The organism is Streptomyces sp. NPDC089424 (genome assembly GCF_044749345.1).
Classification (GTDB): Bacteria; Actinomycetota; Actinomycetes; order Streptomycetales; family Streptomycetaceae; genus Streptomyces.
Map to the genome: position 1 here is coordinate 1 of NZ_JBIVHU010000012.1, position 56222 is coordinate 56222.

Consider the following 56222-nt stretch of genomic DNA (forward strand, 5'->3'; position numbering starts at 1 on the left):
GCCCGCAGCGGTTGGCGCGTCAACACGGGTGAGTTGGTGAGTGACCGATTTCGCGCCGTTCCGAGGACGGACACCCCCCGACCCGCCCCCGACGACACGACCACCCGCCGCGCGCCGGCAACCCCCACAGACAGCCCTACGCGAAGACGACCGTCCGACGCCCGTTCAGCAGGATCCGCCGCTCCGCGTGCCACTTCACGGCCCGCGCCAGCGCCTGGCACTCCACGTCCCGCCCGATCCCGACCAGCTGATCCGGGGTGACATCGTGCCCCACCCGCTCGACCTCCTGCTCGATGATCGGCCCCTCGTCCAGATCCGCCGTCACGTAGTGCGCCGTCGCCCCGATCAGCTTCACACCCCGCGCATGCGCCTGGTGATACGGCTTGGCGCCCTTGAAGCTCGGCAGGAACGAGTGGTGGATGTTGATGATCCGCCCGCTCAGCTCCTTGCACAGGTCGTCGGAGAGCACCTGCATGTAGCGGGCCAGAACGACCAGCTCCACACCCGCCTCCCGCACGACCTCCAGCAGCCGCGCCTCCGCCTGCGACTTGCTGTCCTTCGTCACCGGAATGTGGTGGAAGGGAATCCCGTACGTACCCACCAGCTCGGCGAAGTCGGTGTGGTTCGACACCACCCCCGCGATCTCCACCGGCAGCGCCCCGGTCCGCGCCCGGAACAGCAGATCGTTCAGGCAGTGCCCGAACTTGCTGACCATCAGCAGGATGCGCATCTTCTCGTCGGCCCGGTTGATCTGCCACTCCATGTGGAACGAGTCACCGATCGCCGCGAAGCTCGCCCGCAGCTTCTCCACCGTCACCGGCGCCTCCGCCGAGAAGTGGACCCGCATGAAGAACAGCCCCGTGTCATGGTCACCGAACTGCTGGCTGTCCTCGATGTTGCAGCCGGTCATGAACAGATAGCTCGACACGGCATGCACGATGCCCTTCTTGTCCGGGCACGACAGCGTGAGGACGTACTGATCGGCCGCGGCGGTCTGGGGCTGCTCATTCATGCACCACAGGGTCCCACACCCACCTGAGCAGCCAGAAACCCCAGGCCGACCCCAGGCCGACCCTAGGCCGACCGCGTCATGATCCGCAGCACCTCGAGCGTCCGCGGCACCCCTTCGGGATCCTCCCCGTCGCTCACCGCCATCCGCACATGCGCGTCCCGAGCCGCCCGCACCGCCTCCGGCCACGCCGGATGCTCCATGTACGAGGACACCGGCGCGTCCGGCCCCACCTGGTGCATGATCCGCAGCACCCGCAGCACCGCGGTGTCGACCAGCGCGGCCTCCTGCGAGTCGCGGAATATGGTCCCGACGTACTTCTCCGCGGACCAGTGGTCGAGCCAGGTGTCCTCGACCAGCCGGTACACGGCGTCGGTGACGTCCCCGTATCCCTCGACGCCCGCGAGCCAGACGTCCCGCTGGAACCCCGGATCGGAAAGCATGTGCAGCGCGGAGCGCACATTGCTGCGCCAGCGCCACCACGGCATGTCGTTCAGTGGCATGCCACCCATCGTGGATGAGCGATGCCCGCGACGGGAAGGGTTCACCGAACCTTGTACTCCTTGCACACCTTGCACGGTCATCGATCGTACGTTCCTCGCCACACGCCGTTCACCGGACCCCGCAATTCACCTGGACGTCACCTCGCGTTGAGCAAGGGTCACTCAGAGGTTAGTGATGTGGCGGAATCGTGCGGGACCATGACCGGCAGGCGACGCACCCGCAGCACATTCCTCCCCGCCCTCACCAGGCCCCTCAAAGCCCTGCGCGCGGCGGGCGCCCTGGTGGTGTGTGCCTCGCTGGCCGCCGGATGCGGCGTCGTCCCCGGCCTCCCGGGAGGTGCCGGCGACGACCAGATCACCGTCATGACCTGGGCCCCGCAGGACACCAACACCACGAACAAGCCCGGCATGCCCGCCCTGGCGCTGGCCTACGCCCGCCACGTCAACGCCAACGGCGGCATCGACGGCCGCAAGCTCAAGGTCGTGATCTGCAACGACCGCAACGACAGCGTGCACGCCGCGAAGTGCGCGCGCCGCGCGGTCAAGCAGAAGGTCGCCGCGGTCGTCGGCTCCTACAGCCAGTTCGCCGACACGTTCTTCCCGATCCTGGAGGGAGCGGGCATACCGTACATAGGTGGCTACGGCATCACGAACGCCGAGTTCACCAGCCCGCTGTCCTACCCGGTCAACGGCGGCCAGCCGGCGCTGCTGGCAGGCCTCGGCAGGCACCTCGCGAGCAACTGCGGCCCGGTCACGCTGGTACGGCCCGACACCATCGCGGGTGACGAACTCCCCAACCTGATCAACTCGGGCCTCGCGGCGGGCGGTCACTCGGACGTGACCGACCTGCGGGCCGCCGAGGACGCCACCGAGTTCGCCGCGCAGTCCCAGCAGGCCCTGACCCGGGCCACCGAGGACCCGGGCCGGCGCGGCTGTGTGGTGCCGGCGCTCGGCGACCGCACCAACACCTTCATGGACTCCTTCCGGCGCGACCGCGAGGCCTACCCGGACGTGCGCACGGGCACCGTGCTCGGCAGCGTGGACCAGACGGTCATCGACGCCACCGGTGGCGCGTCGAGCCCCTACGAGGGGGCGTACATCACCGGCTGGTACCCGGCGGAGACCGACAAGCGCTGGAACGGGATGAAGAAGGTCATCCGCGAACAGGCCTTCACCGACACCCGGATCGACCCCGCGGACGCGGGCGTGCAGACCACGTGGATCGCCTACACCGTCCTGGACGCCGTCGTGAAGTCGCTCGGCGAGGGCGAGGTCTCCGCCAACACCGTACGACGCACCCTGGACGACGGTTTCAAGGTGACCACGGGTGGGCTCACGCCGACCCTGCGCTGGCAGTTCCAGGACGTCCTGGCGTCCGTGGGCCTGCCGCGTCTGGTCAACACCGACGTGACCCTCCAGGTCGTCAAGAAGGGCCAGCTGGTGGCCGACGACCGCCAGGGCGCCATCGACGTGACGAAGACCCTGCAGGGCGCCGAGAACCAGAACTGACCGCCCGGCTCCCGGCGCCCCGCTCGCCTCACAGCTGGGTGGGTTGGCGCTCGGTCAGGCCGTAGTTCCGGGCGATCGCGTTCCACAACTTGGCCGCCTCGGCCTTCTGCGTGGTGGCGATGCCGCTCTCCCGGTTGCCGGCGGCGGTCTGGCCGGTGCTGCGGGCCTGCCCCTTCTTGCAGAGCTTGCCCTTCTCCGCGGCGACCTGGTCGGCCCAGGCGGCGTAGTGGTTGTCGGCCGACTCGGACGCCTTCCACGCCTTGTTGAGCGCGGCGGTCAGCGCGGCGTGCTCGGGCAGCTTGTCGACGGAGAGTCCGGACAGCTGCGTGACCAGGCTCTTGCGCTGCCCGGCGGCGCCGCGCAGGTCCTGGGCGGCCTGGGCGAGGTTGCCGCAGGTCTTCACCTGGCCGACGGCGTTGATCACCGTGGCCCGGCTGTCACCGCTGTCGGCGAGCAGCTTGTCCAGGGCGACGGCCTGCTCCTTCGCCGGGTCGGCGGACGGCTCGCCGGAGGCCTCGGTGCTCGCCGGGGCCGACGCGGAGACGGGTTCGGGCTTCTCGTCCGGCTCGTCGCCGCCGCCCCCCGCGAGCAACGCGCCCGCCCCGATGCCGACCACGGCGATGGCGACGCCGCAGGCCGCGATCAGCGGCACCTTCGAGCCGGTGCGGCCACCGCCGGCGCGGGAGTCCCGGGCGGCCCGCCGGCCCTGCGCCGGGCCGGATGTGTCGTAGGACGGCTGCGGGGCGGCGTGTCCGGTGCCCGGCGGCTCCTGGTAGCGGGGCATGTGCTGGGTGGCGCCGGCGTGGCCGCCGTCACCGCCGGGACCGCTGCGGAAGAGGTTGTCGAACTCGGCGGGCGGCTGCCGGTCACCGTAGGCCCCCTGCCCGGGCACGGGCGGGATGTACTGGGTGGCGTCGGCGTCGGATCCGGACGGCATCGGTCCGGCCCCTCCGCCGCCGTCCTGGGCCCGCCCGAGGTACGTCGTCGTCTCCGCGGGCCGGTCCGCCGGTCCGCCGGACGGCATCTCGGGCGGCAGGGCTCCGGGCCCGACCGGCGGGATGTACTGCGTGGCGCCCTCGTCGGCGGAGGCCATGGGAGGCAGGTACGGGTCGGCGCCCCCGGCGACGGGCGGGAGGTACTGGGTCGCGCCCTCGTTCCCGGGGCCGCCCGGGAGGGGGTGGTGAGCGCCGCCCACCGGCGGTATGTACTGAGTGGCGCCCTCGTCGGCGGGCCCGGCCGCGACCGGCGGTATGTACTGGGTCGCCCCGTCGTCGGCCGGCGGCAGCGGCATGCCGTGACCGCCGGACGGCGGCTGCGCCCCGTACGCCCCGTAGGACGCCTGTGCCTCGTTGCCGTACGGCCGGCCCGGCGCCTCCTGCGGGAGCGCGCCCGGCTGGTCCTGCGCGGCCCACGGGGCGGCCTGCTGCGCCTGCCACGGGTCGGCGGGCGGGTTCTGCCAGTCCTGACCCGCCGGCGGGGCCGGGGCCTGGTGCTGTTCGGGACCCCACGGCTGGCCCCAGGCCTGGCCGCCGGGCGGCGCCGAGGCGGGCGCGGGCCCGCCGCCCTGAGGGGCGCCGTGCCGCGGCCCCGCGGGCCGGTCGGCGGGCCCGCCCGTCATACCCGGCAGCAGCGGTTCGCCACCGTCGGAGGGCAGCACGATGCCTTCGCGCGCGGGTCGCGCCGAGGGCTCCTCGCCCTGTCCACTCTGCGTCACCGGGACTCCTACGAATGGGGGACCATCGGAATCGTCGGCTCACGCTACCGGGTCCCCCGAGCCGGTTGCCACGCAGCACGGGACCTGACCTCCTGCCCTGTGACCGCCGTAACAAAACCGGCCCGCGGCACGCTGCTTATGTCACCTCCGGCTCCCGGTGCCCCCGTTCTCCGCGCGTTCACGCCCGCGCGAGGCATTTTTCACGCGGCCGCCTGGAGATCCAGCCGAGCCCCGAACTCCCTTACCACGGACTCCTCCTGGAACGGCTCCAGCCGCTGCTGGAAGTCCTCCAGGTACTCGGCGCCCCGGTTGGAGCGCAGGGTCCCCAGCAGTTCGACCGCCTTCAGCCCCGTGTGGCAGGCCTGCTCGATCTCGCGCTGCTGCACCTGGGCCGTGGCGAGCAGCACATAGCCGATCGCCCGCCTGCGCGCCCGGGACTCGGGGTGGCCCTCGAGCGACTCCTGCGCGCAGCGCGCCGCCGCCTCGGCCTGACCGAGATCGCGGTGGCAGTGGGCCAGTTCGTCGGCGAGGTACGCCTCGTCGAAGTGCGCGATCCACACCGGGTCGTCGCCGGAGGCGTCGTCCGCCTGCTCCATCGCGGTGACCGCCCGCCCGCCCGCAGTCTGGGCGGCGCGGGCGTCGCCCAGCAGGGCGTGCCCGCGTGCCTCGGCGGCGAGGAACATGGCCTCCGCCCGCGGGGTCACGCGCCCCCGTGCCCCCTCCTGCGCGGCCCGCGCCAACTGGGCGATCTCCCGCGGGTTCCCGAGGTGCGCGGCCAGGTGGCTCATCGAGGCGGCGAGCACGTAACCGCCGTAGCCACGGTCACCGGCGGCCTGCGCGAGCCGCAGCGCCTGGATGTAGTAGCGCTGGGCGAGGCCCGGCTGCCCGGTGTCGACCGCCATGTACCCGGCGAGTTCGGTCAACCGCGCCACGGACGCGAAGAGTTCCCGCCCCACGGCCTCCCGGTACGAGCCGGCGAGCAGCCCCGAGACGACGCTGTTGAGGTAGTGCACGACGACCGGGCGCACATGTCCGCTGCCGAACTGGTGGTCCAGGTCGACCAGCGCCTGCGTCATCGCCCGCACGGCCTCGACGTCCGACTGGCCGACGCGCGGGCCCGCCGAGCGCGCCACCTGCGCGTCGGGCGCGGAGATCAGCCAGTCGCGGCTCGGCTCGACCAGCGCGGAGGCCGCGACGGACGAACCGGACAGGAAGTCCCGGCGCCCCACGTCGCTGCGCCACAGCTCGCAGACCTGCTCGATGGCGCCCAGTACCGTCGGCGAGAACTGGAGGCCGACCCCCGAGGCGAGGTTCTTGCCGTTGGCCATGCCGATCTCGTCGATCGTGACCGTGCGGCCGAGCTTGCGGCCGAGCGCCTCCGCGATGATCGCCGGCGCACGGCCCCGCGGCTGCTGTCCGCGCAGCCAGCGGGCCACGGACGTCTTGTCGTAGCGCAGGTCGAGACCGTGCTCGGCGCCGCACATGTTGACCCGCCGGGCCAGCCCGGCGTTCGAGCAACCCGCTTCCTGGATGAGCGCTTGCAGCCGTTCGTTCGGCTGCCGTGCGACGAGAGGCCTTGCGGCCATGGCGTACCCCCTGAGGCTGCGGTCCCTGCCCGCACACCGAGTTGTCGTGTCTTCCAGGACCCGAGCCCCCCGCCCTCGCGGGAGCGGGGAATTCCGGCCGTGAAGATCAATGCCCCGCGGACATGACGAAAATGCGAGGCATGCGAGGATTGCCGGGGTGCGGCCGGTTGCCGACCCCACACCTGGCTACCCAGCTCCCGCCACGGTTCCTCCCGCGCGCCCCCGGACATGCACCCATGCGCCCCGGATGCCGAATCGATGCTCCTCCCCCGCGCGCGGTCCAGCCGTAACCCGAGGTGGGGCTGGGAGTTGTGTTCAGCGTGGAAGAGACGATCCCGGCCACCGAAGCCGCACAGATTCCGAAGCAGCGCGGGGAATCGCTGCTGGAGACCGCCGTTCGCTACGCCGAGGAGCGTCACTGGGACGTGTTCCCCGGCACCTGGCTGGAAGCCGTCGGCGGAGTGCAGCGCTGCTCCTGCGGTGACGCCGCGTGCGGTGCGCCGGGGGCGCACCCGGCCCGGCCGGACTGGGAGACGCAGGCGACCGGCAGCGCGACGGTCGCGCGGCGGATGTGGCAGAAGCAGCCGAGCGCGTCGATCCTGCTGCCCACGGGCCGTACCTTCGACGCGCTCTCCGTGCCGGAGACCGCCGGGTTCCTGGCCCTGGCCCGTATGGAGCGGATGGAGCTGACGCTCGGACCGGTGACGCTGACCCCGGACCGGCGGATGCAGTTCTTCGTGCTGCCGGGCGCGTCGGTGAAGGTCCCCGACCTGGTCCGCAAGCTGGGCTGGTCGCTCGGGTCGCTGGACCTCGCGGTCCTGGGTGAGGGGGGCTTCGTCGCCGCGCCGCCCACCCGGTACGGCTCGCGCGGCGCCGTCCAGTGGGCCTGCCGCCCCACCCCCGCCAACCGCTGGCTGCCGGACGCCGAGGAGTTGATCTCCCCGCTCGCCTACGCCTGCGGACGGGACCGCTGACCCCGGTCCCAAGGAGACCGGCTCCCCTTAGGGTTCTGACATGGACCAGGGAGCAGGGGTGGGGACGGCCGCCGTACGCGTACGGGGGCTCTGGAAGCGGTTCGGGGAGCAGGTCGCCGTCTCCGGGATCGATCTGGAGCTGCCCGCCGGGCGGTTCATCGGGCTGGTCGGGCCGAACGGCGCCGGGAAGACGACCACGTTGTCGATGGTGACCGGGCTGCTGCGTCCCGATCAGGGTTCCGTCGAGGTCGTCGGGCACGACGTGTGGCGGGACCCGGTGGAGGTCAAGGCCCGTATCGGGGTGCTGCCCGAGGGATTGCGGCTGTTCGAGCGCCTGTCGGGCCGTGAGCTGCTGGCGTACACGGGCAGGCTGCGCGGCCTGCCCGGCGCCGAGGTCGACAAGCGGGCCACCCAGCTCCTCGACGTCCTGGACCTCGCCGGCGCGCAGCACAAGCTGGTCGTCGACTACTCGACGGGCATGCGCAAGAAGATCGGCCTCGCCGCGGCGCTCCTGCACAACCCCGAAGTGCTCTTCCTCGACGAGCCGTTCGAGGGCGTCGACCCGGTCTCCGCCCAGACCATCCGGCGCGTACTGGAGCGGTACACCGCCTCCGGCGCCACCGTCGTCTTCTCCTCCCATGTGATGGAGCTGGTCGAGTCGCTGTGCGACTGGGTGGCCGTGATGGCCGCCGGCCGGATCCGCGCCCACGGCACGCTCGCCGAGGTCCGCGGCGACGCCCCCACGCTGCAGCAGGCCTTCCTCGAACTCGTCGGCGCCCACGACCGCGACGCCGTCTCCGACCTGGACTGGCTGGGCGGCGGCGCCCGATGACCGGCACGACGGCGACCCTCGTCCAGCTGAAACTGTCGCTGCTGCGCAACGGCCTGCGGCAGTCCGCCGGGCGGCGCGCCGCCTACGTCGCCTCCATGGTCCTCACGCTGCTCTTCGCCGCGCTGCAACTGCTCGGCCTGGTCCTGCTGCGCGGCAACGACCACGCCGACGCCGTGATCGTGCTGCTGATCGCCGTACTGGCGCTGGGCTGGGCGGTGATGCCGCTGTTCTTCCCCGGCGGCGACGAGACCCTCGACCCCACGCGCCTCGTGATGCTGCCGCTGCGGGCCCGGCCGCTGGTGCGGGCGCTGCTCGCGGCCTCCCTGGTCGGCATCGGCCCGCTGTTCACGGTGTGCATGCTGGTCGGCTCGGTGATCGCGGTCGCGCGCGGCACGGCGGCGTACGTCGTCGGAGTCGTCGCCACCGTGCTGGCGCTGCTGGTCTGCGTGGCCCTCGCCCGGGCCGTCGCCGCCGCCAACATCCGGCTGCTGACCAGCCGCAGGGGACGCGATCTGGCCGTGCTGAGCGGACTGGTCATCGCGGTCGGCGCGCAGGTCGTCAACTTCGGTGCGCAGCGCCTCGGTTCGGCGGGCCTCGGGCAGCTCGAACCGGTCGCGGACGTGCTGCGCTGGGTACCGCCCGCCTCGGCGTTCGGTGCCGTGGACGCGGCCGGCGACGGTGCGTACGCGGTGGCCGCCGCCCAACTGGCCCTGACCGCGCTGGCCCTGGTCGCGCTGATCGCGGTGTGGGCACGGCATCTCGACCGGCTGATGACCTCACCGGACGGCTCGACGGTTCAGGCGATGTCCGACACCGCCGTACGCGACCGGTCCTCGGGCGGGCCGGCACGGCTGCTGCCGGGCGGGCGGACCGGGACGGTCATGGAGCGCAGCCTGCGCTACGTGTGGCGCGACCCGAAGACCAAGGCTGCCTGGGTGACCTCGCTGGCCATCGGACTGATCGTGCCCGTGTTCAACGCGTTGCAGGGCACCGGGTCGATCTACTTCGCCTGCTTCGCGGCGGGCATGCTCGGCATCCAGATGTACAACCAGTTCGGGCAGGACACGTCCGCGTTCTGGATGGTCGCGATGACCATCTCCTCGACCCGCGACGCCTTCGTCGAACTCCGCGCGCGTGCCTACGCGCTGCTGCTGATCACCCTGCCGTACACCCTTCTCGTCACCGTGCTGACCACGGCGCTGCTGGGTGACTGGGCCAAGCTGCCGGAGGTGCTGGGGCTGTCGTGCGCGCTGCTCGGCGCGATGCTGGCCACCGGGGCGTGGACCTCGGCACGGTTCCCGTACTCCATCCCGCAGGAGGGCTACAAGAACGTCGCCCCGGGTCAGGTCGGGCTCGCCTGGATCTCGATCTTCGGCGGGATGGTGGCCGCGGCCCTGCTGTGCGCCCCCGTCATCGTGCTGACCGTCCTCATCAACACCAGCGCGGACGGCGACGCCTGGACCTGGCTGCTGCTGCCCGTCGGAGCGGCGTACGGGGCGGGGCTCACCGCCCTCGGCCTCCGCCTGGCCGCGCCCCGCACCGCCCGGCGCCTGCCGGAGATCCTGGCAGCGGTCAGCAGAGGCTGAGCCCGACGCGACCGGCCGTCGCCGCCGGCAGGCCGCCCGCGGCGCTGCCCGCCGAGGACCCAAGCCCGACCCGTGCGGCAGATCCGCGCGGCCCCCACACCGCCGGGAGCCCAGGCACCCGTCAGGCGCGCAGGACTGCCGGCGCCACGCCTGCCGCGCGGCCGTCCCCCGGCCGTCGCCGTCGGCGGCCGACCGTGGCGCAGCCCGGCGAGGACCCAAGCCCGACCCCTACGGCAGATCCGTGTGGCCCGCGCGCCGCCGGGAGCCCGAGACTGCCAGCGCCACGCCTGCCTCGCGGCCGTCCCCCGGCCGTGGCCGTCGGCGGCCGACCGTGGCGCAGCCCGGCGAGGACCCAAGCCCGCCCCCTACAGCAGATCCGTGTGGCCCGCGCGCCGCCGGGAGCCCAAGACTGCCAGCGCCACGCCTGCCTCGCGGCCGTCCCCCGGCCATTGCCGTCGGCAGGCCGCCCGTGGCGCTACACGGCGAGGACCCAAGCCCGACCCGTGCGGCAGATCCGCGCGGCCCCCACACCGCCGGAAGGCCGGGCACCCGTCAGGCGCGCAGGACTGACGGCGCCACGCCTACCGCGTGGGCGTCCCCCGGCCGTGGCCGTCGGCAGGCCGACCGCGGCGCTGCACGGCGAGGACCCAAGCCCGACGCGAACCGCTCGCCGGGCACCTGTCAGGGGCCGAGGGTCGAGTCCAGGAACGGCTCGATCGCCGCGCGCCACGCCTCCGGCTGGTCGTAGTGGACGAGGTGGCCGGCGTCGGCGACCTCGGCGTACTGCCCGCGGGGCAGGACGCGCACCATCTCCTGGGCCTCGGCCCGGCCGAGCTCGCCGTCGAGGCCGCGGACGACCAGGGCGGGGCAGCGCACCTGCGCCAGCTCGTCCCAGTGGGCGTCGTACACCCAGGTCTCACGGGACTTGAGCATCTGCTCGATGTCGAAGACGGGGCGCCAGCCGTCCGGCGACTCGTGCATCACCTCGGCGTAGAACGTGCCACGGGCCGGATTCGGCCGCTCCACCCACGGGTCGTTCTCGCCGAACCACCTGCGGACGTCGGCCAGGGTGGCGAAGGGGACGGGCCAGGACGCGAACCAGTCGGCCCACTCGCGCTGCGAGGCGGCGCCGAGGGCGGAGGCCCGCATGTCGCAGATGATCACACCGCTGACCAGGTCGGGGCGCTTGGCGGCGAGCTGCCAGGCGGTGAGCGCTCCCATGGCGTGGCCGATCAGGACGGCGGGGGCGAGGCCGAGCTGCTCCAGGGCGGCCTCGGCGTCGTCGACGTACGCCTCACGGGTGTACGCGGCCTGCGGGGGCTTCTGGCTCTGGCCGTGGCCGCGCTGGTCCAGCGCGACGGCGCGGTGTCGTCCGGACAGCCAGCGGGCGGTGGAGGCCCAGTGCGAGGCGCGGCCCATCAGGCCGTGCAGTAACAGCACGCCGGGGGACGGATCGGTGCCACCGCCCACGGGCCCGGGCGCCGGATCGGGGTCGAGCTGCGCCGGGCCGGGGCCGGACTTGAGCGGGTCGCCGAACTCCCAGGCCGCGAGTCGTACGCCGCCCGCCCCGGTCACGTCGATGCGTCGCGCCATTGGTGCCGGCACCCCCCAAGCTCCGCTCGGACCCGCTCGTACCTGTGCTAGCCGTGCTGTTCGCCACTGACCGGCGCTGTTCGCCCTACGGCTCTACTACCCCTGCTTGCCCCGTCGGCTCAACTTGTCGTACTGGTCATACCGCGTGCCCCTCAGGAGCGGTTCTGCCCCCGCAGACTATCGAATGGGCATTCGAGAATGGGCTTTCTGCGGGCAACACCCCTCGTTTGAGTGACGCCACTGCAGGAATGATCCCGGCGGGCCAGGGGAGATCTTCAGCGGGAGGCGGACCGCTCGGGGAAAAACGGTCCGAGGGGGATGACCCTGGGAGCTCGGGGCTCCGGGTCATGACAGGGGAGGACAGGCCCCGGCGCCACACGGCGCCGGGGCCCTCCACACGACTTCGGCACATCCCCACCCCGCCCCCCTAGGACCCTCCGCTCAGGCGACAGCCTGGCATGCCGGACGGCCCGGCGCTGCGATTCGGCACACCGAGTCCAGGATTCGACGAGATCGAGTGGTGGCGGACACCCGCCGGCCACCACGGAGGTTCAGCGCTTGGCCACGAAGACGTGGGAGGCCACGTCCGACTCCAGTTCGGCCGCCTCGCCGCCGCTGCCCACCAGGACACCGCCCGCCGACTCGGTCACGCTCACCACCGAACCCGGCTGCACACCCGCCCGGCGCAGCGTGTACATCAGCTGGGCGTCCGTCTGAATCGGCTCACCGATACGGCGCACCACGACGGTCTTGCCCTCCACGCCCGGGTCGAGGTCGGCCAGCGAGACCATGCCCTCGTCCAGGAACGGATCGGCACCGTCCTTCTCGCCCAGCTCCTCCAGGCCCGGGATCGGGTTGCCGTACGGCGACTCGGTGGGGTGGCGCAGCAGCTCCAGCACCCGGCGCTCCACCGCCTCGCTCATCACGTGCTCCCAGCGGCAGGCCTCGGCGTGCACCTGCTCCCACTCCAGCCCGATCACGTCGACGAGCAGGCACTCGGCGAGGCGGTGCTTGCGCATCACGCGGGTCGCCAGCCGGCGGCCCTCGTCCGTCAGCTCCAGGTGCCGGTCGCTGGCCACGGACACCAGACCGTCGCGCTCCATGCGCGCCACCGTCTGGCTCACCGTCGGCCCGCTCTGGTCCAGCCGCTCGGCGATGCGGGCACGCATGGGGACCACACCTTCCTCCTCCAGCTCGAGGATGGTGCGGAGATACATCTCCGTGGTGTCGATCAGTCCGGACATACGTGCCCCTCGATTAGCTCTGCCGGAGGCTCGACCGCTCTCCGGCGCGTGCGCTGGCCCTGGCTTCAATTCTGCCGGATACCACCGACAACCGTGCCGCGCCGCCGAAACCCGGGGGGTTACATGCTGATACGTGACCTCGGACACACCGTGCGGACACCGCCCGCACGGCCGTATTGACATCCCACTGGTCCAGACCGCACCGTGATCCGCGACACAGTGCGCGAGCGCGAGCAGCGGAGCGAAGGAGCTCACATGGGCGACAGCACGCCGGCCGACCAGTACCTCGACGCCGCGATCGGTCTGCTGCAGCGCGTCCGCGCGGAGGAGGCCGAGAGCGTCGCCGCCGCCGGCTCGCTCCTCGCCGACACCGTCGCCTCCGGGGGCCGGCTCTTCGCCTTCGGCGCCGGGCACTCCTCGCTCGCCGCGCAGGACGTGGTCTACCGCGCGGGCGGGCTCGCGCTCATGAACCTGCTCGTCGTGCCGGGGGTCGTCGGCGTCGACGTCATGCCCGCCACCCTCGGCTCCGCACTGGAGCGCGTCGACGGCCTCGCGGCCGCCGTGCTGGACTCCTCACCGCTGCGCGCGGGCGACGCCCTGGTGATCATCTCCCTGTCCGGGCGCAACGCCCTCCCCGTGGAGATGGCGCTGGGCGCCCGCGCGCTGGGCGTCCGGGTGATCGGCGTGACCTCCGTCGCCTACGCCACGGAGACGTCGTCGCGGCACTCCTCCGGGACGTACCTGAAGGACCACTGCGACGTCGTCCTCGACTCGAAGATCGCCGTCGGCGACGCGGAACTCACCCACGACTCCGTCCCCGCCCCCTTCGCCCCCGCCTCCACGGTGGTGACCTCCGCCCTCCTCCAGGCGGTCATGGCCACGGCGGCCGTCGCCCTCGCCGACCGAGGCATCGAGCCCCCGCTGCTGCGCTCGGGCAACGTCGACGGCGGCCACGACTGGAACAGCCGCATCCTGGAGCAATACGGCGCCCGCATCTTCTACCGCCACTGACCCCGCCACCCGCTCACACCGGCCCCGCTGACCGCGGGCGGCATCACCCGGCCCCGCGCGGTCGGCGGGCCTGCGCGGAGCAGACCCCTCACCCCTGGGCGGGCCCGCGCGAATCAGCCCCCGCAGTGGGGGCAGGCCTCGCGCGAACCCCAGACCCCGCTCAGTCCCGGCGGACAGTGCTCGTAAACGCGCCTGGCTCCCCCGAGCGGAACCACCTGGGCCCGCTCACCCCGACGGCCCCGCCCCGGGCGGTCCGTAGTCGAATAGGGCCCCCCGGGCGGAATCACCCGGGCCCCACACGCACCGGCGGGCCAGGCGCGCCCCAGACCCGCGCTCGATCCTCGCGGGCCGTGCTCGAGAACGGGCTCCGTTCGCTCCCGGGACCCGCACCCCCGAGCGACCCCGGACCCCGCGCCCCCGGCCAGCCCCGCGCGACCCAGAACCCTCACCCGCGACCCATACCGCTCACCCCGGGCGGCCTCGCGCGACCCAGGCCGCGTCCAGTCCGGTGGGCCGGTGGAGCCGGGTCCTGTCAGGTCTGGTGGTCTCGTAGGAGGGCCGCCATGTCCAGTGCCGTGGCGATGCGGACCGCCACGTCCTCGGCGTACACCGTGTCCGAGCGCTCGAAGGCGCTTCGCCCGCTGCCCCGCAGGAACGTCACCACCCCGAGCGTCCGCCCCCGGCTGCGCAGCACCGCGCACAGCGCGTGCACGGAGTCCGCCGGCCACTGCCGGGACTCCGCCCAGTTGCGCGCCTGCTCGGCCGACACGCTGCCGACGCTGGCCCGGACGGTGCCGATCCGCTCCACGCACTGCAACGCCGGATGCCCCTCGCCGTACCGCGTCGGCAGCCCCGCCTGCCCCGAGAGCAGACTCGGCCCCGGCGCACCCGAGGGCGTGCCCGCCACCCGGACCAGCCGCACCGGCCCGACCGACTCCCCGTCGGACAGCGCGCCGCCCGCGACCCGGTCGATCAACGCGTGGTCCGCGAAACCGGCCAGCGCGAAGTCGAGGTGGACGGTCGCCGCCTCCGCCGGGTCCTCGCAGTCGGCGGCCGTACGGGCCGCACGGTGCAACTGATTGCTGCGGAACCGCAGCAGCGCCGCCTCCTGCTCGCCCTGCTTGGCCTCCGTCACGTCCTGGAACAGCCAGCCCACCCCGAGCGGAACCGGCTCCTCCGCCAGCGGCGAGGCCAGCCGCAGGAACCCACTGCGCCAGCAACGCCGCTTCTCGCCCTCCGGCGTGCGCACACTCACCCAGATCTCGGCCGGCGCCGGCGGCGCCCCCTCACCGAGCACATGCGTGAGCGCGCTCTCCAGCTCCTCCACGCCCTGCGCCAGCAGCTCACCCAGCGGCCGCCCCAGCACGGACGTACGCCCGATGCCCAGCGCGCGGGCCGCGTGCGCGTTCACCACGGCGGGCCGCAGATCCGCGTCGACCAGGACGACACCCCAGCTCGCGTCCTCGAACAACGCCTCGCTCAGCGCGATCGACCGCTCCAGATCGATCTGCGCGTGCACCTCGCTGAACGCGCAGTACACCCCCGCGGGCTTGCCGTCCGGCCCCCGCACCGCCGCCGACTGCGTCCGCACGAGCACCCGTCCGCCGTCCTTCGTCAGCAGCGCGAACTCGTGCACCTGGCGGCCCGGCGCGTTCATGACGGACAGCAGCCGCCCCTCGACCTCCTCGGCGTCGGCGCTGCGCACCGCCCATCCGGCGAAGCCGCGCCGGCCCACCGCCTCCTCCGCCGACCAGCCGAGGATGCGTTCGGCCTCGCGGTTCCAGTGCGTCACGACACCGTCGGCGTCGAAGGCGCACAGCGCCGCGTCCATGCCGTCCAACAGGGCGGCAAGCAGATCCGAACCACCCGAGCCCTCGGGCCCGTCCGAACCCTCGGGTCCCTGCGGACCGTCGGGTCCCTCCGGACCGGGCTCGTCCGGTCCGAGCTCGTCCGTGGTCCCACTACGCCGGGAAGCACTCACCTGGACCCCCTGCAGGCTGCGTCAGCACGAGCGGCGCGTCGGTTCGTGCACTTGCCATCATTCAACTCGAACGTGACGCAGCCCACATATGGTTCCCGCAAGATTGCGGGAATCGTTGCGCGGCGGAAACCGCACCACAACCGAGGGACAACCGCCCGCTAACTCTCGATGACCGAAAGCCGCAGGTCAACCCACTCGTCCTGGTCCCCCGGGAGTACATACCGGTCAACCTCGACGAACCCCCGCGACTCGGCGAACCGCAGACCGTCGCCGTTGGCCGCCAGCACACAGGTCTCCACCACCCCGGCACCCATGTCACGCGCCTGCCCGAGCACATGGTCGTAGAGCACCCGCCCGACCCCGCGTCCCCGCCACTGCGGCAGCACCCGGGCGATCACCGTCACCGCGCCGCCCTCCCGCTCCGCGGGCCGCACGGTCGAGCACCCCACGAGCGCCTCACCGACGTAGGCGTTCTCCAGCCGGTACCGCCCGCCGCGCTCGCGCACCTCGTCCAGGGACAGCGCGCCGGGCGGCACCACGGTGTTGTGCACGTCGCGCCACTGCTCCAGCATCCGCTCCCCCTCGGCGGCCTCGATCCGCACCCCGTCCACGGGCCCGCGCCGCGCGTCCACCTCGACCTCGATCCGCATCCGGGCGTCCGCCAGCCCGCACACCATCATCGTCGCGGCCGGCCGCACCTGCCCGAACACCCGGCGCAGCACCGGCCGGCACGGTTCGAAGTCCGCTCGCTCCGGCAGCAGATAGCGCACCCGCACGACGTCCGCGAACGTGCAGCCGGCCGCCGCCAGCGCCGCGCCGATGTTCCGCAGACACTGCTCGGCCTGCTCCACGACGTCGTCGGAGATCGCCATGGTCGCGTAGTCGAACCCGGTCGTCCCCGACACGTGCACCCGGTCCCCGTCGACCACCGCCCGCGCGTAGCCGATCGACTCCTCGAACCCCGACCCGCCGAGCACAGCCCACCGCTTTGTCATGCGCAGAACGCTAACGCCTCGCGCGGTTCTCGAAAAAAGCACTTGATGGGTCGCCGAACGCTTCTTAAGGTGGCGCGTACACGAGAAGGGAGGTGGTTCGGCAGATGTATGCAAACCGGACGCGTGAGGTGGCTGCGGGCTAGCGGCCCGTCACCACACTCTGTGCGGTGCCGGACCCGCACGTGAAAGGCGCGTGCAGCCGGCCCAATCCCGAGCAGTCACCCGACCCGCGAGTCGCCGGTACGTCCGGCCGGCTCCTCCTTGGAGGAACCAGACTCGCGGGTCGTCTGCGTTCGCGGGGTCAGCGGGCGGTGTCGTCGAAGCCCTCGACGGAGCGGGGGTCGCGGGGGCCCGGGCCCATGTAGCGGGCCGAGGGGCGGACCAGGCGGCCGGTGCGCTTCTGTTCGAGGATGTGGGCGGACCAGCCGGCCGTGCGGGCACAGGTGAACATCGACGTGAACATGTGGGCGGGGACCTCGGCGAAGTCGAGCATGATGGCCGCCCAGAACTCGACGTTCGTGGCCAGGATCCGGTCCGGGCGGCGGTTGTGGAGTTCCTCCAGGGCCGCCTTCTCCAGGGCCTCGGCGATCTCGAAGCGGGGGGCGCCGAGTTCGCGGGCGGTGCGGCGCAGGACGCGGGCCCGGGGGTCCTCGGCGCGGTAGACGCGGTGGCCGAAGCCCATGAGGCGTTCGCCCTTGTCGAGGGCCTGCTTGACGTAGGCCTCGGCGTCGCCGGTGCGTTCGATCTCCTCGATCATGCCGAGGACGCGGGAGGGGGCGCCGCCGTGCAGGGGGCCGCTCATTGCTCCCACGGCACCGGACAGGGCCGCCGCGACGTCGGCGCCGGTGGAGGCGATCACCCGGGCGGTGAAGGTGGACGCGTTCATGCCGTGTTCGGCGGCGCTGGTCCAGTAGGCGTCGACGGCGGCGACATGCTTGGGGTCGGGCTCGCCGCGCCAGCGGATCATGAAGCGTTCGACGACGGTCCCGGCCTTGTCGATCTCGCTCTGGGGGACCATGGGGCGGCCCTGGCCACGGGCGGACTGGGCGACGTAGGAGAGGGCCATGACGGCGGCGCGGGCGAGGTCCTCGCGGGCCTGTTCGGCGTCGATGTCCAGCAGCGGTTTGAGGCCCCACACCGGGGCGAGCATGGCGAGGGCGGACTGGACGTCCACGCGGATGTCGCCGGAGTGCACGGGGATGGGGAAGGGCTCGGCGGGCGGCAGGCCGGGGTTGAAGGCACCGTCGACGAGCAGGCCCCAGACGTTGCCGAACGAGACGTGACCGACCAGGTCCTCGATGTCGACGCCGCGGTACCGGAGGGCGCCGCCCTCCTTGTCCGGTTCGGCGATCTCCGTCTCGAACGCGACGACTCCCTCAAGTCCGGGTACGAAGTCGGACATCAGGCGGCTCCTCGGATGTGTACGGCAGGCGGTTGTGGGCCACGGGTGTGGTGCGGCACCCCCGTGTGTGTGCGGGTGTGGCGGGGTGACCGGTGGTGACCGGCTCGCCGGCTGTGACCGGAGGGCCGGTGGTGACCGGTGACCGGTTGTGCGGTTGGTGGTGAGCGTGTTCCGGGTGGGGAAACGGTGATCGCCCGGGGGATCCACGGTCGGCTACGGACTCGCGGTCCTGGGCGGTCATGAGGGTCATGCCCCGTGGGGCGTGCGGTCACCCAACGGGATCGGCATCTGCACGATATCCCCGGGTGCCGGCCTTGGGGAGAGGTGGCGGCACCCGGTGCCAGGGCGTGCGGAGCGCCACCCCGCCGGCGGCCCGCCCCGCATACGGCAAGATGACCGGGTGACCGACGAACACGCCGTCCCCGCCCAGCCGGATCCCGCCGCGATGCGCAAGCACTACCGGGCGGAGGGGCTGGCCGAGGCCGAGCTGGCCGCGACGCCGGTGGAGCAGTTCGCGCGGTGGTTCCAGCAGGCCGCCACGGAGGGGCGGCTGTTCGAGCCGAACGCGATGGTGGTCTCGACGGCGGACGCGGAGGGCCGGCCGAGCTCCCGGACGGTGCTGCTGAAGCACTTCGACGAGGCCGGGTTCGTCTTCTACACGAACTACGACTCCCGCAAGGCCGGCGACCTCGCCGAGAATCCGCACGTCTCGCTGCTGTTTCCCTGGTACACGATGGCCCGGCAGGTGATCGTGACGGGCCGGGCACGGCGTACCGGCCGGGACGAGACCGCCGCGTACTTCCGTACCCGTCCGCACGGTTCGCAGCTCGGTGCGTGGGCGAGCGCCCAGTCGTCGGTGATCGCCTCGCGTACGGAGCTGGACGCGTCGTACGCGGACCTCGCGGCCCGCTACCCGGAGGGCGAGCAGGTCCCCGTGCCTCCGCACTGGGGCGGTTTCCGGGTGGTGCCGCGGACGGTGGAGTTCTGGCAGGGCCGCGAGAACCGTCTGCACGACCGTCTCCGGTACACGGCGGTGGCCGACGGCGGCTGGCGGGTGGAGCGGCTCAGCCCCTGAGGTCGCCGGTCCCGGGGATCCGCTCCCGGGTCAGCCGAGCGCCTCGTCGAGCAACGCGGCCCACTGGGCCACGACCCGCTCCCGGCGTCCGGCGTCGTCGGTGAGCAGGTTGGCGAGGCCGAGGCCACGGGCCATGTCGAGGAGTCCCTGGACGGTCTCGCGGACGCCGGGGCGGGTCTCGTCGGCGGCGAGGAGGTCGACGGCTATGCGGTGGGTCTCGCGGCCGACGCGGGCCTCCAGTTCGGTGACGCGGGGCCGGAGCTGCTCCTCGTCGGAGGCGGCGACCCAGAGATGGAGGGCGGCGCGGAAGAGCGGGCCGGTGTAGAGGTCGACGAGGGCGCGGACCACTGCGCGGCGGTCGCCGGCGGCGCCCTGCGGGAAGAGGGCGCGCAGTGCGCCGGAGCGCTCCTCGGCGACGTACTCGACGGCGGCGGTGAAGAGGTCCTCGCGGGTGGGGAAGTGGTGCTGGGCGGCGCCGCGGGAGACGCCGGCGCGTTCGGCGACGACGGTGACGGTGGAGCCCGCCCAGCCGTGTTCGGCGAGGCAGGCCACGGCGGCTTCCAGGAGCCGCTGCCGGGTGGCCCGGCTGCGGTCCTGCTTGGGCACGCGGTCGGCGCGGTCGCCCGCGGTCACCGATGTGACCGTGCCGGCCGCGCCGGCCGGGTTCACAGCACCCATGGGGGATCCCGTCGTTCGAGGAAGGCTGTCATGCCCTCGCGGGCGTCGGCGGAGGCGAACATCCGGGCCGAGAGGGCGGTCAGCTGGGCCGCGTCCCGGTCGAATGTCTGCAGCACCTTAGCCGTGAGCAGCCGTTTCGTCTCGGCCAGGGCCTGGGGCGAGGAGCGCCGCAGGCCGTCGAGGATCGGTTCGAGTACGGCGTCGGCGTCGTCGCCGGCGGCGGTGAGCAGGCCGATGCGGGCGGCCTCGGCGGCGTCGAAGCGTTCGCCGGTGAGGTAGTAGCGGGCGAGGGCGCGCGGGTCGGTGCGGGGCAGCAGCGGCAGGGAGATGACGGCGGGGGCGACGCCGATGCGTACCTCGGTGAAGGCGAAGGTGGCGGTGGTGGACGCGGCGGCGATGTCGCAGGCGCCGAGCAGGCCGAGGCCACCGGCGCGGACGTGTCCGGTGACGCGGGCGACGACGGGGCGGGGCAGCTCGGTGATCTGCCGGAGCAGGTGCACGAGGGCGTCCGGGTCGGGTGGGTCGCGCAGGTCGGCGCCGGCGCAGAAGGTGTTGCCGGTGTGGGTCAGCAGGACGGCGCGGACGTCGTCGTCCTTGCCGCTGTCGGCGAGCGCGGCGGCGAGCTCGCCGACCAGGGCGGCCGAGAGGGCGTTGCGGTTGTCCGGGGAGTCGAGGGTGAGGGTCTCGACTCCCCGGGTGCGGTTGCGGCCGATCAGGGTCACGCGTTCTCCCGGAGTTGGCGGCGCAGTATCTTGCCGGAGGCGGCGCGGGGGACGCCGGCCACGAAGGTGACCTGGCGGACGCGTTTGTAGGGGGCGACGCGTTCGGCGACGTGCATCATGACGTCGTTCGCGGTGAGGTCGGGCGCGGTGGGCTGGCGGACGACGTAGGCGCGGGGTATCTCGTTGCCGTCCTCGTCGCGGACGCCGATGACGGCGGCGTCGGCGATGCCGGGGTGGGTCAGGAGCAGGGCCTCCAGTTCGGCGGGGGCGACCTGGAACCCCTTGTACTTGATGAGCTCCTTGACGCGGTCCACGACGAAGAGCCAGCCGTCGGCGTCGACGTGTCCGACGTCCCCGGTGTGCAGCCAGCCGTCGCTGTCGATCATCGCGGCGGTGTCGTCGGGGCGGCCGAGGTAGCCCTTCATGACCTGGGGGCCGCGGATGAGGATCTCGCCGGGTTCGCCGGTGCCGAGGTCCTTGCCGGGGTCGTCGAGGGAGACGATGCGCATCTCGGTGCCGGCGACGAGCCGGCCGACGGTGCCGGGCGGGGCGTCGGCCATGGCGTCGAGGGGGACGACGTGGGTGCCGGGGGAGAGTTCGGTCATGCCGTAGGCCTGGCCGACGGGCGGCAGGTTCAGCCGCTGGGAGCAGGCGGCGGCGAGGTGCGCGTCGAGGGGGGCGGCGGCGCTGATCACGTACTTGAGGGACGACAGGTCGTACTGCGCGACCGCGGGGTGCTTGGCGAGGGCGAGCACGATGGGCGGGGCGACGTAGAGGCCGGTGATGCGGTGGTTCTGGATGGCGGCGAGGAACTGCTCCAGGTCGAAGCGGGGCAGTACGACCACGGTGGCGCCGACTCTCAGGGGCGCGTTCATGAGGGCGGTGAGGCCGTAGATGTGGAAGAAGGGCAGGACGGCGAGGATGCGGTCGCCGGGGCCCGCGGAGACCGCCGGCTGGAGCTGGGCGAGGTTGGTGGCGATCTGGCGGTGGGTGAGCATCACGCCTTTGGGGATGCCGGTGGTGCCGGAGGAGTACGGCAGGGCGGCCACGTCCTCGGCGGGGTCGAGGGCGACCTGCGGTTCGGGGGCCGTGGAGGCGAGCATGTCGACCAGGGAGCGGTGGCCGGGGGCGCTGTCGCAGACGAAGATCTCCCGAACGCCGCCCGCGAGTTCGGCGGCTCTGCGGGCGGTCTCCAGCAGGGGGGAGACGGTGACGATCCAGCGGGCGGCGGAGTCGCGCAGCTGTTTGGCGAACTCGTCGGCGGTGGCGAGCGGGTGCACGGTGGTGACGGCGGCACCCGCGCGCGTGGCGGCGTAGAACGCGGTGGGGAACGCGATCGTGTTCGGGCTGTGCAGGGCGAGGACGTCGCCCTTGCGGACGCCGGCCTCGGCGAGCGCGGCGGCGATCCGCCGGTGGAAGCGGTCCACCTGCTCGTAGGTGAGGGTGGTGCCGTCGGTGCCGTCGACGAGGGCGGGCAGGTCGCCGAAGTCGGCGGCGTGCCCCAGGACGGCTTCGTGGATGGGGAGTTCTACGGGCGGGACGTCGGCGTACGCGCTGCGGAACACGGTTCCTCCAAGCGGTGCGGCTCAGTACGACTTGGGCAGGCCGAGGGTCTGGTGGGACACGTAGTTGAGAATCATCTCCCGGCTCACCGGTGCGATACGAGCCACGCGCGCGGCCGTTATCAGTGAGGCGAGGCCGAACTCGCGGGTGAGGCCGTTGCCGCCGAGGGTGTGCACGGCCTGGTCGACGGCTTTCACACAGGCCTCGCCCGCCGCGTACTTGGCCATGTTGGCGGCCTCACCGGCGCCGATGTCGTCGCCGGCGTCGTAGAGGTGGGCCGCCTTCTGCGTCATCAGGCGGGCCAGTTCCAGGTCGATGTGGGCCTGCGCGAGGGGGTGGGCGATGGCCTGGTGGGCGCCGATGGGCGTCTTCCAGACGGTGCGCTCGCGGGCGTAGTCGAGGGCCTTGGCGAGCGCGTACCTGCCCATGCCGATCGCGAAGGCGGCGGTCATGATGCGTTCGGGGTTGAGCCCGGCGAAGAGTTGCAGCAGGCCCGCGTCCTCGTCGCCGACGAGCGCGTCGGCGGGCAGGCGGACGTCGTCCAGGGTCAGCTCGAACTGCTTCTCGGCGGCGTTGAGTTCCATGTCGATGGGGCGCCTGTGGAAGCCGTCGGCGTCGGTCGGGACGATGAACAGGCAGGGTTTGAGGTTGCCGGTACGGGCGTCCGCGGTGCGGCCGACGATCAGGACGGCGTCGGCCATGTCGACGCCAGAGATGAACACCTTGCGGCCGGTCAGCAGCCAGTCGGCGCCGTCGCGGCGGGCGGTGGTGGTGATGCGGTGGCTGTTGGAGCCGGCGTCGGGCTCGGTGATGCCGAAGGCCATGAGGCGGGTACCGTCGGCGAGTCCCGGGAGCCAGTCGCGCTTCTGCTCCTCGGTGCCGAAGCGGGCGATCACCGTGCCGCAGATCGCCGGGGAGACGACGAGCATGAGCAGGGGGCTGCCGGCCGCGCCGAGTTCCTCCAGGACGATGGCGAGTTCGGAGATGCCGCCGCCTCCGCCGCCGTGCTCCTCGGGGAGGTTGACGCCGAGGTAGCCGAGTTTGCCCGCCTCCAGCCAGAGTTCGGTGAGGGGTTTGCCTTCGGCGACCGTCTTGGTGAGGTACTCGCGGCCGTAGCGCTTGCCGAGGGCGGCGACGGCTTCTCGAAGGGCCTTGTGCTCTACGGATTCGATCGTGGGGGTCATGCGGTCCTCCCGGGTGCGAGTGGTGGATGGTTGCTCGCGCTCACGCGGCGGAGCCGCATATTTGATGCAGCCCCGCGCCCCTTAGGTCGGCTGCACCACCGCCAGCAGCAAGCCCGGCTCCACCTGCTGTCCCGGTTTGGCGTGCAGTGCGGTGAGTGTGCCGTCGGCCGGTGCCGAGATCTGGTGCTGCATCTTCATCGCCTCCAGCCAGATCAGGGGCTGTCCGGCCGTCACGGTGGCGCCTTCGGCCAGTTGCTCGGCGACGCGGACGACGGTTCCCGGCATCGGTGCGAGGAGGGAGCCCGGAGCGTGCTGGGCCGTGGCGTCGGGGAAGCGGGGCAGGGCGGTGAGGCGGGTGGCGTTGACGTGGACCTGGTCGCCGTAGCGTGCGACGGCGAACTTCCGCCGCACTCCGTCCACGTCGAGGACGACCTCGTCGGCGCGGGCGTGGACGACGCGGACGCCTTCCGCGGTCAGGCCCTCGCGGGTGTGCCGGTAGTGGACCTCGTGTTCCTCGCCGGCCATCAGGTAGCGCTTGGTCTGCGGCTGCGAGGGGACGTTGCGCCAGGCGCCGAAGCGGCCGCGGCCCGCGGCGTCGGCGAGGGCGGCCGCCAGCGGGGCGTGGGGGTCGGGGGCCGGTTCGGTGAGCTCCTGGAGGTGGCGGCCGTAGAAGCCGGTGTCCATGCGGGCGGTCGTGAACTCCTTGTGGCGCAGCGAGCGGACCAGGAGGTCACGGTTGGTGGCCGGGCCGTGGACCGTGGCGCGTTCGAGGGCACCGGCCAGTCTGCGGACGGCTTCGGCGCGGGTGGGGGCGTGGGCGACGGCCTTGGCGAGCATCGGGTCGTAGTGGACGCCGATGTCGTCGCCGTCGGTGTAGCCGGTGTCCAGGCGGATGCCGTCGGGGACGTCGAGGCGGTGGAGGGTGCCGGTCTGCGGGGCCCAGTCCCGCGACGGGTCCTCGGCGTAGAGGCGGGCCTCCACGGCGTGGCCGCGCGCGGGCGGCGGTTCCGCCTCGAGGGCGTGGCCCTCCGCGACACGGATCTGCTCGGCGACCAGGTCGACCCCGAACACCGCCTCCGTCACCGGGTGTTCGACCTGAAGGCGGGTGTTCATCTCCAGGAAGTGCGCGCGGCCGTCCGCGACCAGGAACTCGACGGTCCCGGCGCCCACGTAGGAGACCGCGCGGGCGGCGCGCACCGCCAGGGCGCACAGTTCCTGCGCGAGCGCCTCGGACAGGCCGGGTGCCGGGGCCTCCTCGATCACCTTCTGGTGGCGGCGCTGGAGGGAGCAGTCGCGGGTGCCGAGGGCCCACACCGTGCCGTGGGTGTCGGCGAGGATCTGCACCTCGACGTGCCGGCCGTCCTCGACGTACGGCTCGACGAACACCTCGTCGTCGCCGAAGGCTCCGAGCGCCTCCGCGCGGGCGGCGGTGAGCTCGGCGTCGAGGTCCGCGAGGCGCCGTACGACGCGCATGCCGCGTCCGCCGCCGCCCGCGGCCGCCTTGACCAGGACCGGGAGGTCGGTCTCGGTGACCTCCCGCAGGGGGGCGATGCCGAGGAGTTCCTTGGCGCGGGTCTTGGACGCCATGGCCTCGATGGCTGCCGGGGGCGGGCCGATCCACACCAGCCCCGCGCCCCGCACCGCGCGCGCGAAGTCGGCGTTCTCGGAGAGGAAGCCGTAGCCCGGGTGGACCGCGTCGGCGCCGGACGCGAGGGCGGCCCTGACGATCAGGTCGGCGCGCAGATACGTCTCGGCGGGCGTCGCTCCCGGCAGCCGTACGGCGGCGTCGGCCACCCGGGTGTGCAGGGCGCTCGCGTCGGCGTCCGAATGCACGGCGACGGTGCGGATGCCGAGCTCACGGCAGGTGCGGAAGATCCGGCAGGCGATCTCGCCCCGGTTGGCGACAAGAACGGTGGTGATCACTGGGCCTCACATCCGGAAGACGCCGAAGCCGCCGCGCACGCCCTCGTAGGGGGCGGTGTGGATCGCGGACAGGCACAGGCCGAGGACGGTTCGGGTGTCGCGCGGGTCGATGACGCCGTCGTCGTACAGGCGCCCGGACAGGAACATCGGCAGGGACTCCGACTCGATCTGCTGCTCGACCATCGCGCGCAGGGCGGCGTCCGCCTCGTCGTCGTAGGGCTGTCCCTTCGCGGCGGCGGACTGGCGGGCGACGATGGACAGCACGCCCGCGAGCTGCTGGGGGCCCATGACGGCCGACTTGGCGCTGGGCCAGGCGAAGAGGAAGCGCGGGTCGTAGGCGCGGCCGCACATGCCGTAGTGGCCGGCGCCGTAGGAGGCGCCCATCAGGACGGACAGGTGGGGCACCCTGGAGTTGCCGACCGCGTTGATCATCATCGCGCCGTGCTTGATGATGCCGCCCTGCTCGTAGGTGCTGCCGACCATGTAGCCGGTGGTGTTGTGCAGGAAGAGCAGCGGGATGTCGCGCTGGTTGGCGAGCTGGATGAACTGGGCCGCCTTCTGCGACTCCTCGCTGAACAGCACCCCTTGGGCGTTGGCGAGGATGCCGACGGGGTAGCCGTGCAGGGTCGCCCAGCCGGTGGCCAGGCTGGTCCCGTACAGCGGCTTGAACTCGTCGAAGTCGGAGGCGTCGACGAGCCGGGCGACGACCTCGCGCGGGTCGAAGGGCACCTTCAGGTCGCCGGGGACGATGCCGAGCAGTTCGTCCTGGTCGTACTTGGGGGGCTCGGCCGGACCCGGATCCTCGTACGCCTTGCGGTGGTTGAGGCGGGCGACGACGCGCCGCGCCTGGCGGAGCGCGTCGGGTTCGTCGACGGCGAAGTAGTCCGCGAGACCGGAGACGCGCGCGTGCATGTCCGCGCCGCCGAGGGACTCGTCGTCGCTCTCCTCGCCGGTGGCCATCTTCACCAGGGGCGGGCCGCCGAGGAACACCTTGGCGCGCTCCTTGACCATGATGACGTGGTCGGACATGCCGGGGATGTACGCGCCGCCGGCCGTGGAGTTGCCGAAGACGACGGCGACGGTCGGGATGCCGGCCGCCGACAGCCGGGTGAGGTCCCGGAAGATGGCCCCGCCGGGGATGAAGATCTCCTTCTGGGAGGGCAGGTCGGCGCCCCCGGACTCCACCAGGCTGATGCAGGGCAGGCGGTTGGCGAGGGCGATGTCGTTGGCGCGCAGGGCCTTCCTCAGGCTCCACGGGTTGCTGGCGCCGCCCCGTACGGTCGGGTCGTTGGCGGTGATCAGGCACTCCACGCCCTCGACCACGCCGATGCCGGTGACGAGCGAGGCGCCGACGGTGTGGTCGCTGCCCCAGGCGGCGAGCGGGGACAGCTCCAGGAACGGCGTGTCGGGGTCCAGGAGCAGTTCGATGCGCTCGCGGGCGAGGAGCTTGCCGCGCCCGCGGTGCCGGGCGACGTACTTCTCGCCGCCGCCCGCGAGGGCCTTGGCGTGCTCGGCGTCGAGGTCGGCGAGCTTGGCGAGCATCGCGTCGCGGTTGGCCCGGTACTCGGGGCTCGTGGGGTCGAGCGCGGAGGTCAGGACGGTCACAGCAGGGCCTCCGGGATGTCCAGGTGGCGGGAGCGCAGCCATTCGCCGAGGGCCTTGGCCTGCGGGTCGAAGCGGGCCTGCGCGGCGACGCCCTCGCCGAGGACGCCCTCGACGACGAAGTTGAGGGCGCGCAGGTGGGGCAGGTCGTGCCGGGTGACGGGCAGGTGGCGGGCCTCGGGGATCAGCTGCCGGAAGCGGTCGGCGGTCAGCTCGTGGGCGAGCCACCGCCAGGCCTCCTCGGTGCGCGCCCACACACCGACGTTGGCGTCGCCGCCCTTGTCGCCGCTGCGGGCTCCGGCGACGAGACCGAGGGGGGCGCTGCGGGTCGGGCCGGCCGTAAGCGGCGCGGGCAGCGGCGTTGCCTCGACGGGTTCCGGTACGAGGGTCTCCCGCGGCGGGTCCACGGGCAGACGGCGTCCGTCGTGCAGGACCGCCGTGTGCGGGGCGTCGTCCTGGGGGACGTGCACGGCCTCGAAGACCCCGTAGGGGGTGCCCTTCCCGGGGGGCGCCAGCACATGGAAGCCCGGGTAGCTGGCGAGGGCCAGTTCGACGGCGGCGGCGCCGAGGGCCTGGCCCACGGCCTCCTGGTCGGCGTCGCGCACGACGAGACGCAGCAGGGCGCTGGCCGTCTCCTCGGTCCCCGCGTCGGGACGGTCGGTGCGCACGAGGTCCCACTGGACCTCGGCGGGCGGCGACTTGGCGAGGGCGTCCGCCATCTGCCGCCGGACGAGGGCGGCCTTGGCCTCGATGTCGAGGCCGGTCAGCACGAAGGTGACCTCGTTGCGGAAGCCGCCGAGCCGGTTGCGGCCGACCTTGAGCGTGGGGGGCGGGGCCTCGCCGCGCACACCCTCGACACGGACCCGGTCGGGGGCCTCCTGGGTGAGGCGGACGGTGTCGAGGCGGGCGGTGACGTCGGGGCCGAGGTAGCGGGCGGCGCCGGTCTCGTAGAGGAGCTGGGCGGTGACCGTGCCGACGTCGACGAAGCCGCCGGTGCCGGGGTGCTTGGTGATGACGGCGGTGCCGTCGGCGTGGATCTCGGCGAGAGGGAAGCCGGGGCGGCGCAGATCCGCCTGGCGGGCGCCGAAGAAGGCGTAGTTGCCGCCGGTGGCCTGGGTGCCGCACTCCAGGACGTGACCGGCGACGACGGCGCCGGCGAGGCGGTCGTGGTCCCCGGGCCCCCAGCCGAAGTGCGCGGCGGCCGGCCCCGTCACCAGCGCCGCGTCGGTCACCCGGCCGGTGATGACGATGTCGGCGCCCTCCCGCAGGCAGGCGGCGATGCCGAAGCCGCCGAGGTAGGCGTGGGCGGCCAGCGCACCCGGGTGGGCGGCGGTGAGGTCGTCGCCCTCGACGTGCGCGACCCGCACGGGTATGCCGAGGCGGTCGGCCAGGTGCCGCACGGCGTCCGCGAGCCCGGCCGGGTTGAGGCCACCGGCGTTGGTGACGACGCGCACCCCTCGGTCGTGGGCGAGGCCGAGGCACTCCTCCAGCTGGCGCAGGAAGGTACGGGCGTAGCCGGCCCCGGGGTCCTTCAGCCGGTCGCGGGCCAGGATGAGCATGGTCAGCTCGGCGAGGTAGTCGCCGGTGAGGACGTCGAGTTCGCCGCCGGTGAGCATCTCGCGCATGGCGTCGAAGCGGTCTCCGTAGAAGCCGGACGCGTTGCCGATGCGCAGGGTCACCGGGCGTCCCCCTTCGGCGGACGGCCGTCGCCGGGCGGGCCCGCGAAGGCCTGGGCGATGTCCAGCCAGCGGTCGGCGTCCGCGCCCTCGGCGCGCACGTCCAGGTCGTCGCGGTGGGCGCGCTGGGTGACCAGGAGCGCGAAGTCTCGCGCGGATCCGATGACACGCTGGGCGGCGTCCTCGGGCCCGTACGTCAGCACCTCGCCCGACGGGGCGGACAGTTCGACGCGGAACTCCTCGCCGGGCGCGGGCAGGCCGTGGGCGGCGAAGGCGAAGTCGCGGGCGCGGACGCCGATGCGGACGACGTGCTTCAGCCGGTCGGTGGGGGCGCGTTCGACCCCGAGGGCGTCGGCGATGTCCTGGCCGTGGGCCCAGGTCTCCATGATCCGTCCGGTGGCCATGGAGGCGGCGGACATCGGCGGGCCGTACCAGGGGAAACGGGCACCGGGCGGGGACGCGCGCAGCGCCGCGTCGAGGGCGGCACGCCCCTGCCGCCAGCTCGCCAGCAGCTCGGCGGGCGCCAGCCGCGCCCCTTCGTCGGCGCCGTCGTCCACGAACGAGTCCGGCGCGGCGAGGGCCTTCTCGACCAGCGCCCGGAACGCGTCCTCGTCGGTGACGGCGAGCAGGGCGGAGCGGTCGGTCCAGGCGAGGTGGGCGATCTGGTGGGCGACGGTCCAGCGGGGTGCGGGCGTCGGCGACGTCCAGCGGTGCGGCGGCAAGTCGGCGACGAGACGGTCGAGTTCGTCGCTTTCGGCACGCAGGTCGTCGAAGACGGGGGTGGGGTCGGCCATGAAGCAGGAGCGTGGCAGCGACGCCGGAACAAATCAAGCACGCTTGCATGATTTTATTTCACGGACTTCGGTGCCCGTGTGCGCATCCTTGGCTACTCTCCGTCATGGGAGGTGGTCGGTGTGCGGAGCCGTGAACTGGACCCGAGTGCGTCGCCGTTGGACTACTACGGCTATGAGCTCAGGCGTTGCCGGGAGGCGGCGGGACTGACACTGGCGCAGCTCGGCTCGATCGTGTTCTGCACCGGGTCGCTGATCGGGCAGATCGAGACGGCGGCGAAGGTCCCCCAACGGGACTTCTCCGAACGGGTGGACGCCGCGCTGGGGACGGACGGGTTGTTCTCGCGGCTGGTGGGGTTGGTGCTGCGCAGCCAGTTGCCGGGGTGGTTCCAGCCGTACGCGGAGATGGAGGGGAAGGCGGCGTACATCTCGACGTATCAGTGCCAGTTGGTTTACGGGCTCCTGCAGACGGAGGCCTACGCACGAGCCGTTCTGAGCGTCGACCACACGCAACATCTGGACGAGATGGTGGCGGCACGGCTGGATCGCCAGCGCATCCTGGAACGCGAGCAGCCGCCCGTGTTGTGGGTCGTTCTGGACGAGGCCGTGCTGCATCGGGAGATCGGCGGCCGCACGGTGATGCGGGAGCAACTCGCCCGCCTGTCGCGCCTCGTCGGCCAACCTTGGCTGGAGATCCAGGTGCTGCCCTTCTCGTCGGGTGAGCACACGGGAATGATGGGCTCGTTCACGCTCCTTCGGTTCGACAGCGATCCGGACCTGCACTACAGCGAGAGCTACGACCAGGGGCACATGACGGCCAATCCGCAAGTGATCAGGGAACGTTCCGTCGGATACGCTCGCTTGCAGGCCACCGCCCTCTCGCCGAGGGACTCGGCCGTCCTGATCGCCCGCGTGATGGAGGAACGCTATGAAGAGCAGCCTGACCGCGACTCAAGCACCGTGGCGTAAGTCGTCGTACAGCGGCAGCAGCGGCGGGGAGTGCGTCGAAGTCGCCGACCTCGGCGCGCACATCGCCGTCCGCGACTCCAAGAACCCCACCCACGGCACCCTCACCCTCGGCGCGCACGCGTTCACCGCCTTCGTGGCCGCGCTCTCGCAGGTAGGTATCACAACGGGTCGGGCGTGACCTGCCAGATGGTGACGAGTTCCGCGCGCGGCGTGATCATGTAGACGAAGAAGCCGCCGGCGACAAACGCATGCCTCGCGCCTTCGTCCGCACCCTGCCACGTCGCACCGTGGAGGTGAAGCGCTTCCGCTGCCCGGACGAGTTCGTCGGCCTTCTTCTCGACCTCGGCGAGGAAGGCCGGCGGCGCACCGGACGCGACCGTCTCCTCGTCAGGGACGTACTCCCAACTCCAGCTCACTCCCCGGCCACCGCGGCAGCCGCACCCCGATAGATTCCGGCGGCAACGCTCAGGTGCTCGCGGGCCTCTTGGTGCGAGCCCGCGAGTTGCGCGAGGTACTCGGCCCGGTGATATTCCTTCGCCGTCCCAGGGTGGCGTTCGATCTCGATCAGCGCGGACCAGTGCCGCAGGCAGGCGTGCACGGGGGCCAGAGAGCCATGCTCCACCGCCTCGGCGAGGGCCTTGTCCTTGGCCTGGTCATACGCAGGCAGGAGCTGTGGGGCCACCACGGCACATGCCGCGCGGAGGGCATCCGGCGTCCGCTCCGGGCGCGGGATCAGCGGTCCGTCACCGGCTGTCTCGGTGTGCTGCACGCTCATGCTGACGTTCCCTTCGTGTCCCCGGCGCATCGCCGGTCACGAATCCGACTCTAGCCCCCGAGCTCCCCGGCGCGCCGTCCCGAGCGTCAGGAAGGTGTTGCCGTCAGTGGGCGTTTGCGGCGGCTCACCTGGGTGCGTACCGCGCCCATGCTCGCCGCGATGACCAGGGCGATGGCCGCGGCCTCCATGGCGGTCAGGGCCTGGTCCAGGACCAGGAAGCCGGCCGTCGCGGCGATGGCGGGCTCCAGGCTCATGAGGATGGCGAACGTGGGCGCGGGCAGGCGGCGCAGCGCGAGGAGTTCGAGGGTGTAGGGCAGGACGGAGGACAGCAGCGCGACGGCCGCGCCGAGCGCGAGGATCTCCGGGTCCAGCAGCTTCGTGCCCGACTCCGCGACGCCCAGCGGCAGGAACAGCACCGCCGCCACCACCATGGCCAGCGCCAGCCCGTCGGCCTGCGGGAAGCGGCGGCCCGTACGCGCGCTGAAGAGGATGTACGCCGCCCACATCGCGCCGGCCCCGAGCGCGAAGGCCGCGCCGACCGGGTCGAGGCTGTCGAAGGTGCCGCCGCCGAGCAGGAAGACGCCGGCCAGGGCGAGGCCCGCCCAGACGAAATTGACGGCGCGCCGGGAGGCGATGACGGACAGGGCGAGCGGGCCGAGCACCTCCAGGGTGACCGCCGGGCCCAGCGGGATGCGGTCCACGGCCTGGTAGAAGAGGCCGTTCATCGCGCCCATGGTGATGCCGAAGACGACGACGGTGCCCCAGTCGGTGCGGGAGTGCCCGCGCAGCCGTGGCCGGCACACCAGCATCAGCACGATCGCGGCCACCGCCAGTCGCAGGCTCACGATGCCGAGCGCGCCGGCCCGCGGCATCAGGCTGACCGCGAGGGCGCCGCCGAACTGCACCGACAGACCGCCCGCCAGCACCAGCCCGACCGGGCCGAGGGAGTCGCCGAAGCGGCCGCCCTGCCGCCCCTGGACCGGCGAGGGCGCGCCCGTCGCGGTCGGCGCGGACGGGGTCGTCGCCGGGGACGAGGGGGTGGCGCTGGGCGTGCTCACGAGGGCCTTCCAAAGGACGGGGGACGAAGACGGGGAACGTTCACCTCGCTGTACTGACCAGTCCAGGGTAATGGACTCGGTCAGGCGTGTGAACTCGGTTTGCCACTGACCACTGTGCCCTCCCGGGCCGCCCGCGCGAAACGCCGTCTCATCCGACGGACGACGCTTCGACCAGGTTTCCCCCAGCGGCTAGTCTCCCCTCGTGGCTGAGATCCGGATTCCCTCTGACATCAAGCCCGCGGACGGTCGTTTCGGCGCGGGTCCCTCCAAGGTGCGGACGGAGGCGCTGGACGCCCTCGCCGCGACCGGCACGTCCCTCCTGGGCACCTCCCACCGGCAGGCCCCGGTCAAGAACCTGGTCGGGGCGGTCCGCGAGGGCATCCGAGAGCTGTTCCAGCTCCCCGACGGCTACGAGGTGATCCTCGGCAACGGCGGCTCGACCGCGTTCTGGGACATCGCGACGCACGGCCTGATCGAGAACAAGTCGCAGCACCTGTCCTTCGGCGAGTTCAGCTCGAAGTTCGCCAAGGCCGCCAAGCTCGCCCCGTGGCTCGCCGAGCCCGACATCATCACCGCCGACCCGGGCACGCACCCCGAGCCGCAGGCCGCCGCGGGCGTGGACGTCTACGCGTTCACCCACAACGAGACCTCGACCGGTGTCGCCATGCCCATCAGGCGGGTGGCCGGCGCCGACGAGGGCGCGCTGGTCCTCGTGGACGCGACGAGCGGCGCCGGCGGTCTGCCGGTCGACATCGCCGAGACCGACGTCTACTACTTCGCCCCGCAGAAGTCCTTCGCCTCCGACGGCGGACTGTGGATCGGCGTCTTCTCCCCCGCCGCGATCGAGCGCGCCGAGCGCGTCCACGCGTCCGGGCGGCACGTGCCGGAGTTCTTCAGCCTGCCGACGGCGATCGACAACTCCCGCAAGAACCAGACGTACAACACCCCGGCACTGGCCACCCTGTTCCTGCTGAAGGAGCAGCTGGAGTGGCTGAACGGCCAGGGCGGACTGGACTGGGCGGTGCGGCGTACGGCGACCTCCGCGCGCACGCTGTACGGCTGGGCCGAGGACATCAAGTACGCCAACCCGTTCGTCGCCGACCCGGCCAAGCGCTCGCAGGTCATCGGCACGATCGACTTCACCGACGAGGTGGACGCCGCGGAGGTCGCCAAGGTGCTGCGCGCCAACGGCATCGTCGACACCGAGCCCTACCGCAAGCTCGGCCGCAACCAGCTCCGGGTCGCGATGTTCCCGGCGATCGACCCGGCGGACGTCGAGGCGCTGACGAAGTGCGTCGACCACGTGATCGAGCAGCTGTAGCCGTACGCACGCGGCGTACGCGGCACCAGGCAGGGCAAGGGGCCCGGAGCGTCACGCTCCGGGCCCCTTGCCGTAGCTCCGGCGGCCTACTTGCTCAGCTTCCGGAAGCGGCGCACCGCGAGCGGCAGGAAGATCAGGGTCAGCACCGCCGGCCACACCCCCGCCATCAGCAGCGCGTGCTGCTCGATCCAGGAGCCGCCCCCGCCGACCGGCGTCCCGAACAGCTCACGGGTCGCCGCGGCCGTGGAGGAGATGGGGTTCCACGCGGCCACCCAGCCCAGCCAGTCCGGCATCAGCTGCGGGGCGACGAAGATGCTGGAGATCATCGTCAGCGGGAAGGCCACGGCGAACAGCCCGCCCGCCGCCTCCGGGTTGGGCACCAGCAGACCGAGCCAGACGCCGATCCAGATCAGCGCGAACCGCAGCCACAGCAGCAGCCCGAACGCGGCGAGGAAGCCCGGCCCGCCGTCCGGCCGCCAGCCCATGGCGAGCGCGGTCAGCATCATGATGGCCAACTCGGCGCAGGCCACGATCAGATCGGTCACCCCGCGCCCGGCGACCACCGCGGAGGAGGCCATCGGCATCGAGCGGAACCGGTCGATGACGCCCTTGGTGGAGTCGTACACCACGACCGTGGCGGTGTTGATGAAGCCGAACGCCATCGTCATCACGAACATGCCCGGCATCAGGAAGTCCTTGTAGTCCCCGCCGCCGGGCACCTTCATGGCGCTGCCGAAGACATAGCCGTACAGCAGGACCGACAGGATCGGGAAGCCCAGCTGCCAGGCGATGTTGACCGGCTGGCGCCGGTAGTGCGTCAGGCCGCGGCGGACGATGTTCCAGCAGTCGGCGAGCAGCCAGTACGTCCGTCCGCGGGGGGCCGGGCCGGCCAGGTCGACGGCGCTCATGCGGCGGGCTCCTTCGCTTCCGTGCGGTGTCCGGTCAGACGCAGGAAGACGTCGTCGAGGCTCGGCCTGCGCAGCCCGATGTCCTCGACCCGGACGCCCTCGTCCTGGAGGGTGCGGGCGACCTCCGTCAGCGCGGTCACTCGGTCGGTGACGGCGGCGTGCACCCGCAACTCGGCCTCGTCCGTCTCCGGTTCGCCGTCGGAGACCCGGGCGACCACCTTCACCGCCCGCGTGATGTCCGAGCGCTCGGCGACCACGACCTCGATCCGGTCGCCGCCGATCAGGTTCTTCAGCCCGTCCGGGGTGTCGTCGGCGATGGCGCGCCCCTGGTCGATGACGGTGACACGGGAGGCCAGCTTGTCGGCCTCCTCCAGGTACTGGGTGGTGAGCAGCACGGTCGTGCCGCCCGCGACCAGTTCCCGGACCGACTCCCAGACCTCGCCGCGGCTGCGCGGGTCGAGGCCCGTCGTCGGCTCGTCGAGGAAGAGGACCGCGGGGGCCAGGATCATCGACGCGGCGAGGTCGAGGCGGCGCCGCATGCCGCCGCTGTAGTCGCCCACGCCCTTGTCGCCGGCGTCGGTCAGGTCGAACTGCTCCAGCAGCTCGGCGGCGCGCAGTTTCGCCCGCTTGCCGCCCAGATGGAACAGCCGGCCGAACATCTCCAGGTTCTGCCGGCCGGTGAGCACCTCGTCCACCGCCGCGTACTGCCCGGTGAGCCCGATCCGGGCCCGCACCTCGCGCGCCTGGCGGGCCACGTCCAGCCCGGCCACCGTCGCCCGTCCGCCGTCCAGCCGCAGCAGCGTGGACAGGATGCGGACGGCGGTGGTCTTGCCGGCGCCGTTCGGGCCGAGCAGGCCGTGCACGCTGCCCTCACGCACCGTCAGGTCGAAGCCGTCCAGGGCGCGTTTCTCGCCGTAGCGCTTCTCCAGGCCCTCGGCCCGTACGGCGTATCCGTCGCTCATGGGTCCCCCTTCTCCTCTTAACTGGGTACAGCGTACCCGATTACGCGTACGTCGTACCCAGTTTTCGCTCCGACGCCTAGACTGAGCCGTATGACGAGCGGCAAGGGCGGCACCGAGACCAGCGGCAGCGGCGACATCCAGCGGACCCTGGAACTGCTGTGGGACACCGGCCGGCGGCCCAGTCGCGGACCCAAGCCGGGCCTGACGCTCGACCGGATCGTGGAAGCCGCCGTCCGGGTCGCGGACGCGGAGGGGCTGGACGCGGTGTCGATGCGGCGCGTCGCCGCCGAACTGGGCACCGGCGCGATGTCGTTGTACCGCTACGTCCCCGGCAAGGGTGAGCTGCTCGACCTGATGCTGGACCGCGTGCAGCGCCCCTCCGACGAACCGGCCGGTCTCGGCGACGGCGGCTGGCGCGGCGCCCTGGAGGCGCTGGGGCGCGCCACGCTCGACCTCTACCGCCGCCACCCCTGGCTGCTCCAGGTCAACCAGTCGCGCCCGATCCTCGGCCCCGCCGCCATCGAGGGCATGGAGAAGGTCCTCACCCGGATCCGCCCGATGGGCCTCGCCGACCGCGAGCTCGTCTCGGCGATCGTCCTCGTCGACTCCTACGTCGTCGGCGCCGCCCGCACCCAGGTGCACCACGAGGAGGCGGAGCACCGGACGGGCCTGACCGACGCCGAGTTCTGGGAGGCGCAGGTACCGGTCCTGGAGAAGGTCATGGCCAGCGGCCGCTACCCGGTCATGGCCTCCCTGGACGAGAACACCTGGGGCCCCGACTTCGACCACTTCGAGTTCGGCCTCCAACGCATCCTGGACGGCCTGGAAACCCTGGTAACCGCCCGCCGGACCACGCCGGCCCCGCCGAACTCATCAGCGCCGGGGAGCTGAATCGCCTCGCCGGACGCGGCAACCACGACAGGGCGCGGCGGACACGGCGGGCTCCACGGCCGCGACGGGCCGAGCGCGGCAACCGCGACAGGCGCGCCGGACACGGCCATCGCGGCTGCCTCGACGACCGTTGGGGTCAGCCGGGCCCTACAGGCCCGAGGGCCACAACGGCCTCGGCGCCTGAGCGGCCTCAACGGGCGCGGCCGCCGCGACGGCCTCGGTGGGCGCCAAGGGCTCAGCGGGCGGGACACGCTCAGCGCCCCCGGCGGGTATCACCGACTCGGCGGGCACGACGGACTCAGCAAGCCCCGGGCGGCGCAACGGGCGTGACGGGTTCAGCGCCCTCGGCGGGCAGCACCGGCTCGGCGGGCACGACGGACTCGGCAGCCCCCGGGCGGCGTGACCGGCACGACGGACTCGGCAACCCCCGGGCGGCGTGACCGGCACGACGGACTCGGCAACCCCCGGGCGGCGTGACCGGCACGACGGGCTCAGCGGCCCCCGGGCGGCGCAACGGGCGCGACGGGCTCAGCGCTCTCGGCGGGCAGCACCGGCTCGGCGGGCACGACGGACTCGGCAGCCCCCGGGCGGCGTGACCGGCTCAGCGGCATCGGCGCGTGCGCAGGGCAGCCGCCGGCGGGCTAGCGGCGGCGGCGTAGGCGGCTGAGGGCGAGGATCAGGGCGCCCGCGACGGCCACGGCGACGGCCCCGCCGCCGACGGAGATGCCGCCGTCCTCGCTGTTGCCGGCGGCGGAACCGCCCTCCTGGGAGGGGGACTTGCCGGATCCGTCCGCCGCGGAGCCGCCGGGGGCGTCCAGGGGCTCCACCGAACTGCCGGCGCCCTCGTTGCCGAACATCACCTTCGTCCCGTCGGCCGTGTACGTCACCGACTCGCCCTGCCCCAGCGACGGCACGCCGAGCCGCCCGGTGCGCTTGATGCGGCCGTCGTTCCAGTCGTAGGCGAGCGAGCCGAAGTAGCTGCGTACGACGAGCCGTTCGCCGTCCGGGGAGAGCGCCGCGTCGGTGGCCTCCAGGTCGGGGACGGCGGCGACGGGCTCGAAGACGTTCGTGCCGGACGAGGACAGCTGCGCCGGGCCCTCGTACAGGTGCCCGCCGGCCTCGTTCTTGTCGATGACGTAGACCCGCCCCGTCTTCGGGTGGACCACGAGCGACTCGGCGTCCCGCGCCCCGTCGGAGTACTTGACGACGTACTGCGTGGCCCGCAGGGTCTGGTCCTTCAGCTCCTTGGGCTCGGGCAGCCGGTAGATCCAGACGTGGTCCCAGGTGCCGCCGAGGTTGTCGCCGATGTCGCCCACGTAGATCTGGTCGCCGGGCCCGATGGAGACGGCCTCGACGTCACGGGGGCGGCCGACGCCGGTCAGGGTGAGGGTGGCGACGGTCTCGCCGGTCGCGCTGTCCACGGCGTACAGATAGGCGCCGTCGTCGCTGTCGTTGTGGGTCCAGTAGATCCCGGGGTGCTGCCGGGACGCGGCGAGGCCGCTGGACTCGGTGATGCGCGGGTCCTTGATCGTGAACCCCTCGTCGCCGTCGGCTGCGGAGGCGGTCGGCACGGTGAGCGCGCCCGCGAGGAGGGCAGCGGCGAGGAGGGCGAGGGAGCGGCGCATGCCCCCAAGACTGCCATCCCGTCAGGCTTTTCACCGGGGTGGCGGGCCTCACACCCCACCCGCGACGCCGATCGACCATCATGAGCGGATGCTCAGGTTCATGCCCGTAGGCGACTCCATGACCATCGGCAGCGCGGGCGAACACACCTGGCGCTACCGGATGTGGCGGCACCTGTGCGAGACGTACGACGGCCCCTTCACGCTCGTCGGCCCGCGCGAGACGCTGTACGACAAGACGGCCGATGCGCCCGGCTCCCACGCCTACGCGGAGCCCGACTTCCCCCGCGCCCACCTGGCCGGCTGGGGCGAGGGCTGGCTGCACATGGCCCCGCTGATCGGCCCGGCGGTGCGCGAGTGCCGCGCGGACGTGCTGCTGGTCTCGCTGGGCCTGATCGACCTCGGCTTCTACACGAACGCCGAGCAGACGGCCGACAACGTGCGCGCCTTCGTCGCCGCCGCGCGCGAGGCCGCCCCGCGCGTCCGCATCGTCGCGCTCCCGGTGATCCCGAACGTGCGCTGCACGTCGGACGCCCCCTTCGCCGAGCAGGTGACCGCCTTCAACGAACTCCTCGCGAAGGCGGTCGCCGACCTGGACGAGCCCCGCTCGCCGCTGCTGCTGGCCACACCGCCCGCGTCGTACGACATCCACACCGACACCTACGACGGCACCCACCCGAACGCGAGCGGCGAGCACAAGATCGCCCAGGCGTTCGCGGAGGCGCTGCACCAGGGCTGGGGGCTGGGCGCCGCCTACGAGGGCTGATCGGCGACGGCGCGCAGCCCGCGCACGAGCGCGTCGGCGCACGCCCGCGCGGCGGCGCCCGACGGGGCCGCCCCCGTCTCTTGGCCCAGATAGCCGGCCCGCGCCCACGCCAGGGAGGGGCGGTGCGCGGGCGCGAGGCGTTCCGGGGCCCAGTCGGCGGCCGCGTCCTTCGAGCGGATGGCCCCGGTCGCGAGCGTGACCCAGATCCGGGCGAGGGTCAGCAGGACGTTACGGGTGTCCGGGCCCAGGTCGGCCAGCAGCTCCGGGTCGCCCTCGACGATCGCCCGCCGCAGGTCCGCATGCGGGACGGGGGCCGGCAGGGCGGCGGGCGGGGGCCCGTGAAGGGGCGTGTCGCCCTGCCGCACCATGGTGATCAGCGGCGCCAGGTCGGGCATCGGGGCGGGCCGGGCACCACGCCCCGCTCGTACTCGGCCCGCAGCCGTTCGCCGTACAGGAACTCGCAGTTCGGCGGGTGCCGCCACGGACTGACCGCGTCGTGGCGTACGACGGTCAACTCCACCGGGCGGCCCGCCGCCCCGCCGGAGACCTCGAGCAACTCCCGGACAAGTTCCTTGCGTTGGATATGGCTCGTCGGCCCGTCCACGACGGCGAGCACATCGAGGTCGCTGTGTGGACGAAGGCCCGCGAGGACGGCCGAACCGTGCAGGTAGACGCCGAGGACGCGGTCGCCGAGGGTGCGGCGCAGCAGGAGTACCAGGGTGTCGATCTGGGCAGCCGGCATGTCGGTGTCCCTCCGTCCACGGCCTCGGCCGGTCGTCCCGGGTACGCTTCCCTGCTCATGAGCGCGATACGACTGTGGAGAGGCGTCCGCCGGGCGGACGGACCGCTCGCGGTCACCGTCGGGGTGGTGAACCCGCTGGTGTGCTGCGGGCTCCTCCTGATGACGATCGGCGGCGTCCTGGGGGCCGAGGTGACCACCGGCGCGCAGGAGAACGCGGCCGAAGGGCTCGCCCTCCGGCTCTTCGTCTACTGGCTGGCGGGCGGCATGCTGCTGTTCGCCGCGCTCGCCCTGTGGCGCACCCTGCTCACCCATCTCGCCACGCTGGTGCTCACACCGACCGTCGTACTCGGCCTCGCGGTGCTCGTCTCGCGCTGAACGGTGCTTGCCTGGAGCGCACTTCAAGCCGTTGGCTTGGACACCATGAAGTACACGCAGCTCGGACGCACCGGACTCAAGGTCAGCCGCCTCGTCCTCGGCACGATGAACTTCGGCCCGCAGACGGACGAGGCCGACAGTCACGCGATCATGGACGCGGCGCTGGACGCGGGAATCAACTTCTTCGACACCGCCAACGTCTACGGCTGGGGCGAGAACAAGGGCCGTACCGAACGCATCATCGGCAACTGGTTCGCCAAGGGGGGCGACCGGCGGGACAAGGTCGTCCTCGCCACCAAGGTGTACGGCAACATGGCGGGCGACGGCTCCCCCGCCTGGCCCAACCACGACAAGCTCTCCGCGCTGAACATCCGCCGCGCGGTGGACGCCAGCCTCAAGCGGCTCCAGACCGACCACATCGACCTCTACCAGTTCCACCACATCGACCGGGACACGCCGTTCGACGAGATCTGGCAGGCGATCGACGTCCTGGTGCAGCAGGGCAAGATCCTGTACGCCGGGTCCAGCAACTTCCCCGGCTACAAGATCGCCCAGGCCAACGAGACCGCCGCCCGCCGCGGCGGCACCATCGGCCTCGTCAGCGAGCAGTGCCTCTACAACCTCGCCGAGCGCCGTGCCGAGATGGAGGTCATCCCGGCCGCGCAGGACTACGGCCTCGGCGTCATCCCGTGGTCGCCGCTGCACGGCGGGCTGCTCGGCGGTGTGCTGAAGAAGGAGGTCGAGGGCCGCCGGCGCGCCACCGGGCGGGCCGCCGACACCCTGGCCGACCCGGCGGGACGCGCACAGATCCAGGCCTACGAGGACCTCCTCGACAAGCACGGCCTGGAGCCCGGCGAGGCCGCCCTGGCCTGGCTGCTCACCCGTCCCGGCGTGACCGGCCCGATCGTCGGCCCGCGCACCGCCGAGCAGCTGGAATCCGCGCTGCGCGCCGTCGAGCTGGACCTGTCCGACGAACTCCTCGCCGCCCTGGACGACATCTTCCCGGGCCCGGGCCCGTCCCCGGAGTCCTTCGCCTGGTAACAACCACCGCCCAAGGGGCGCGGGGAACTGCGCGACCAGCCACCGACAGCCTCAAGCCCGCCCAACAGCCCGCAGCCCCCGCCCCCCCGGGCGCTACCTCACACCCAACGGCCCACCAACCCCCAAGGGGCGCGGGGAACTGCGCGACCAGCCACCGACAGCCTCAAGCCCGCCCAACGACCCGCAGCCCCCGCCCCCCGGGCGCTACCTCACACCCAACGGCCCACCAACCCCCAAGGGGCGCGGGGAACTGCGCGACCAGCCACCGACAGCCTCAAGCCCGCCGAACAGCCCGCAGCCCCCGCCCCCTGGGCGCCCTCAGCCGGCGGCTACCTGACCGCCGAGGCCAGGGCAACCACCACGAACATGAGTACAAGCGCACCGGCCATGATCCGGTTCCGGGTTTTCGGGTCCACGTACCGAGACTAACCGGCCCCGCCGAGCCGCCGGCGGGCGACCGCCTCGTAGCGCGGCTGCTCCCCCGGCACCCCGGACGTCGGCAGATTGCTCCGCACCAGCGCGAGCTCGTCCACGGTCCAGGTACGGCCGGTGAACCCGGCCAGCGCGTCGACATACGGCCGTACGTCCCGCGCGTCCCGGCTCCGGGCCAGCGTCAGATGGGCCTTGTACCGCCGGTGCTCCCCCATCTCCACCCCCGCCTTGCGCGCAGCCGCCTCCGCCCGCTCCGCCAGCAGCCGCAGCGTCGCGAGGTCCCCCTCCGCCCCGGCCCACAGCGCACGCCCCTGCCCGAACTGCCCACCACCCCGCACCGCCAGCGGAAACGCCGCCGTCCGCCGGGCCGCCCGCCCCAGCCGCTCCGCCAGCTCCGGCACCAGGTCATCGTGGACCTCTCCGTAGAACGCGAGCGTGAAGTGCCACCCGGCCCGCTCGGTCCAGCGCAGCCCGTCCGCACCGGGCAGCCCCTTCAGAGCTCTCACCTCCGAGGCCAGTTCCTCGGCGACGTCCTCGGGCGGCAGCAGGGCGGCGAAGAGTCTCATGAGGCCAGTGTGCGGGTACGCCTCCCACGTCCGGACGCGACCCGGTCACCGTGCGTATCGTTGTACCGCGCGGCTGCGCTCGGGTGAGCGGCAGCCGGGGAGGAGCGCCACGATGACCGTCCTTGAAGACAGGATCGAGATGGCCCGAAGCAGCGGCGAACTCACGCTCGACATGATGTTCGAGTGGCTCGAGAGGATGCCCGTCCCCGAGGGATACAAGGTCGAGATCGTCGAGGGGAACATCTTCATGGCGCCGCAGCGTGACACGCACTGGGAGATCATCGCCGCAATCTACGACCAGCTGCGCACCAAGTACCCGCGCAAGCGCGTGAAGTCCGACGTCCGGATCGACTACCCGGGCCACCTCAACGGCTTCGCCTCCGACGTGACGGTGATGGCCGAGGACGCCGAGAAGCAACCCGGCGGACTCTGGCGCCACGAGGACGTCGAGTTCGTCGCCGAGGTGATCTCCAAGAAGACCGCCGCCAACGACTACGGCCCCAAGAAGGACGCGTACGCGGCCGCCGAGGTCCCGGTGTACCTCGTCGTCGATCCGTACACCGGCCGCTGGCACCTCTACACCCAGCCCAAGGACGGGGAGTACCGGGGCGAGCTCGGCTTCGACTTCGGTGACGAGATCGACCTGACCGGCACGGTGGTCGACCTCGTCCTCAAGACCGACGAGTTCCCCCGCGACTGACCGCACCCCCCGTACCCCGGGTCACGCCACCGCCGCCAGTTCCTCCTTCACCTCCCGGGGGACGAACCGGACCCTCGGGTGGCCCTGATGCCAGCGCACCGACAGTCGCAGACCGCCGACGCGGGCCAGGATCAGGCCGATGGCCGTGGCGGCCAGGGCCGCGACCGCGCCTCCGGTCGCGAGGCCGGCGCGGGCGCCGTAGGTGTCCGTGATCCAGCCGACGATCGGCGCGCCGACCGGGGAGCCGCCCAAAAAGACCATCATGTAGAGGGCCATGACACGGCCCCGCATCGCCGGGTCGGTGGCCATCTGGATGCCGGTGTTGGCGGTGACATTGACGGTCATCCCGAAGATGCCGAGCGGGATCATCAGCAGGGCGAACAGCCACAGCGACGGGGTCGCGGCGGCCACCATTTCCACGGTGCCGAAGACCAGCGCCGCCGCGGCCAGCAGCCGCATCCGGGCCGTGCCCCGGCGCGCGGCGAGCAGTGCGCCGGTCACCGAGCCGACCGCCATCAGCGTGTTGAAGAGGCTGTAGGTGCCCGCGCCGGCGTGGAAGACGTCGTCGGCGAAGGCCGAGAGATAGACGGGGAAGTTGAAGGCGAACGTCCCTATGAAGCCGACCAGGACGATCGGCCAGATCAGCTCCGGGCGCCCCGCGACGTAGCGCAGGCCCTCCCGCAGCTGCCCCTTGCCGCGCGGCGCGCGCCGCACGGGGTGCAGTTCCCGCCCGCGCATCAGCAGCAGGCCGACCAGCGGGGCGACGTAGGACAGGCCGTTGAAGAGGAACGCCCAGCCCGTGCCCACGCCGGTGATCAGCACGCCGGCCACGGCGGGGCCGACCATGCGGGCGGACTGGAAGTTCGCGGAGTTCAGGCTGACGGCGTTCTGGAGCTGGTCGGGGCCGACCATCTCGCTCACGAAGGACTGGCGGGCCGGGTTGTCGAGGACCGTGGCGAGGCCGACCGCGAAGGCGGCGACGTACACGTGCCAGACCTCCACATGGCCGGTCAGTGTCAGCGCGGCGAGGGCCAGGCCCGTGAGCGCCATCGCCGTCTGGGTGGCCATCAGGGTCGGGCGCTTGGGAAGGCGGTCGACCAGGACGCCGCCGTAGAGGCCGAAGAACAGCATCGGCAGGAACTGGAGCGCCGTCGTGAAGCCGACGGCCGTCGCGGAGCCGGTGAGGCTGAGGACCAGCCAGTCCTGCGCGATGCGCTGCATCCAGGTGCCGGTGTTGGAGACCACCTGGCCGAGGAAGAAGAGACGGTAGTTCCGGATCTTCAGCGAGCTGAACATCGAGGACTTACGGGTGCCCTCGGCCGCGAGGTCCGGCGGATCGGGGACGGACCGAGGAGCCGGCTGAGGAACGGACCCAGGGGCCGGCTGAGGAACGGGCTGGGGGTCGTCAGGAACGGGCTGGGGGTCGTGGGTGGTCGGTGCGGGGGCGGAATCTGCTCCGGATCCCGTACTCAAAAGGGTTCGCCTCCTCCGGCGGTGCGGTCACAGATGCGCGAGCTTCTCCAGCACGGGGGCGGCGGCGCGCAGTTTGGCCCACTCGTCCTCGTCGAGGTCCTCGACCAGCGAGGCCAGGAACGCGTTCCGCTTGCGGCGGCTCTCCTCGAGCATCACCTCGGCGCGCTCCGTCTGCGTGACGACCTTCTGGCGCCGGTCCTCGGGGTGCGGCTCCAGCCGGACCAGCCCCTTGGCCTCCAGCAGAGCCACGATGCGTGTCATGGACGGCGGCTGCACGTGCTCCTTCCGGGCGAGCTCGCCCGGGGTGGCGGTGCCGCAGCGCGCCAGGGTGCCCAGGACCGACATCTCGGTCGGGCTCAGCGACTCGTCGACCCGCTGGTGCTTGAGCCGACGGGACAGTCGCATCACGGCGGATCGCAGGGAGTTCACGGCGGCAGCGTCGTCGCCATGGGTAAGGTCCGGCATGTTCTTTAGCTTAACTCATTACCCTCGCTAAGGAACACCCGGGACACACCTGGATGCCCGTGAGACGCCTCACGAAACCCCAGCTTCACCCATACGAGTGATCCGGCCGCGGAACGTGACACGCCGCCCGGCGGCGCCCCCGACCCTCATCCCCATGGGGACCAGTGTGCTCAGCCTGCGAATAGACGGTGACCTGCTCGAACGCCTGCGGCACCGGGCGGCGCAACGCGGAATGAGCGTCCAGGACTATGTCGTCCGGACGCTCATCCGCGAGGACTTCGACGAGCGGTTCCAGGCCGCCGTCGAGGAGACGGAGCGGTTCTACGGGGTCACGTGAGACCCAGCGCCGGCATCAGGTAGTAGAAGGCGAAGACCGCCGACACCACGTACATCGCCGCCGGGACCTCCCGGCCCCGGCCCGCCGCGAGCCGCAGCACCACGAAGGTGATGAAGCCCATCCCGATGCCGTTGGTGATCGAGTAGGTGAACGGCATCATCAGCATCGTCACGAAGGCCGGGATGGCGATCGTGTAGTCCGCCCAGTCGATCTCCCGGATGGATCCGGCCATGATCAGGAAGCCGACCGCGAGCAGCGCGGGCGTGGCCGCCTGGGACGGCACCATCGTGGCGACCGGCGTCAGGAAGAGCGCGACGGCGAACAGCGCACCCGTGACGACGTTCGCGAAACCGGTACGGGCCCCTTCGCCGACGCCCGCCGTGGACTCCACGAAGCAGGTGGTGGCCGAGGAGGAGCTGGCGCCGCCGGCGGCGACGGCGATGCCGTCGACGAAGAGCACCTTGTTGATGCCCGGCATCTGACCCTCGGCGTCGGTCAGCTTGGCCTCGTCACTGACGCCCATGATCGTGCCCATCGCGTCGAAGAAGCACGACAGCAGGACCGTGAAGACGAACAGGATGCCGGTCAGCACTCCGACCTTGGCGAAGCCGCCGAACAGGCTGACCTGGCCGAGCAGACCGAAGTCGGGGGTGGCGACGGGGTTGCCGGGCCACGTGGGCGTGGTCAGGCCCCAGGACGGGACGTCGGCGATCGCGTTGATGATCACGGCGAGCACGGTCATCGCCACGATCGAGATCAGGATCGCGCCGGAGACCTTGCGCACGATCAGCGCCAGCGTCAGCAGCACGCCGAGCACGAAGATCAGCACCGGCCAGCCGTTGAGGTGACCGGTGGCGCCGAGCTGGAGCGGGACGGTGGTCTGGGCGGCGTCCGGGATACGGGCGACGAAGCCGGCGTCCACGAGACCGATCAGCATGATGAACAGGCCGATACCGATGGCGATGGCCTTGCGCAGGCCGTAGGGCACGGCGTTCATCACGCGCTCGCGCAGGCCGGTGGCGACCAGCAGCATCACCACGAAACCGGCCAGCACCACCATGCCCATGGCGTCCGGCCAGGACATCCGGGGGGCGAGCTGGAGGGCGACGACCGAGTTCACCCCGAGACCGGCGGCGAGCGCGATCGGCACGTTGCCGATGACACCCATCAGCAGGGTGGTGAAGGCGGCGGTCACCGCCGTGGCGGTGACCAGCTGACCGTTGTCGAGCTGGTTGCCGTACATGTCCTTCGCGCTGCCGAGGATGATCGGGTTCAGCACGATGATGTAGGCCATCGCGAAGAAGGTGGCGAAACCGCCTCGGACCTCACGGGCGAGCGAGCTGCCGCGTTCCGAGATCTTGAAGTAGCGGTCGAGGGCGCCGTACGCGGGCGCGCTGCCCGGCTGCTCGGGCGCGGGAGCCTTGGGGGAGGCCGAGGTGGGCATTGGTACTTTCCTACGAGCAGAACCGGTCAAAGGTAAACGGTTTCAGTATGAACATATGAGGGTCGAAGTTCCATCTCCGCGCGTAGACCCGTGTGCCGTCGTCGGCCGGCCGCACCGCCCCCGCGCCGACCGGACCCGCCCGAGGGCCTCGTAAGCTGTGTGCATGGCGAAGTGGACCCCCAAGCACGAGGCGCCGGAGCCCCTGGAGGGCCCCGTGGTCGGCACCATCATCGGCGGCACGATCGTCTGGTTCGCCCTCTTCCTCGTCCAGCTGCCCTTCTACGGCTGGTTCGACGAGCACGGCCACACCTGGTGGCTGTGGACCTGCCTGGCCGGCGGCGGCCTGGGCTTCATCGGCATCTGGTACGTGCGCCGGCGCGACGCCGCCATCAAGCGGGCGCGGTCCGCACAGGCCACGACCTCGCCCGCGGCCCCGGCGGACTGAGCCCGCGCGAGCGGCCGGGCGCTCCCCCGGTCGTCGCCACGTCCACCTCGTGCCAGGCTGAAACGGCAGGCCGAAACGGCAGGCGGACAACGGCAGGCGGACAACGGCAGGCGGAACGGCGGGGGCCGGGACGACGGGCAGCGACGGCGGGTCCGAACCGGCAGCCGCCGAGCGTCACGGCGGCGACGCCCGGCCGTGGCCGACCCGGTGAGGAGCAGCGCCATGGCACAGCAGCGGGACACCGCCGAGGCGGACCGGACCCTGAAGGCCAAGCACCGGGCGATCTGGGCCTCGGGCGACTACCCCTCCGTCGCCGCCGAGATCATCCCGGGGCTGGGGGCGCTGCTCGTCGAGGCGTGCGGGGTGAAGGCCGGCGACCGGGTGCTGGACGTCGCCGCCGGCACCGGCAACGCCGCGATCCCGGCGGCCCTGGCCGGCGCGGACGTGGTGGCCTGCGATCTGACGCCCGAACTCCTGGAAGCCGGACGCCTCATGGCCGACAGGAGCGGTGTGGACCTGAGGTGGCGGGAGGCCGACGCCGAGGCCCTGCCCTTCGCGGACGCCGACTTCGACACCGTGCTCTCCTGCGTCGGCGTCATGTTCGCCCCGCACCACCAGGCCGCCGCCGACGAACTGGTCCGCGTCTGCCGGCCGGGCGGCACCATCGGGCTGCTGAGCTGGACACCCGAGGGCTTCCTCGGACAACTGCTGACCGCGCTCAAGCCGTACGCGCCGCCCCCTCCGCCCGGCGCGCGGCCGGCCCCGCTGTGGGGCGACCCCGACCATGTGCGGGCGCTGCTGGGGGACCGGGTGACGGACGTGAGCGCCGAGCGCCGGACCGTCCTCGTCGACCGCTTCGAGACACCCGAGGGCTTCCGGGACTACTTCAAGGAGCGCTACGGCCCCGTGCTCGCCGTCTACCGGGCACACGCGGAGGACCCGGAACGCCTCGCCGCCCTCGACCGCGACCTGGCGGAGCTCGCCCGGCGGCACGACAGGGCGGCGGGCAGCGGACCGACCGTCATGGAATGGGAGTACCTGCTCCTCACCGCACACCGCACGGACACCTCCCCGTAAGGCTGCCGTACGACCCCCTAGGGCCGTCGCGCGACCGCCGTACGACCGCCGTACGACCACGGCGCCGCCGCGGTCCTCCCCAGGTCGGATCTTCCCCGCACTCGGCAGGTGAAGCCGTAGTTCCGCACGTACCGTCGAATGCATGACGCACATCGACGCGGGCGCCGGTCTCGACCCCGTGCACCCCTTGCGCGTGCCCTCCCGCACGGCCGGGCTGACCACCGCCGAGGTCGCCGAGCGGGTCACCCGGGGGCAGGTCAACGACGTGCCGGTGCGCAGCAGCCGGTCGATGGCCGACATCATCCGCGCCAACGTCTTCACCCGCTTCAACGCGATCATCGGTGTGCTCTGGGCGATCATGCTGGTCGTCGCGCCCATCCAGGACAGCCTGTTCGGATTCGTCATCCTCGCGAACACCGGCATCGGCATCCTCCAGGAGTGGCGCGCGAAGAAGACCCTGGACTCCCTGGCCCTGATCGGCGAGGTGCGGCCGACCGTGCGGCGCGACGGGGTGGCCACCGAGGTCGGCACCGCGCAGATCGTGCTGGACGACCTGATCGAGATCGGGCCGGGCGACAAGGTCGTGGTCGACGGGAGATGCGTCGAGGCCGACGGGCTGGAGATCGACGAGTCACTGCTCACCGGCGAGGCCGACCCGGTCGTCAAGCAGCCGGGGGACGAGGTCATGTCCGGCAGCTTCGTGGTCGCCGGGGTCGGGGCGTTCCAGGCGACCAAGGTGGGGCGGGAGGCGTACGCCGCCCAGCTCGCCGAGGAGGCGTCCCGCTTCACCCTCGTCCAGTCCGAGCTGCGCTCGGGGATCTCGACGATCCTCAAGTACGTGACCTGGATGATGGTGCCGACCGCCATCGGCCTGATCATCAGCCAGCTGGTGGTGAAGGAGAGCGACTTCAAGGACTCCGTCGCCCGCACCGTCGGCGGCATCGTCCCCATGGTCCCCGAGGGCTTGGTGCTGCTCACCTCCGTCGCCTTCGCGATCGGCGTGATCCGGCTCGGCCGCAAGCAGTGCCTGGTCCAGGAACTGCCCGCGATCGAGGGGCTGGCCCGCGTCGACACCGTCTGCCTCGACAAGACCGGCACCCTCACCGAGGGCGGCATGGACGTCACCGAGCTGCGCACGCTGGACGGCAACGACGAGGCGTACGTACGGCAGGTGCTCGGCGCCCTCGGCGAGTCCGACCCGCGCCCCAACTCCTCCCTCCGGGCGATCATCGGCGCCTACCCGGACAGCGAGGACTGGCGCTGCGTCGAGGCGCTGCCCTTCTCCTCCGCCCGCAAGTACAGCGGCGCCGCCTTCAGCGAGGGCAACGGCGAGTCCAGTACGTGGCTCCTCGGCGCGCCCGACGTCCTGCTCACCGAGGACGACCCCGCCCTCGCCGAGACCGACCGGCTGAACGAGCAGGGGCTGCGGGTGCTGCTGCTGGCCCGCGTCTCGGGCGAGCTGGACTCCCCCGCGATCACCCGGGACGCCAAGCCCGCCGCCCTCGTCGTGCTGGAACAGCGGCTGCGCCCCGACGCCGCCGACACCCTGCGCTACTTCGCCGACCAGGACGTCGCCGCCAAGGTCATCTCCGGCGACAACGCGGTGTCGGTCGGGGCGGTCGCCGGCAAGCTGGGGCTGACCGGTGCCACGGTGGACGCGCGCGCCCTGCCCGCCGGCCGCGCGGAGATGGCCGGGGCCCTGGACGAGGGCACGGTGTTCGGGCGGGTCACCCCGCAGCAGAAGCGCGACATGGTGGGGGCGCTCCAGTCCCGGGGGCACACGGTCGCGATGACCGGCGACGGTGTGAACGACGTGCTCGCCCTGAAGGACGCCGACATCGGGGTCGCGATGGGCTCGGGCTCGGAGGCGACCCGGGCGGTGGCACAGATCGTGCTGCTGAACAACAGCTTCGCCACGCTGCCGTCGGTGGTGGCGGAGGGCCGCCGCGTCATCGGCAACATCACGCGCGTGGCGACCCTGTTCCTGGTCAAGACGGTGTACTCGGTGCTGCTGGCGATCCTGGTGGTGTGCTGGCAGGTCGAGTACCCGTTCCTGCCGCGCCATCTGACGCTGCTGTCCACCCTGACAATCGGTGTCCCGGCCTTCTTCCTCGCCCTGGCGCCCAACAAGGAACGGGCGAGGCCGAACTTCGTGCGGCGGGTGATGCGGTACGCCGTCCCGGGCGGAGTGCTGGCCGCGGTGGCCACGTTCGCCACGTATCTGATCGCCCAGCGGTACTACACCGGGCCGGGAGCGCTGGCGGCGGAGACGAGCGCGGCGACGCTGACGCTGTTCCTGATCGCGATGTGGGTGCTCGCGATCGTCGCCCGGCCCTACACCTGGTGGCGGGTCGCGCTGGTGGCGACGATGGGCGCGCTGTTCGTGGTGGTGCTGGTGGTGCCCTGGTTGCAGGACTTCTTCGCCCTGAAGCTGGTGGGGATGACGGTGCCGTGGATCGCGGTGGGAATGGCCGCGGGTGCGGCGGTCGCCCTGGAGTTCCTCTGGAGATGGGTCGACCGCCGTTTCCCCGCCTAGGACCTACTGGACGTCGACGTAGTCGCCGGTCGCGTTGACGGCCGGGACGGTCGTCTTGCCCTTGAACGTGAAGCGGTAGTAGCCGTCCGCCGACGCCGTGACCGTCGTCCTCAGCTCGCCCTTGCTGTTGGTCTTGATGCCCTTGACGTTGGAGTACGTCGTGACGTCCTTCTTGCGGTACTGCAGGGCCACCGACTGGTTCACGTAGCCGACGTACTTGCCGGTCTCCCAGTTGGCGAGGGAGAGCTTGCCCGTGATGGTGAGGGTCTTGCCCTTCTTCACCGGCTCGGGGGTGGCGTCGACGGCGAGCGTGGTGGCCCGCTGCACCAGCGTGGTCCCGAGGTCGCCCTTCTCGGCGTAGCCGACCTTGGTGATGTCGAACTCCAGGCCCTCGGGGTCCTGACCGTTGAGCGCGACGGCGACGGCGCCCGCCTTCCAGGCGCCGGCGTCGGAGTTGAGCAGGTCCTCGCGCGGGTAGAAGTCGATCTTGCCCGTGCAGGTGGCGGTGGTCGCGGTGGTGACCGCGCAGGTGGCGGGCCGGACGCCGACGAGGGTGACGCTGGTCGGGGCGTCGATCTCACCGCGGTAGAGGACCGGGTTCGTCAGGAAGTCCGCGGCCTTCACGTCGATGCCGGCGGCGTGGGTCAGCTTGTAGGTGACCGTCGTGGAGTAGTGCGTCCCCGAGCCGAGCTTGACCGCCTTGGCGATCTTGAAGTCCGAGAACGTGACGTCCATGTCGTACGGCCCACCCGGGGCACGGTCGCCCTTGTGCGCGGCCCGGCTGATCTTCGCGAACGCCTCGCGGTGGTCGAAGCCGTCGCCGCCGGCGGCGTGCGTGGCCGGTACGGCGAGGGCGGAGAGGGCCAGGGCGCCGGTGACGGCGGCGACAGTGGCACGTATGCGCATGCGTTCCCCAGGTGGTCGCGAGTGATCTCGGAGCCTGTTGGCTCTCCTGATCAGATAGGCGAGTACGGGGAACGGTTGCCCGGGTGGGGGAAGTTGGCGGATTTCGTGGAGTACCGGTCCCACCCGGGCGAGCCGTCGCCTACTTCACGTCGACGTAGTCACCCGCGACGCTGATCGCCGCGGTGCTCGCGATGCCCGAGTAGTTGAAGCGCCAGTAGCCGTCGTAGGACGCCTTGTAGGTGGTCTTCAGCGCACCGCCGGTGGCGGCGGTGATGCCCTTGACGTTCGCGTACGAGGTGGGGCCGGACTTGCGGAACTGCAGGGCGACCTTCTGGCCGCTGAAACCGACGTACTTGCGGGTCGGCCAGTCGGCGCGGGTCAGCTTGCCCGTGACGGTGAGGGTACCGCCCTTCTTCACCGGCTCCGGATTGGCGTTGACCGTGAGCACGGAGGCGCGCTGGACCTTGTGGGTCTTGTAGAAGTCGGTGTAGAAGACCTCGCCGTCGTTGGCCAGGACACCGACGGAGACGTTCCAGGTACCGGCGAGGATGTTGCTGTACACCTTGCCCACCAGGTCGCCGGTCGTGCCGGGCGTGGCGGTGATGGTGAGTTTGCAGGTCGACGTCGTGGCGCTGCTGGCCGTGCAGGAGGCGACCTCCTCGTTCGGCGGGAGGTAGCCGTCGATGTCGTACTCGGGGTCGCTGCCGTGCCACAGGTCGATGTAGGCGTCCGAGATGCCGCTCGGGTGGGTGGCCTTCACGTACACCTTGATCGTCTTGGCGCCGGTGCCGACGACCATGCTCGTGTTGGAGTTGATCGTCACCGCGTTGATGGTGGGCACCGCCTGCGCGCCGACGCGCGCGGACGACTTGGCGGAGGGAGTGCCGAAGCGCTCGGCGATGCTCGGACGGTCCAGTTCGGCGCCGTTCGCGTCGGCCTGCGCGATCGGCGCGGTCAGGGCGGACAGGGCCAGGGCGCCGGAGACGGCGGCCACGGTGGCTCGTATGCGCATGTGTGTGTTCCCCATGGAGGAGAGGGGCCTCGCTGCCCTTCGCTCGCTGCGGCGCGTGAGCGCGACGAGGCCCAAGTCATCGTGGAGTCTGTTGACTCACGCGATCAGACCCGCCGCGGGGGCGGATGGTTGCAGGACCGGTGAGGAAAATGTGCCCGAACTTTCACGACCGGGCGCCCCTCAGTCGAACCAGCGGTCCCGGGCCAGTTCCTCCGTGCGGGACGGGTCCTCCAGGAGGGCGGCCACCTCGAAGCGGCGCGGCCACTGGCCCGCCGCCCAGGCGAGGCCCGCCGCGACCCCCTCCAGGGTCGCCGCGTGCAGGACGCCGTCGGCGGTGACGCGCCAGTCGATCTCGACGCCGTCGACGACGAGTTCGTCGTGCTCGACGTAGGAGGACGGGGTCCGCGCGCCCAGGAGGACACGCACCGGCTCTGGTACGTCGTGCTCGGCGCCCTCGGAGTCGACCTCGCCGGTGACGGACTCGCTCAGCCGCCGCACCTGGAACAGCTCCGCCAGCTCGGCCGCCCGCGCCGGCGGGACCGGCAACAGGGGCACGCCCTCGGTGAAGGGCAGCAGGTCCGGCGAGTCGACCACCACCGCGCCGGTCGCGTCCACGACCTCGACCCGGCCGTCGACGACGGCGCGCAGGTCGTCGGGCAGGGTCACCTGCTCGGGGTCCAGCTCGGCCAGCGCCCCGTAGAGGGCGTGCAGTTGGGCACCGGTGACCGGCCGCTCGGGGTCGGCGAGCCGGTCCAGCAGCTCGGCGCCGCCGCCCGGTTCGTCCAGGAGGGCCGCCACCGAGGTGCGCACGCCCAGCGCCCGCAGCACCTGCTCGTCGTCGAACCCGGTCGCGTCCGCCTCGTCGTACAGGCCCCGCAGCAGCGGGTCGCCGCCGGCGGCGAGCAGACCCGCCGGACGGCGGCCGTCCAGCACCGGATGCCCGCGCAGCCACCAGGCCGTGTAGGGCCGTACGACCTCATGGGTGCCGTCCGGCAGCAGGATCCGCAGCGGCTGGGTGAGCGCGTCCCGCAGCGGCGGCTGAGCGAGCAGCGCCAGGGCCTGCGGCCATCTGTCGTCGTCCACGAGGTCCAGGTCCCGTACCGCGACCAGCTCGGTGGCGACCGGCGGCACCGGGGAGTCGGGGAAGCGGTCGAGGACGTCCTCGCACCAGACGTCCACCGCGTCCAGCAGCCCGGGGTCGTCCGGCTCGGCGTACTCCCCCTCGCGCGGGTCCAGTTCGTCCGGGTCGAGGACGACGTCGGTGCTCCGTACGAGCGTGAAGTTGACCAGCACCCCGCACGCGGCCAGCGGCTGCTCGCCGAAGCGCTCGGCGAACTCCGCGTCCACGAAGGCGAGCTCCCCCTCACGCATGATCTGGGCGAAGGGGCTGCCGGGGAAGACCAGCTCCCCGGCCGGCGCCAATTCCCCGTCCTCGTCGGGGAGGGCGAGGGCGCCGAGCCACGGCTCGTCCCCCGGTTCCAGACCGGCGTCGCGGACCAGCGAGAGGACCGTCTCCGCCAGTTCCTCGGCGTCCGGCGCGTCCTCCTCCCAGGACAGCGCGCCCTCGTCCTCCAGGGAGGCCGCGACCGCGGCGCGCACCTGCGGGGTGGTGAGGACCGCGCGGGGCGTCGCGGGCAGCGCGCCGAGCTTCTCCAGGAGCGGGTGCGCGGCGTCCGGGTGGGCGACCTTGAGGCCGAGCCGGGTGAGGGTCGCGGGTTCGACGCTCACGGCGCCGGGGCTGGGCAGCAGCACCTGGCGTGGCCCGATGGTGGTCCTGCCTCCCCCGGAGCCGAAAGCCTGGGAGGTGCCCCCAGCAAGCGGCACGGGCAGGCCGGTGAGCCGGTCGGGGTCGACGCCCGCGAGGCTGTCGTAGAGCCGCCGCCACCAGCCGGGCTCCTTCTCCAGCCCGGCCAGCCGGTCGACGGCGTCGGTCAGCCGGACCCGGGCGACGCCCAGCGTCCGCAGCTCCACCCGGCGTTCCAGACCGGCGGGCAGCAGGGTGGGCAGCACCTCCGCGAGCACCCGCACGGTGTCGGCGCCGGCGCCCTCGACGACCTCGGCGTCGCGCGGCCGGAGCGTCTCGGGCAGGTCCTCCTCGGCGTCCCCGGCCGGGGCGGGCGCCGGGGGCAGGAACGACGTGCGCGGCAGCCGCTCCAGGATGGCCTGCCGCAGCGCCCCGTCGAGCTCGCCCTTGCCCAGCGGTCCGGGCACGAGGTCGATGATCCCCTCGGTCACCGGCCTCCAGTCGGCGAGCAGTTCGGCGTAGGCGTCGGCGGCCTTCGCGACCAGGAAGTCGGTCAGCGGCCCGGGGGCCGCGTGCCGCCGGGTGGTGTCCAGCGGGAACGACGCGATCAGCAGCGCGGGCACGCCCAGGGGCTCGTCGCTGGGGGTGGGGGCGTGCACGACGGGGCTGGTGCGCGGGCGTACGGGGGTGCCGTCGCCGTCCACGGGCACGGCCCAGGTGACCGACCAGTGCGGGCGCAGCCGCTCCTCGACCGGCCGGTCGGCCAGCAGTTCGGGCGTGAGCGCGCCGTGCGCGGCGGCCGTGCGCCACCGGCGGGTGCCGTCCCGCGAGTCCTCCACGACGGTCAGCGCGTCCTCGGCGCGGCGGCGCAGGGTGCGGGGCGCGTCGGCGCCGATCTCGACGACGACCTCCTCCAGCCCCGGCAGGGAGAGCAGCAGGGAGTCGTCGACGGCTTGCAGGAGGCGCTCGGCCAGAGCGGTGGCCGCCGTGTCGCGCAGGGGCAGGATGACGACGGTGTCGTACCGGTCGGGGGCGGTGCCCTCGGCGGCGAACGGCAGCCGCAGCAGCGGTACGTGGCCGTCCCGGCGCCGGATCTCGTCGCCCAGGCCGGGGCTGTGGCGGGACGTCTCGGCGGCGAGGTCGCGGGCCTCGGCGAGGGACCAGCGGACACCGCCGTGCCGGCCCACGACGGCGGGCTCGTCGGTGACGGCGAGGACGGCCGCGAAGCCGACGCCGAACCGGCCGATCGAGGGGGTGTCCCGCTTGGCGGAGGCCCGCAGGGTGGCCAGCGACTCGACGCCGGCCGCGTCCAGCGGGGCGCCGGTGTTGGCGGCGACGAGGACGTCGTCGCGCAGCGTGAGACGCAGCCGGCCCGGGACGCGGGCGCGGGCGGCCGCGTCGGCGGCGTTCTGCGCCAGCTCGACGACGAGCCGGTCCCGGTAGCCGCCGAGGACGAGGTCCTCCTCGGCGTTGGCGTCCTCGCGGAAACGGGCCGGGCTGGTGGCCCACGCGTCCAGCACACCGCGCCGCAGCCGGGCGGTCCCGAACGGATCGGCACCCTCGGCAGCGGGCCGCACGAACTTGCTCACGTTGACTCTCCTCATCGCCGTGAGGAGAAGGTATCGCGCCCGACGGACACCGATGACCGGCACGACTCCCGGCCCGCCGGGCGCCGGGGAACGAGCCCGCCCGGCCCCTGAGCCGGGTTTCCCGGATCTACGAGTGCCCCAGCTCCGCCGTGGCCTCGTCGGAGACGTCCGGCACGGACCCCGAGTCGCGCGCGGGCCGCAGCGGGAACGGATCCACCCGCGTCTCGTCGATCACCGGCGGCGGTGGCTGCGGAGGCTTCGGCATGACCGCGGCCTCGGAGTGCCCACCGCACCCGTACGCCAGCGACACCACCCGGCCGTCGGCCGGGGAGAACTCGTTCGCGCAGACCCCGAAGGCCTGCCCCAGCGACCCGCCGATCGGCGCCAGGAAGCCACAGGTCACACACGCCGCGGGAGCCGCCTGCGCCATCGGGGTCTTCGGCCCGAAGGAGTCCTCCCAGCGATCGGCCGCCACATGCAGGCCGTACCGCGACAGCACCCGGGCGCGCCGCATGCCCAGTTCCTCCGCGACCGCCGCGATGGAGCCCCGGGTCGGCACCGCCGGCAGGGTGGCCGGGGGTCCGCCGGCGACCTCCGCGTCCTCCGCCTCGACCAGCTCGGCCATGTCCTCGGAGACCGCGGAACTCGGCAGCGGCACCTCCTCGCCGGTCCAGCCCGGCTCCAGGCGCAGATCCTCGGCGTCCGTGGGCAGCAGGTCGCCCGGCCCCATGTCGCCGGGCCGCAGCCGCTCGCTCCACGGCACCCACTCGGGCGCGAGCAGCGCGTCCGGACCGGGCAGCAGCACCACCTCGTCCAGCGTCACCACCTTCGCGCGCGACGCCCGCGCCACGGTCACCGCCCAGCGCCAGCCGCGGTACCCGAGTTCCTTGCACTCGAAGAAGTGCGTGACAAC

At 72.5% G+C, this 56222-nt stretch carries 51 protein-coding genes (1 of these 51 running past the window's edge); 18 read left to right on the plus strand and 33 right to left on the minus strand.

All coding sequences use genetic code 11. The features are described 5' to 3' along the window. Positions 1-136: 136 nt before the first annotated feature. Both purU and ACIP2X_RS36340 read right to left on the minus strand, forming a co-directional pair. Positions 137-1012 (minus strand): formyltetrahydrofolate deformylase, encoded by an 876-nt coding sequence (purU, locus tag ACIP2X_RS36335; RefSeq protein ID WP_401682131.1) that lies wholly within the window; start codon positions 1010-1012, stop codon positions 137-139. Positions 1013-1074: 62 nt separating this feature from the next. Then, positions 1075-1593, minus strand: coding sequence for a hypothetical protein (locus ACIP2X_RS36340; RefSeq protein WP_401682134.1), 519 nt, complete (start codon positions 1591-1593; stop codon positions 1075-1077). Between the two features lie 117 nt (positions 1594-1710). Here ACIP2X_RS36340 and ACIP2X_RS36345 point away from each other — a divergent pair, with 117 nt between their 5' ends. Next, complete coding sequence (locus ACIP2X_RS36345) at positions 1711-3021, plus strand: ABC transporter substrate-binding protein (RefSeq protein WP_401682137.1); 1311 nt, start codon at positions 1711-1713, stop codon at positions 3019-3021. A gap of 28 nt (positions 3022-3049) precedes the next feature. Here ACIP2X_RS36345 and ACIP2X_RS36350 read toward each other — a convergent pair whose 3' ends face one another. Both ACIP2X_RS36350 and ACIP2X_RS36355 read right to left on the minus strand, forming a co-directional pair. Then, the gene (locus tag ACIP2X_RS36350) at positions 3050-4735 is read right to left on the minus strand and encodes a hypothetical protein (RefSeq protein ID WP_401682139.1); all 1686 of its coding nucleotides are present in this window, start codon (positions 4733-4735) and stop codon (positions 3050-3052) included. 200 nt (positions 4736-4935) lie between these two features. Continuing rightward, entirely contained in the window at positions 4936-6321 is a 1386-nt protein-coding gene (locus ACIP2X_RS36355) for a transcriptional regulator (protein WP_401682142.1), read from the minus strand. A 311-nt stretch (positions 6322-6632) separates the two neighbouring features. On the opposite strand from ACIP2X_RS36355, the gene ACIP2X_RS36360 reads away from it, so the two are divergent. From ACIP2X_RS36360 to ACIP2X_RS36370, 3 genes are read left to right on the plus strand one after another with little or no spacing between them, the layout of a single operon-like run. After that, positions 6633-7295 (plus strand): bifunctional DNA primase/polymerase, encoded by a 663-nt coding sequence (locus ACIP2X_RS36360; RefSeq protein ID WP_401682145.1) that lies wholly within the window; start codon positions 6633-6635, stop codon positions 7293-7295. Between the two features lie 40 nt (positions 7296-7335). Beyond that, positions 7336-8127, plus strand: coding sequence for an ABC transporter ATP-binding protein (locus ACIP2X_RS36365; protein ID WP_401682147.1), 792 nt, complete (start codon positions 7336-7338; stop codon positions 8125-8127). Then, complete coding sequence (locus ACIP2X_RS36370; protein ID WP_401682149.1) at positions 8124-9713, plus strand: transporter; 1590 nt, start codon at positions 8124-8126, stop codon at positions 9711-9713. Before ACIP2X_RS36365 ends, ACIP2X_RS36370 begins: the two co-directional genes overlap by 4 nt. Before the next feature lie 681 nt (positions 9714-10394). Here the strand turns inward: ACIP2X_RS36370 and ACIP2X_RS36375 are convergent. Continuing rightward, on the minus strand, positions 10395-11306 hold the full coding sequence (locus ACIP2X_RS36375; protein WP_401682152.1) for an alpha/beta fold hydrolase: 912 nt from the start codon (positions 11304-11306) through the stop codon (positions 10395-10397). 551 nt (positions 11307-11857) lie between these two features. Further along, complete coding sequence (locus ACIP2X_RS36380; protein ID WP_129796318.1) at positions 11858-12550, minus strand: metal-dependent transcriptional regulator; 693 nt, start codon at positions 12548-12550, stop codon at positions 11858-11860. Positions 12551-12805: 255 nt separating this feature from the next. Between ACIP2X_RS36380 and ACIP2X_RS36385 the strand changes: the two genes are divergently transcribed. Continuing rightward, positions 12806-13561: an SIS domain-containing protein gene (locus tag ACIP2X_RS36385; RefSeq protein ID WP_401682156.1), complete on the plus strand. Its 756-nt coding sequence runs from the start codon at positions 12806-12808 to the stop codon at positions 13559-13561. A gap of 532 nt (positions 13562-14093) precedes the next feature. On the opposite strand, the gene ACIP2X_RS36390 is transcribed toward ACIP2X_RS36385, so the two are convergent. From ACIP2X_RS36390 to ACIP2X_RS36400, 3 genes are all read right to left on the minus strand, one after another. Continuing rightward, entirely contained in the window at positions 14094-15542 is a 1449-nt protein-coding gene (locus tag ACIP2X_RS36390; protein ID WP_401682159.1) for a PAS domain-containing protein, read from the minus strand. 158 nt (positions 15543-15700) lie between these two features. After that, positions 15701-16537, minus strand: coding sequence for a GNAT family N-acetyltransferase (locus tag ACIP2X_RS36395; RefSeq protein ID WP_401682162.1), 837 nt, complete (start codon positions 16535-16537; stop codon positions 15701-15703). A gap of 301 nt (positions 16538-16838) precedes the next feature. Further along, positions 16839-17939, minus strand: coding sequence for a citrate synthase 2 (locus tag ACIP2X_RS36400; protein ID WP_401682164.1), 1101 nt, complete (start codon positions 17937-17939; stop codon positions 16839-16841). A 400-nt stretch (positions 17940-18339) separates the two neighbouring features. On the opposite strand from ACIP2X_RS36400, the gene pdxH reads away from it, so the two are divergent. Further along, the gene (pdxH, locus tag ACIP2X_RS36405) at positions 18340-19014 is read left to right on the plus strand and encodes a pyridoxamine 5'-phosphate oxidase (RefSeq protein ID WP_401682166.1); all 675 of its coding nucleotides are present in this window, start codon (positions 18340-18342) and stop codon (positions 19012-19014) included. 30 nt (positions 19015-19044) lie between these two features. On the opposite strand, the gene ACIP2X_RS36410 is transcribed toward pdxH, so the two are convergent. From ACIP2X_RS36410 to ACIP2X_RS36445, 8 genes are all read right to left on the minus strand, one after another. Continuing rightward, positions 19045-19692: a TetR/AcrR family transcriptional regulator gene (locus tag ACIP2X_RS36410; protein WP_401682169.1), complete on the minus strand. Its 648-nt coding sequence runs from the start codon at positions 19690-19692 to the stop codon at positions 19045-19047. Then, on the minus strand, positions 19680-20414 hold the full coding sequence (locus tag ACIP2X_RS36415) for an enoyl-CoA hydratase family protein (RefSeq protein WP_401682172.1): 735 nt from the start codon (positions 20412-20414) through the stop codon (positions 19680-19682). Before ACIP2X_RS36415 ends, ACIP2X_RS36410 begins: the two co-directional genes overlap by 13 nt. After that, entirely contained in the window at positions 20411-21979 is a 1569-nt protein-coding gene (locus ACIP2X_RS36420) for a 4-coumarate--CoA ligase family protein (protein ID WP_401682175.1), read from the minus strand. The genes ACIP2X_RS36415 and ACIP2X_RS36420 overlap by 4 nt, the downstream gene beginning before the upstream one ends. A gap of 21 nt (positions 21980-22000) precedes the next feature. Continuing rightward, a complete protein-coding gene (locus ACIP2X_RS36425) occupies positions 22001-23161 on the minus strand; it encodes an acyl-CoA dehydrogenase family protein (protein ID WP_401682177.1) in 1161 nt (386 codons plus the stop codon). 81 nt (positions 23162-23242) lie between these two features. Next, positions 23243-25084 carry an acetyl/propionyl/methylcrotonyl-CoA carboxylase subunit alpha gene (locus ACIP2X_RS36430; protein WP_401682180.1) on the minus strand — a complete coding sequence of 614 codons (1842 nt, stop codon included), beginning with the start codon at positions 25082-25084 and terminating at the stop codon, positions 23243-23245. A 6-nt stretch (positions 25085-25090) separates the two neighbouring features. Beyond that, positions 25091-26689 carry an acyl-CoA carboxylase subunit beta gene (locus ACIP2X_RS36435; protein ID WP_401682183.1) on the minus strand — a complete coding sequence of 533 codons (1599 nt, stop codon included), beginning with the start codon at positions 26687-26689 and terminating at the stop codon, positions 25091-25093. Further along, positions 26686-28365, minus strand: coding sequence for an acyclic terpene utilization AtuA family protein (locus ACIP2X_RS36440; RefSeq protein ID WP_401682186.1), 1680 nt, complete (start codon positions 28363-28365; stop codon positions 26686-26688). Before ACIP2X_RS36440 ends, ACIP2X_RS36435 begins: the two co-directional genes overlap by 4 nt. Then, positions 28362-29156: a TIGR03084 family metal-binding protein gene (locus tag ACIP2X_RS36445; RefSeq protein ID WP_401682189.1), complete on the minus strand. Its 795-nt coding sequence runs from the start codon at positions 29154-29156 to the stop codon at positions 28362-28364. Before ACIP2X_RS36445 ends, ACIP2X_RS36440 begins: the two co-directional genes overlap by 4 nt. A gap of 78 nt (positions 29157-29234) precedes the next feature. Between ACIP2X_RS36445 and ACIP2X_RS36450 the strand changes: the two genes are divergently transcribed. After that, positions 29235-30122, plus strand: a complete 888-nt coding sequence (locus ACIP2X_RS36450) for a helix-turn-helix domain-containing protein (RefSeq protein ID WP_401682192.1) — start codon at positions 29235-29237, stop codon at positions 30120-30122. Next, on the plus strand, positions 30082-30300 hold the full coding sequence (locus ACIP2X_RS36455; RefSeq protein ID WP_401682195.1) for a DUF397 domain-containing protein: 219 nt from the start codon (positions 30082-30084) through the stop codon (positions 30298-30300). The genes ACIP2X_RS36450 and ACIP2X_RS36455 overlap by 41 nt, the downstream gene beginning before the upstream one ends. On the opposite strand, the gene ACIP2X_RS36460 is transcribed toward ACIP2X_RS36455, so the two are convergent. From ACIP2X_RS36460 to ACIP2X_RS36470, 3 genes are all read right to left on the minus strand, one after another. After that, entirely contained in the window at positions 30281-30538 is a 258-nt protein-coding gene (locus ACIP2X_RS36460; RefSeq protein WP_401682198.1) for a hypothetical protein, read from the minus strand. The genes ACIP2X_RS36455 and ACIP2X_RS36460 overlap by 20 nt on opposite strands. Beyond that, positions 30535-30897 carry a DUF6247 family protein gene (locus ACIP2X_RS36465; protein WP_401682201.1) on the minus strand — a complete coding sequence of 121 codons (363 nt, stop codon included), beginning with the start codon at positions 30895-30897 and terminating at the stop codon, positions 30535-30537. The genes ACIP2X_RS36460 and ACIP2X_RS36465 overlap by 4 nt, the downstream gene beginning before the upstream one ends. A gap of 86 nt (positions 30898-30983) precedes the next feature. Further along, positions 30984-31955 (minus strand): EamA family transporter, encoded by a 972-nt coding sequence (locus ACIP2X_RS36470; protein WP_401682203.1) that lies wholly within the window; start codon positions 31953-31955, stop codon positions 30984-30986. A gap of 202 nt (positions 31956-32157) precedes the next feature. Here ACIP2X_RS36470 and serC point away from each other — a divergent pair, with 202 nt between their 5' ends. Next, a complete protein-coding gene (gene serC, locus ACIP2X_RS36475; protein ID WP_401682206.1) occupies positions 32158-33276 on the plus strand; it encodes a phosphoserine transaminase in 1119 nt (372 codons plus the stop codon). 86 nt (positions 33277-33362) lie between these two features. Here the strand turns inward: serC and ACIP2X_RS36480 are convergent, their stop codons facing one another. Both ACIP2X_RS36480 and ACIP2X_RS36485 read right to left on the minus strand, forming a co-directional pair. Further along, a complete protein-coding gene (locus tag ACIP2X_RS36480; protein ID WP_401682209.1) occupies positions 33363-34184 on the minus strand; it encodes an ABC transporter permease in 822 nt (273 codons plus the stop codon). Next, the gene (locus tag ACIP2X_RS36485) at positions 34181-35146 is read right to left on the minus strand and encodes an ATP-binding cassette domain-containing protein (RefSeq protein ID WP_401682212.1); all 966 of its coding nucleotides are present in this window, start codon (positions 35144-35146) and stop codon (positions 34181-34183) included. Before ACIP2X_RS36485 ends, ACIP2X_RS36480 begins: the two co-directional genes overlap by 4 nt. 90 nt (positions 35147-35236) lie before the next feature. Here ACIP2X_RS36485 and ACIP2X_RS36490 point away from each other — a divergent pair, with 90 nt between their 5' ends. After that, a complete protein-coding gene (locus tag ACIP2X_RS36490) occupies positions 35237-36037 on the plus strand; it encodes a TetR/AcrR family transcriptional regulator (protein WP_401682215.1) in 801 nt (266 codons plus the stop codon). Between the two features lie 641 nt (positions 36038-36678). On the opposite strand, the gene ACIP2X_RS36495 is transcribed toward ACIP2X_RS36490, so the two are convergent. After that, positions 36679-37662 carry a WD40 repeat domain-containing protein gene (locus ACIP2X_RS36495; RefSeq protein WP_401682218.1) on the minus strand — a complete coding sequence of 328 codons (984 nt, stop codon included), beginning with the start codon at positions 37660-37662 and terminating at the stop codon, positions 36679-36681. 88 nt (positions 37663-37750) lie between these two features. Between ACIP2X_RS36495 and ACIP2X_RS36500 the strand changes: the two genes are divergently transcribed. Next, on the plus strand, positions 37751-38425 hold the full coding sequence (locus tag ACIP2X_RS36500) for a GDSL-type esterase/lipase family protein (protein WP_401682221.1): 675 nt from the start codon (positions 37751-37753) through the stop codon (positions 38423-38425). Here the strand turns inward: ACIP2X_RS36500 and ACIP2X_RS36505 are convergent. Together ACIP2X_RS36505 and ACIP2X_RS36510 are read right to left on the minus strand one after the other, a co-directional pair. Beyond that, positions 38413-38820 (minus strand): DUF4111 domain-containing protein, encoded by a 408-nt coding sequence (locus tag ACIP2X_RS36505; protein WP_401682224.1) that lies wholly within the window; start codon positions 38818-38820, stop codon positions 38413-38415. The genes ACIP2X_RS36500 and ACIP2X_RS36505 overlap by 13 nt on opposite strands. After that, a complete protein-coding gene (locus ACIP2X_RS36510; protein WP_401682227.1) occupies positions 38799-39167 on the minus strand; it encodes a nucleotidyltransferase domain-containing protein in 369 nt (122 codons plus the stop codon). Before ACIP2X_RS36510 ends, ACIP2X_RS36505 begins: the two co-directional genes overlap by 22 nt. A gap of 57 nt (positions 39168-39224) precedes the next feature. Here ACIP2X_RS36510 and ACIP2X_RS36515 point away from each other — a divergent pair, with 57 nt between their 5' ends. Beyond that, positions 39225-39542, plus strand: coding sequence for a hypothetical protein (locus tag ACIP2X_RS36515; RefSeq protein ID WP_401682230.1), 318 nt, complete (start codon positions 39225-39227; stop codon positions 39540-39542). 45 nt (positions 39543-39587) lie between these two features. Then, positions 39588-40583 (plus strand): aldo/keto reductase, encoded by a 996-nt coding sequence (locus ACIP2X_RS36520; protein ID WP_401682233.1) that lies wholly within the window; start codon positions 39588-39590, stop codon positions 40581-40583. 425 nt (positions 40584-41008) lie between these two features. Here the strand turns inward: ACIP2X_RS36520 and thpR are convergent, their stop codons facing one another. Beyond that, positions 41009-41581: an RNA 2',3'-cyclic phosphodiesterase gene (thpR, locus tag ACIP2X_RS36525; protein WP_401682235.1), complete on the minus strand. Its 573-nt coding sequence runs from the start codon at positions 41579-41581 to the stop codon at positions 41009-41011. Between the two features lie 112 nt (positions 41582-41693). On the opposite strand from thpR, the gene ACIP2X_RS36530 reads away from it, so the two are divergent. Continuing rightward, positions 41694-42281, plus strand: coding sequence for a Uma2 family endonuclease (locus ACIP2X_RS36530; protein ID WP_401682237.1), 588 nt, complete (start codon positions 41694-41696; stop codon positions 42279-42281). Positions 42282-42302: 21 nt separating this feature from the next. Here the strand turns inward: ACIP2X_RS36530 and ACIP2X_RS36535 are convergent, their stop codons facing one another. Further along, entirely contained in the window at positions 42303-43754 is a 1452-nt protein-coding gene (locus ACIP2X_RS36535; protein WP_401682240.1) for an MFS transporter, read from the minus strand. Positions 43755-43781: 27 nt separating this feature from the next. Then, on the minus strand, positions 43782-44219 hold the full coding sequence (locus tag ACIP2X_RS36540) for a MarR family winged helix-turn-helix transcriptional regulator (protein WP_401682243.1): 438 nt from the start codon (positions 44217-44219) through the stop codon (positions 43782-43784). A gap of 154 nt (positions 44220-44373) precedes the next feature. Here ACIP2X_RS36540 and ACIP2X_RS36545 point away from each other — a divergent pair, with 154 nt between their 5' ends. Then, positions 44374-44556 carry a ribbon-helix-helix protein, CopG family gene (locus tag ACIP2X_RS36545; protein WP_401682246.1) on the plus strand — a complete coding sequence of 61 codons (183 nt, stop codon included), beginning with the start codon at positions 44374-44376 and terminating at the stop codon, positions 44554-44556. Here the strand turns inward: ACIP2X_RS36545 and ACIP2X_RS36550 are convergent. Continuing rightward, a complete protein-coding gene (locus tag ACIP2X_RS36550; protein ID WP_401682249.1) occupies positions 44549-46000 on the minus strand; it encodes an NCS2 family permease in 1452 nt (483 codons plus the stop codon). The two genes, ACIP2X_RS36545 and ACIP2X_RS36550, sit on opposite strands and share 8 nt — an antisense overlap. Before the next feature lie 163 nt (positions 46001-46163). Between ACIP2X_RS36550 and ACIP2X_RS36555 the strand changes: the two genes are divergently transcribed. From ACIP2X_RS36555 to ACIP2X_RS36565, 3 genes are all read left to right on the plus strand, one after another. Next, the gene (locus tag ACIP2X_RS36555) at positions 46164-46445 is read left to right on the plus strand and encodes a DUF2530 domain-containing protein (RefSeq protein WP_401682252.1); all 282 of its coding nucleotides are present in this window, start codon (positions 46164-46166) and stop codon (positions 46443-46445) included. 222 nt (positions 46446-46667) lie between these two features. Further along, positions 46668-47522, plus strand: coding sequence for a class I SAM-dependent methyltransferase (locus ACIP2X_RS36560; RefSeq protein WP_401682255.1), 855 nt, complete (start codon positions 46668-46670; stop codon positions 47520-47522). Positions 47523-47664: 142 nt separating this feature from the next. Beyond that, positions 47665-50058, plus strand: a complete 2394-nt coding sequence (locus tag ACIP2X_RS36565) for an HAD-IC family P-type ATPase (RefSeq protein WP_401682257.1) — start codon at positions 47665-47667, stop codon at positions 50056-50058. Between the two features lie 3 nt (positions 50059-50061). Here the strand turns inward: ACIP2X_RS36565 and ACIP2X_RS36570 are convergent, their stop codons facing one another. From ACIP2X_RS36570 to ACIP2X_RS36585, 4 genes are all read right to left on the minus strand, one after another. Continuing rightward, positions 50062-50964 (minus strand): hypothetical protein, encoded by a 903-nt coding sequence (locus ACIP2X_RS36570; protein WP_401682260.1) that lies wholly within the window; start codon positions 50962-50964, stop codon positions 50062-50064. Between the two features lie 139 nt (positions 50965-51103). Next, a complete protein-coding gene (locus ACIP2X_RS36575; protein WP_401682262.1) occupies positions 51104-51976 on the minus strand; it encodes a calcium-binding protein in 873 nt (290 codons plus the stop codon). Between the two features lie 180 nt (positions 51977-52156). Beyond that, positions 52157-55309, minus strand: a complete 3153-nt coding sequence (locus tag ACIP2X_RS36580; protein ID WP_401682265.1) for a sacsin N-terminal ATP-binding-like domain-containing protein — start codon at positions 55307-55309, stop codon at positions 52157-52159. A 127-nt stretch (positions 55310-55436) separates the two neighbouring features. Then, positions 55437-56222, minus strand: partial view of a DUF3027 domain-containing protein gene (locus ACIP2X_RS36585; RefSeq protein ID WP_401682268.1) — the 3' portion only. Its footprint extends 141 nt past the window's final position; 786 of the gene's 927 nt are visible here — the last part of the coding sequence; its start codon lies beyond the right edge, outside the window — the gene reads right to left on this strand; the stop codon is at positions 55437-55439.

Excerpts from the sequence above, each read along its gene's own strand:
- ACIP2X_RS36490 (WP_401682215.1), top strand. The coding sequence starts at position 35,237 with ATGACGAGCGGCAAGGGCGGCACCGAGACCAGCGGCAGCGGCGACATC.
- ACIP2X_RS36555 (WP_401682252.1), top strand. The coding sequence starts at position 46,164 with ATGGCGAAGTGGACCCCCAAGCACGAGGCGCCGGAGCCCCTGGAGGGC.
- ACIP2X_RS36545 (WP_401682246.1), top strand. The coding sequence starts at position 44,374 with ATGGGGACCAGTGTGCTCAGCCTGCGAATAGACGGTGACCTGCTCGAA.
- ACIP2X_RS36560 (WP_401682255.1), top strand. The coding sequence starts at position 46,668 with ATGGCACAGCAGCGGGACACCGCCGAGGCGGACCGGACCCTGAAGGCC.
- ACIP2X_RS36370 (WP_401682149.1), top strand. The coding sequence starts at position 8,124 with ATGACCGGCACGACGGCGACCCTCGTCCAGCTGAAACTGTCGCTGCTG.
- ACIP2X_RS36515 (WP_401682230.1), top strand. The coding sequence starts at position 39,225 with ATGAGCGCGATACGACTGTGGAGAGGCGTCCGCCGGGCGGACGGACCG.
- ACIP2X_RS36505 (WP_401682224.1), bottom strand. The coding sequence starts at position 38,820 with ATGCCCGACCTGGCGCCGCTGATCACCATGGTGCGGCAGGGCGACACG.
- ACIP2X_RS36425 (WP_401682177.1), bottom strand. The coding sequence starts at position 23,161 with ATGACCCCCACGATCGAATCCGTAGAGCACAAGGCCCTTCGAGAAGCC.
- ACIP2X_RS36395 (WP_401682162.1), bottom strand. The coding sequence starts at position 16,537 with ATGACAAAGCGGTGGGCTGTGCTCGGCGGGTCGGGGTTCGAGGAGTCG.
- ACIP2X_RS36550 (WP_401682249.1), bottom strand. The coding sequence starts at position 46,000 with ATGCCCACCTCGGCCTCCCCCAAGGCTCCCGCGCCCGAGCAGCCGGGC.
- ACIP2X_RS36345 (WP_401682137.1), top strand. The coding sequence starts at position 1,711 with ATGACCGGCAGGCGACGCACCCGCAGCACATTCCTCCCCGCCCTCACC.
- ACIP2X_RS36575 (WP_401682262.1), bottom strand. The coding sequence starts at position 51,976 with ATGCGCATACGAGCCACCGTGGCCGCCGTCTCCGGCGCCCTGGCCCTG.
- ACIP2X_RS36565 (WP_401682257.1), top strand. The coding sequence starts at position 47,665 with ATGACGCACATCGACGCGGGCGCCGGTCTCGACCCCGTGCACCCCTTG.
- ACIP2X_RS36530 (WP_401682237.1), top strand. The coding sequence starts at position 41,694 with ATGACCGTCCTTGAAGACAGGATCGAGATGGCCCGAAGCAGCGGCGAA.
- ACIP2X_RS36500 (WP_401682221.1), top strand. The coding sequence starts at position 37,751 with ATGCTCAGGTTCATGCCCGTAGGCGACTCCATGACCATCGGCAGCGCG.
- ACIP2X_RS36455 (WP_401682195.1), top strand. The coding sequence starts at position 30,082 with ATGAAGAGCAGCCTGACCGCGACTCAAGCACCGTGGCGTAAGTCGTCG.
- ACIP2X_RS36385 (WP_401682156.1), top strand. The coding sequence starts at position 12,806 with ATGGGCGACAGCACGCCGGCCGACCAGTACCTCGACGCCGCGATCGGT.
- ACIP2X_RS36520 (WP_401682233.1), top strand. The coding sequence starts at position 39,588 with ATGAAGTACACGCAGCTCGGACGCACCGGACTCAAGGTCAGCCGCCTC.
- thpR (WP_401682235.1), bottom strand. The coding sequence starts at position 41,581 with ATGAGACTCTTCGCCGCCCTGCTGCCGCCCGAGGACGTCGCCGAGGAA.
- ACIP2X_RS36540 (WP_401682243.1), bottom strand. The coding sequence starts at position 44,219 with ATGCCGGACCTTACCCATGGCGACGACGCTGCCGCCGTGAACTCCCTG.
- ACIP2X_RS36340 (WP_401682134.1), bottom strand. The coding sequence starts at position 1,593 with ATGACCGTGCAAGGTGTGCAAGGAGTACAAGGTTCGGTGAACCCTTCC.
- ACIP2X_RS36480 (WP_401682209.1), bottom strand. The coding sequence starts at position 34,184 with ATGAGCGCCGTCGACCTGGCCGGCCCGGCCCCCCGCGGACGGACGTAC.
- ACIP2X_RS36510 (WP_401682227.1), bottom strand. The coding sequence starts at position 39,167 with ATGCCGGCTGCCCAGATCGACACCCTGGTACTCCTGCTGCGCCGCACC.
- ACIP2X_RS36400 (WP_401682164.1), bottom strand. The coding sequence starts at position 17,939 with ATGTCCGACTTCGTACCCGGACTTGAGGGAGTCGTCGCGTTCGAGACG.
- ACIP2X_RS36465 (WP_401682201.1), bottom strand. The coding sequence starts at position 30,897 with ATGAGCGTGCAGCACACCGAGACAGCCGGTGACGGACCGCTGATCCCG.
- ACIP2X_RS36485 (WP_401682212.1), bottom strand. The coding sequence starts at position 35,146 with ATGAGCGACGGATACGCCGTACGGGCCGAGGGCCTGGAGAAGCGCTAC.
- ACIP2X_RS36410 (WP_401682169.1), bottom strand. The coding sequence starts at position 19,692 with ATGGGTGCTGTGAACCCGGCCGGCGCGGCCGGCACGGTCACATCGGTG.
- ACIP2X_RS36445 (WP_401682189.1), bottom strand. The coding sequence starts at position 29,156 with ATGGCCGACCCCACCCCCGTCTTCGACGACCTGCGTGCCGAAAGCGAC.
- purU (WP_401682131.1), bottom strand. The coding sequence starts at position 1,012 with ATGAATGAGCAGCCCCAGACCGCCGCGGCCGATCAGTACGTCCTCACG.
- ACIP2X_RS36380 (WP_129796318.1), bottom strand. The coding sequence starts at position 12,550 with ATGTCCGGACTGATCGACACCACGGAGATGTATCTCCGCACCATCCTC.
- ACIP2X_RS36495 (WP_401682218.1), bottom strand. The coding sequence starts at position 37,662 with ATGCGCCGCTCCCTCGCCCTCCTCGCCGCTGCCCTCCTCGCGGGCGCG.
- ACIP2X_RS36355 (WP_401682142.1), bottom strand. The coding sequence starts at position 6,321 with ATGGCCGCAAGGCCTCTCGTCGCACGGCAGCCGAACGAACGGCTGCAA.
- ACIP2X_RS36375 (WP_401682152.1), bottom strand. The coding sequence starts at position 11,306 with ATGGCGCGACGCATCGACGTGACCGGGGCGGGCGGCGTACGACTCGCG.
- ACIP2X_RS36570 (WP_401682260.1), bottom strand. The coding sequence starts at position 50,964 with ATGCGCATACGTGCCACTGTCGCCGCCGTCACCGGCGCCCTGGCCCTC.
- ACIP2X_RS36365 (WP_401682147.1), top strand. The coding sequence starts at position 7,336 with ATGGACCAGGGAGCAGGGGTGGGGACGGCCGCCGTACGCGTACGGGGG.